Here is a 56983-nt window from a genome sequence, read left to right on the forward strand (position 1 = left end):
GCAAAGTTACGCATGCGGCTACGCAACCAGAGCGAAATCGCTGTCGCAGCAACAGTGGTCCAAAAGGTGCGAAGGCACTTGATCAAACCGTAACAGTTTTAAGCTGTTCACCTGGCGAACTGGCAAACACCCTATGCAAAGAGACAGTTGGGGCTAACGCCTACGTGTTGATCACGGCCAGCAGACTGATTATAGCAATCGGCAACTCATCGATCATCGCTCTTTACGGGTAACTGACACAAGCACTCAAAGTTGTTCATACGACTATCGACTCGGCTAGCGAATCGGTCAGAAGTTTGAGTTGAGCGGGTGCAGAAAGTTCGCTGGAACGCGAGGGGAGGTAAAACGGCCTCGTGGTGACGAGGCCGTGCCTGGGGACTTCTACGGTGGGTACCTGACCAGTCTCTCCAAAGAAGCCACATGTGGCATGAGAAAGGTATAAGCAAAAGTGTCAGCGGTCAATTGCGATTATCGGCCGTTCGTTCGATAATCGCACGAACGACAGATTTTTTTGAGGTCAGCCATGAGCGACGAAAACCTGCCCAAGGACGCCCCGGTACAGGAAAGAGCCAGTTCCCCCGCAATGGCGCCTCCGATCGTGGCGTCGCCCGCCAAGCGCATTCAGGCGTTCACTGGCGATCCGGACTTCATGACCTCTCTGGCCCGGGGACTTGCGGTCATCCAGGCGTTCCAGGAGCGCAAACGCCACCTGACCATCGCCCAGATCAGCCACCGCACCGAGATCCCTCGCGCAGCCGTGCGGCGATGCCTGCATACCTTGATAAAGTTGGGTTATGCCACGACCAACGGTCGTACCTACTCATTGCTGCCCAAGGTTTTGACCCTGGGCCATGCCTACCTGTCGTCGACGCCGTTGGCGGTCTCGGCGCAGCCTTATCTGGATCGCATCAGTGACCAACTGCATGAGGCGGCCAACATGGCCACCCTGGAAGGTGATGACATCCTTTATATAGCGCGTTCGGCCACGGTGGAGCGGCTTATCTCGGTCGATTTGTCGGTCGGTGGTCGGCTGCCGGCCTATTGCACCTCGATGGGGCGCATTCTGCTGGCGGCGTTGGATGACACCAGCCTGCGCGAATACCTCGACCGTGCCGACCTCAAGGCGCGTACCAGCCGTACCCTGCATGATCCGGAGTCGCTGTTTGCCTGCATCCAGCAGGTGCGGGCCCAGGGTTGGTGTGTGGTTGACCAGGAATTGGAACAGGGCCTGCGCTCAATTGCCGTGCCGATCTATGACGCCTCGGGCCAGGTGCTGGCGGCGTTGAACGTCAGTACCCATGTCGGGCGGGTGACTCGCAGTGAGCTGGAGCAGCGGTTTTTGCCGATCCTGTTGGCTTCCAGCCGGGACCTGTGCACCCAGCTGTTCGGATAAGCGCTACGTCGGCGCGGCTGCGGATGTTGGCTACGTGGGAGCGGGCTTGTCCCGCGATAGCGGCTGCGCGATCAATAACGCTATCGCGGGGCAAGCCCGCTCCCACGCTAGCCGACATCTGCGCTCGAACTGCTGCAGTCGACTGCACACACTGATGTTGTTCGATAAACGCACAAACTCGTCTCCACCGAATTGCGCAGCGCCGGCCCGCTGATTAATGTCTTTCGCAACGGTCGGCTTTGCCGACCGAACAAGAACAACATGCGAGAGGCACACCCCATGACCACTGTCCTTTCTGTGCTGCGGCCGCACCCGCACGCAGTACCGTTGTATCCAGGCTGACGCACGGCCATAACTCCCGACCCTCGATACCTGCGCAGCCACTTGCGTCAGGATCCTGCCTGCGCCGCTTTCCTGGATAACAACAATGAACAAACCGCAAACCACTGTCGGCAATTGTCTCGACGTCCAATCGTTCATCAATGATCAGCCGCTGTCGCGCTACCAATGGCGGGTGGTGATCCTGTGTTTTTTGATCGTATTCCTCGATGGCCTGGACACCGCGGCCATGGGCTTCATTGCTCCGGCGCTATCCCAGGAATGGGGTATCGACCGCGCCAGCCTCGGCCCGGTGATGAGTGCCGCGCTGATCGGCATGGTGTTTGGCGCATTGGGTTCCGGCCCATTGGCCGACCGCTTCGGCCGTAAAGGTGTGCTGGTTGGCGCGGTGCTGGTGTTCGGCGGTTTTAGCCTGGCCTCGGCCTATGCCACCAATGTCGACCAACTGCTGGTACTGCGTTTTCTCACTGGACTGGGCCTGGGTGCCGGCATGCCCAATGCCACCACCTTGCTCTCCGAGTACACCCCGGAACGACTCAAGTCGCTGTTGGTGACCAGCATGTTCTGCGGCTTCAACCTCGGCATGGCCGGTGGCGGCTTCATCTCGGCCAAGCTGATCCCGGCCTATGGCTGGCACAGCCTGCTGGTGATTGGCGGTGTGCTGCCGCTGCTGCTGGCGGTGGTGCTGCTGGTGTGGCTGCCGGAATCGGCGCGGTTCTTGGTGGTGCGCAATCGCGGCACCGACAAGGTGCGCAAAACCCTGGCGCCGATCGCCCCTGCCGTGGTCGCCCAGGCTGCCAGTTTCAGTGTGCCTGAGCAGAAGGCGGTGGCAGCGCGCAACGTGTTTGCGGTGATCTTCTCTGGCACATACGGCCTGGGCACGATGTTGCTGTGGCTGACCTACTTCATGGGCCTGGTGATCGTCTATCTGCTGACCAGCTGGCTGCCGACGCTGATGCGCGACAGTGGCGCGAGCATGGAGGAGGCCGCTTTCATCGGCGCACTGTTCCAGTTCGGCGGCGTGCTTAGCGCAGTCGCGGTGGGCTGGGCGATGGACCGCTTCAACCCGCACAAGGTCATCGGCCTGTTCTACCTGCTGGCCGGGGTATTCGCCTACGCCGTGGGGCAGAGCCTGGGCAACATGACCCTGCTTGCCACCCTGGTGCTGGTGGCCGGCATGTGCGTGAACGGTGCGCAGTCGGCCATGCCGTCGCTGGCGGCGCGGTTCTACCCGACCCAGGGACGCGCCACCGGCGTGTCGTGGATGCTCGGCATTGGTCGCTTTGGCGCCATTCTCGGTGCTTGGAGTGGGGCGACCTTGCTCGGGCTGGGTTGGAATTTCGAACAGGTGCTGACTGCGTTGTTGGTGCCGGCGGCGTTGGCGACCGTGGGCGTGATCGTCAAGGGCTTGGTGAGTCACGCTGACGCGACCTGACTCTGCAAACCACAACGACTCTGTAGGCGCGGGGCAAGCCCGCTCCCGCAGGGGTTGAGGGTCTTGGGGTGAATGGATAGCACGATAACAAATGGTTCGATAATCGCACAAGTAATCGATTATCGGATTGTGCGCCACCCTCCAGTCTCCTTAATCTGAGCTCAACGCAGCACCCTGACCAGGAGTCTCCAATGGCAGCAATCCTCTCGCTTCACGAGGCCGTGAAGCAATTCATCCAGGACGGCGACACCGTCGCCCTCGAAGGCTTCACCCACCTGATCCCGACCGCAGCCGGCCACGAGATCATCCGCCAGGGCAAGCGCGACCTGACCCTGGTGCGCATGACCCCGGACCTGATCTACGACCAATTGATCGGCGCCGGCTGCGCCAGCAAGCTGATCTTCTCCTGGGGTGGTAACCCAGGCGTCGGGTCGCTGCACCGCCTGCGCGATGCGGTCGAGAAGCACTGGCCGCATGCGATCGAGATCGAAGAGCACAGCCACGCGGACTTGGCCAACGCCTATGTCGCGGGTGCCTCGGGCCTGCCGTTCGCGGTGCTGCGCGCCTACGCCGGTTCCGACCTGCCCAAGGTCAACCCGCTGATCAAGAGCGTCACTTGCCCGTTCACCGGCGAAGTGCTCGCTGCCGTGCCGTCGGTGCGCCCGGATGTGACCGTGATCCACGCGCAGAAGGCCGACCGCAAAGGCAACGTGCTGCTGTGGGGCATTCTCGGTGTGCAGAAAGAAGCGGCCCTGGCGGCCAAACGGTGCATCGTCACCGTCGAGGAAATCGTCGACGACCTGCAAGCGCCAATGAACGCCTGTGTGCTGCCGACCTGGGCGCTGTCGGCGGTGTGCCTGGTGCCGGGTGGCGCCCACCCGTCCTATGCCCATGGCTACTACGAGCGCGACAACCGCTTCTACCAGGCCTGGGACCCGATTGCCCGTGACCGTGAGTCGTTCACCGCCTGGATCGATAGCTACATCCGCGGCACCGCCGACTTCAATGAATTCAAGGCCAAGCTGGCCAGCACTGCGGAGGCCGCGCAATGAGCTACTCCACTTCCGAAATGATGACTGTCGCCGCTGCCCGTCGCCTGCGCAACGGTGCGGTCTGCTTCGTCGGTATCGGCCTGCCGTCCAAGGCTGCCAACCTGGCGCGCCTGACCTCGTCGCCCGACGTCGTGCTGATCTATGAATCTGGCCCGATTGGCGCCAAGCCGAGCGTGCTGCCGCTGTCGATCGGCGACGGCGAGCTGGCGGAAACCGCCGACACCGTGGTGCCGACCGGCGAAATTTTCCGCTACTGGCTGCAGGGCGGACGCATCGACGTGGGCTTCCTCGGCGCCGCCCAGGTCGACCGCTTCGGCAACATCAATACCACCGTGGTCGGTGACTACCACGCCCCGCGCACCCGTTTGCCGGGTGCCGGTGGTGCGCCGGAAATCGCCGGTTCCGCCAAGCAAGTGCTGATCATCCTCAAGCAATCGCCACGCGCGTTTGTCGACAAGCTGGACTTCATCACCTCGGTCGGCCACGGCGAGGGTGGCGACTCGCGTAAACGCCTGGGCCTGCCTGGTGAAGGCCCGGTCGGCATCATCACCGACCTGTGCATCATGGAGCCGGAAGCCGGCACCCACGAATTCGTGGTCACCTCGATTCACCCTGGTGTGACCCGCGAACAGATCATTGCCGCCACCGGCTGGGCGATCCGCTTTGCCGATGACGTGCAGACCACCGCCGCGCCAAACGAGGTCGAGCTGACCGCGCTGCGTGATCTTGAACAGCGCACCGCTGCCGCCCACGGCCAGAAGCCAGGAGAAGCCTGATGCGTGACGTGTTCATCTGTGATGCCATTCGCACCCCGATCGGCCGCTTCGGCGGCGCCCTGGCCGGCGTGCGCGCCGATGACCTGGCAGCAGTGCCGCTCAAGGCGCTGATCGAGCGTAACCCGTCGGTGCAGTGGGATCAGGTCGACGAAGTGTTCTTCGGCTGCGCCAACCAGGCCGGCGAAGACAACCGCAACGTCGCGCGCATGGCCCTGCTGCTGGCGGGCCTGCCCGAGAGCATTCCTGGGGTGACCCTCAACCGCCTGTGCGCTTCGGGTATGGATGCAATTGGCACGGCGTTTCGCGCCATTGCCAGTGGCGAGATGGAGCTGGCGATTGCCGGTGGTGTCGAGTCGATGTCGCGCGCGCCGTTCGTCATGGGCAAGGCCGAGAGTGGTTACTCGCGCAACATGAAGCTTGAGGACACCACCATCGGTTGGCGTTTCATCAACCCGCTGATGAAGAGCCAGTACGGCGTCGACTCGATGCCCGAGACGGCCGACAACGTCGCTGACGACTATCAGGTTTCCCGCGCGGATCAAGACGCCTTCGCCCTGCGCAGCCAGCAAAAGGCAGCAGCGGCGCAGGCTGCAGGTTTCTTCGCGCAAGAGATCGTGCCAGTGCGCATTGCCCACAAGAAGGGCGAGACCGTGGTCGAGCACGACGAGCACCTGCGCCCGGATACCACCCTCGAAGCACTGAGCAAACTCAAGCCAGTCAACGGCCCGGACAAGACCGTCACTGCGGGCAACGCCTCGGGCGTCAACGACGGCGCCGCCGCGTTGATCCTGGCGTCGGCAGACGCGGTGAAGAAACATGGCTTGACCCCGCGGGCACGGGTTCTGGGCATGGCCAGTGGCGGTGTCGCGCCGCGAGTGATGGGCATCGGCCCGGTGCCGGCAGTGCGCAAACTGACCGAGCGCCTGGGCGTTGCCGTGGCCGACTTCGACGTGATCGAACTCAACGAAGCGTTCGCCAGCCAAGGCTTGGCAGTGCTGCGCGAGTTGGGTGTGGCCGATGACGCACCGCAGGTAAACCCCAATGGTGGCGCGATTGCCCTGGGCCATCCGTTGGGCATGAGCGGCGCACGGCTGGTGCTGACTGCGCTGCATCAGTTGGAGAAAAGCGGTGGGCGTAAGGGCCTGGCGACCATGTGCGTAGGTGTTGGCCAAGGGCTGGCGCTGGCCATAGAGCGGGTTTGAGCAGCTCTGGCCGCATCGCGGGGCAAGCCCGCTGCCACGGGAACCACTATCCCGTGGGAGCGGGCTTGCCCCGCGATGGGGCTTGCAAAACCCGACCATGGCCGGGTAGCGGAACGAGAGTGTAACTGGGTATGTCTAGACTCTCAGTGACCCTCCAGGAGTAAAACCACCATGACCTCAACCTATTACACCGGCGAAGAACGCTCCAAGCGCATCTTCGCTATCGTCGGTGCCTCTTCAGGCAACCTGGTGGAATGGTTCGACTTCTACGTCTACGCCTTCTGCGCCATCTATTTCGCCCCGGCGTTCTTTCCCTCCGACAACCCGACCGTGCAATTGCTCAATACCGCAGGCGTATTCGCCGCGGGCTTCTTGATGCGCCCCATCGGTGGCTGGATCTTCGGTCGCCTGGCTGACCGTCATGGGCGCAAGAATTCGCTGATGGTCTCGGTGCTGATGATGTGCTTCGGCTCGCTGATCATCGCCTGCCTGCCGACCTACTCCAGCATCGGTGCCTGGGCGCCGGCGCTGCTGCTGTTGGCGCGCCTGATCCAGGGTCTGTCGGTGGGTGGCGAATACGGCACCACCGCTACCTACATGAGTGAAGTCGCCTTGCGCGGCCAGCGCGGTTTCTTCGCCTCGTTCCAGTACGTCACCCTGATCGGCGGCCAGTTGCTGGCGGTGTTGGTGGTGGTGATCCTGCAGCAGTTGCTCAGCGAAGAAGAACTGCGTGCCTGGGGCTGGCGCATTCCGTTCGTGGTGGGTGCCGTCGCTGCCCTGATCTCGCTGATGCTGCGCCGTTCGCTGAAAGAAACCAGCAGCGCCGAAACCCGCCAGGACAAAGACGCCGGCAGTGTCAGCGGCTTGTTCCGCAACCACGCTGCGGCGTTCATCACCGTCCTGGGCTACACCGCTGGCGGATCGCTGATCTTCTACACCTTCACCACCTACATGCAGAAATATCTGGTCAACACCGCCGGGATGCCCGCCAAGGACGCCAGTTTCGTCATGACCGGCGCGCTGTTCCTGTTCATGATCCTGCAGCCGTTGTTCGGCATGCTCTCCGACCGCATTGGCCGGCGTAACTCGATGCTCCTGTTCGGCGCTTTGGGCACTGTCTTCACCGTGCCGCTGCTGATGGCGCTGAAGACCGTGACCAGCCCATTCATGGCCTTCGTGCTGATTACCCTGGCCTTGTGTATCGTCAGTTTCTACACCTCCATCAGCGGCCTGGTGAAGGCCGAGATGTTCCCGCCGCAAGTGCGCGCCCTGGGCGTGGGCCTGGCCTATGCCGTGGCGAACGCGGTGTTCGGCGGTTCGGCCGAATATGTCGCATTGGGCTTGAAAACCCTGGGGATGGAGAACACCTTCTACTGGTACGTGACCGCCATGATGGCGGTGGCCTTCCTGTTCAGCCTGCGCCTGCCCAAGCAAGCGGCCTACCTGCACCATGATCACTAAGGACTCGCGATGACCCACCGAGCGGACAACCAGCTGTTCGACGCCTACTTCACTGCACCGGCCATGCGCGAGATTTTCTCCGACCGTGGCCGCCTGCAAGGCATGCTCGACTTCGAGGCCGCCCTGGCGCGGGCCGAAGCCGCTGCAGGGTTGGTGCCGCACACTGCGGTGCCGGCCATCGAGGCGGCATGCAAGGCCGAGCGCTATGACGCCCGCGCCCTGGCCGATGCCATCGCCACGGCAGGTAACTCGGCGATTCCGCTGGTCAAGGCGCTGGGCAGGGTGGTCGCCAGCGGCGTACCAGACGCCGAGCGCTACGTGCACCTAGGCGCGACCAGCCAGGACGCCATGGACAGCGGGCTGGTGCTGCAACTGCGCGATGCGCTCGAGCTGATCGAAGCCGATCTGGCCACGTTGGCCGATACCCTGGCCCGCCAGGCCCTGCAACACGCTGACACGCCACTGGTGGGGCGCACCTGGTTGCAGCACGCAACGCCGGTGACCCTGGGGATGAAATTGGCCGGCGTACTCGGCGCCTTGACCCGCCACCGCCAGCGCCTCAAAGAGCTGAGCCCACGCTTGCTCTGCCTGCAATTCGGCGGTGCCTCCGGCAGCCTCGCGGCGCTGGGCAGCAAGGCGCTGCCAGTGGCCGAGGCGCTGGCCGAGCAGCTCAAGCTGAGCCTGCCTGAGCAACCTTGGCATACCCACCGCGATCGCCTGGTGGAGTTCGCCTCGGTGCTGGGGCTGGTGGCGGGCAGCCTGGGCAAGTTCGGCCGCGACATCAGCTTGCTGATGCAGACCGAAGCGGGGGAGGTGTTCGAGCCTTCCGCGCCGGGCAAGGGCGGCTCTTCGACCATGCCGCACAAGCGCAATCCGGTTGGCGCGGCCGTGTTGATCGGCGCCGCCACGCGGGTGCCGGGCCTGTTGTCGACGCTGTTCGCCGCCATGCCCCAGGAGCACGAGCGCAGCCTTGGCCTGTGGCATGCCGAATGGGAAACCTTGCCGGACATCTGCTGCCTGGTGTCTGGCGCGCTGCGCCAGGCCCAGGTGATTGCCGAGGGGATGCAGGTGGATGCCGAACGCATGCGCCGCAACCTCGACCTGACTCAGGGCCTGGTGTTGGCCGAAGCGGTCAGTATCGTCCTGGCCCAGCGCCTGGGCCGCGACCGCGCCCACCATTTGCTGGAGCAGTGCTGCCAGCGCGCTGTCGCTGAGCAGCGCCACCTGCGCGCTGTGCTCGGTGACGAGGCGCAGGTCACTGCCGAGTTGTCCGCGCAGGAGCTCGACCGCCTGCTCGACCCTGCTCATTACCTCGGCCAGGCCCGCGTCTGGGTGGCGCGCGCCGTGGCTGAACATCAACGTTTGACTGCCTGAAGGAGACCGCTGTGGCGCATTTGCAACTGGCCGATGGCGTACTGAATTACCAAATCGATGGTCCGCAGGAGGCCCCGGTGCTGGTGCTGTCCAACTCGCTGGGGACTGACCTTGGCATGTGGGACACGCAGGTAGCGGCCTGGTCCAAGCACTTTCGCGTGCTGCGTTACGACACCCGTGGCCATGGCGGCTCGCTGGTCACCGCCGGCCCCTACAGCATTGCCCAGCTGGGCGCTGACGTGCTGGCGCTGCTGGATGCACTGGACATCGCCAAGGCGCACTTCGTCGGCCTGTCGATGGGCGGGCTGATCGGCCAGTGGCTGGGTATCAACGCAGGCTCACGCCTGCTCAGCTTGACCCTGTGTAACACCGCCGCCAAGATCGGCAGCGATGAGGTGTGGAATACCCGCATCGACACGGTGCTCAAGGGTGGCCGCCAGGCCATGGTCGATTTGCGCGATGCCTCCATTGCCCGCTGGTTCACCCCGGCATTCGCCGAGGCCCACGCCGCCCAGGCCCAGCGCATCACCCAGATGCTGGCGCAGACCTCGCCCGAAGGCTATGCCGCCAACTGTGCGGCGGTGCGCGATGCCGACTACCGCGAGCAACTGAAAGCTATCCAGGTGCCGACCCTGATCGTCGCCGGTACTGCCGATGTGGTCACCACCCCGGAGCATGGACGCTTCATGCAGAACGCGATTGAGGGCGCGCACTACGTAGAGTTCCACGCCGCGCACTTGTCCAATGTCGAGATCGGTGAGCCGTTCACGGCGCGGGTCGTCGATTTTCTGCAGGCTTGCTGAGGAGAACAAGATGGACGAAAAACAACGCTACGACGCGGGCATGCAGGTGCGTCGCGCCGTGCTCGGTGACGCCCACGTGGACCGCAGCCTGGAAAAACTCAACGACTTCAACGGCGAGTTCCAGGAAATGATCACGCGCCACGCCTGGGGGGATATCTGGACCCGCCCAGGGCTGCCACGGCATACCCGCAGCCTGATCACCATTGCCATGCTGATCGGCATGAACCGCAATGACGAGCTCAAGCTGCACCTGCGCGCGGCGGCCAACAATGGCGTGACACGCGAAGAGATCAAGGAAGTGCTGATGCAGAGCGCGATCTATTGCGGGATTCCGGCGGCCAATGCCACTTTCCACCTGGCAGAATCGGTGTGGGATGAGTTGGGGGTCGAGTCGCGTCAGTTACAAGAATAGTTGTTGAGGGTGCTGGCTTCATCGCGGGGCAAGCCCGCTCCCACGCAGTCATCTCAGTGAGGCTGAGGACGTGGGAGCGGGCTTGCCCCGCGATGAGGGCGCAACTTAAACCGCGGCGTTCTTGTGCCTGATCGCCACCGGCCCAGCATTGGCTTCCACGGCTTTTTTCAACTGCGGGCACAGCCCGAGCATGAACGCCGCCTCCGCCACCACGAACAACGGTCCGATGATCAACCCGCTCAGGTCATCGACGAACGCAGGTTTACGCCCCTCGTAATAATGCCCGACAAACTGGATGATCCAGCCCAGCACAAAGGCGCCCAGCCCGGCGCTCAGCCATAGCCCGGTGCTCTGCAGCGCAAGCATCTGCCCCAGCCACAGGCACAACCCCAGCAACAGCCCCATCACCAAGCCAAAGCGCAGATCCAGACGCAGGTAGAACCACACTGAGGCCGCCGCTGCGATCAACGCCGGTGACAGCCACATCCCGGCGACATCCCAACCCGGACGCGATAGCAGAATGGTCACGGCCACGACGATCAGCGGAATGCCGACGAAGTGGGTGGCGATGTTGCGTGGGTCACGGTGGTAGGCGGCGTACTGGCTCAGGTGTTCGACGAGGCTTTTCATTGTTGTTCCTCCTTGGCTGCACCGCTGACAGTGGATCACTGTGTGCAAGCATAGCCCCCCGGCCACAACGCCGGAACCGCGCGCGGTTGATGCTTCATCATCAGCGTGGCGAATGCCCGGCACGCGGCGCGGTGCGTGGCGGCTGCTCGCGCGGCGAAGTGCGCTGATCGAGGCCAATCAAGGTCTCGATCATCGCCCGCGCGGCCGGGGACAGTCGATAGCCACTGCGGCTGACCACGCCACAGCGCACGCTCAGCACTTCCAGGCCCGGTGGCAAATTACGCCAGTGCAGGCGCACCAGGCGGCCGCTGCTCAAGTCGTCGGCCACCGATTCTTCGCTGGCGGTGCCGATCGCATCACTGGCCAGCACCACGCTGCGCAGCACGGCCAGGTGCTCGGTCTGCAAGTGGGGGGTGAAGTCATTGCGCCCACTGAGGTTGGCCAGGCGCTTGCGCACGCCAGGGGCGAGCAGGGCGCTGGCCAGCGGGTAGGCGAACAAGTCATTGGTCGACAGGCTGTCCTTGGCCAGCAACGGATGGCCCGGCCGGCAGAAGAACAGGCCCGGGCGAGGGTTGAGTGGCTCGGTGTGGAAATTGGGGTCGGCTTCGAACGGGCGGATGTCGTCGACGAAAAATTCGATTTGTTCACGGCGCAGGGCTTGGCCGAGGCGTTCGGCGTTGTCGACCAGCAGCGAGGTGCGGATGCCGGGGTGGGCCTCGATGAAGTGCTGCAGGGCATCGGGGACCAGGCGTACGGCCAGCGCCGGGCCGCTGCCAAAATGCAGCTCGCCAGCATCGAGCTTGGTCATCTGCAATACCTCGGTGCTCAATTGCGCAGCGCCCTGCACCAGGCGCCGGGCGTGTTGCAGCACCACCAGGCCTTCAGGAGTTGGGTGCAGGGCCTTGCTGGCGCGGTCTATCAGCGAACAACCGAAGGTTTGCTCCAGGCCCTGGATGGCCCGGCTGAAGGCCGGTTGGGTGATGCCCATGGCCTCGGCGGCGCGGACGAAACTGCGGTATTCGGTAAGGGCGATGAAGTAGCGCAGTTGGCGAAGGTCCATGTCGAGCTCTGCGGCGGGCGGGAGTATCGTTTTTAGCTTTAGTTACATATTCCGTCAATGATGGTTTTGTTTGTTTTTTATATGCTTATTTTATAAGCATAGGCTTTGCTGAATTGGCCGGCCTCATCGCAGGGCGAGTCGCAGCGATGAGGCCGCAACTCACTACAAGAGATTCAGCGGATAGCTGACGATCACCCGGTTTTCATCGAACGAGTTGGTGCTGTAATCCCGGCGCATGGTCGAGTTGCGCCATTTCAGCGACAAGTCCTTGAAGGTGCCCGACTGCACGACATACGCCAGCTCGGTTTCACGCGCCCATTCCTTGCCGTCGTCGACGGTGCTGGTGTGCACATTGTCACCCTTGATATAGCGGTTCATCAGGGTCAGGCCGGGTACGCCCACCGAGACGAAGTTGAAATCATGGCGCACCTGCCAGGAGCGCTCCTTGGCGTTGTCGAAGCTTGAGTTGTAGCTGTCGTTGGCCAGGGTCCCGCCGCTGGTGCCGTTGACCCGCATCCAGGCGTCATCGCCGCTGACTTTCTGCAAGCCTACGTAAAAGGTGTGGCCTTTGTAGCGTGCCGAGAGCATGGCTGAGGCGGTGCGGTTATCCAACTCGCCTGCGCGTTCGGCGCCGTCTTCCTTGCCGATGAAGTAGCCCAGGTTGGCACCCAGGGTCCATTCGCCGAGCGGCTGGCTGTGGCTGAGGTTCAGATACTGCTGGCGGTAGATGTCCTTGAGGCGGGCATCCCACAGGCCGATCAGGGTGCGTTTGTCGTTGAAGGTGTATTCGCCCCCAGCGAAATTGAAGCGGTCGGAGGTGAACGCACTGCGACCGTTGAGCGACATGTCTTCCATGCTCGCGTCATTACGCGGGCTGTTGGCGCGGAACTGGCCGCCGTACAGGGTCAGGCCGTCAATCTCTTTCGAGGTGATCTGGCCGCCCCGGAAGGTTTGCGGCAGCGAGCGGCCGTCGTCCGAGCGCAGGATCGGCAGCACGGGCATCCACTCACCGACCTTCAGTTCGGTCTGCGACAGCTTGGCCTTGAAGGCCACGCCCAGGCGGCCGAAATCATCGGCCGGACGACCGTCATCGTGCACCGGCAGCAGATGGGTGCCAGCGGTACCTTTGCCGCCGTCGAGCTTCACCGAATACAAACCCAGGATGTCCACGCCAAAGCCAACGGTGCCTTGGGTAAACCCGGAACGCGCGTCGAGGATGAAACTCTGGGTCCATTCTTCGGCCTTGCCCTGGGGGTTGGCCGGGTCGACGAAATTGCGGTTGATGTAGAAGTTGCGCAGGTTGAGAGTGGCCTTGGCGTCGTCCAGGAACCCACCGTCGGCGGCGAAGGCGGGCAGGGCGCAGGACATGGCCAACAGGCCGGGCAGCAGCTGGCGTGCGGGTTGCGAAGTGCTCATCTGTCGTGGATCTCTTGTTTTTATTGGGCGAACCGGTGCGCTGCGGGGTGCGGGCCTGCAGGGGCGACGGGGTCTTGATTGGATGAACTTGTGCAACGTTGCGGGGAGAATGGTGCGCGGCACAGCAGGGGCGGGGCAATTCGTCGCAGGCGGTACTGGGCGATAATCGAACGGAATGTTCCAGTCAGTTACTTTTTATTGTCCAGGGTGGCCTCTTCGCGGGGCAAGCCCGCTCCCACGTTGGTCAGACTGAATCCTTCGGGTAGCGTGGGAGCGGGCTTGCCCACGCTTGCCAAGAGATTCTGCTCAGACCAACGTGGGAGCGGGCTTGCCCCGCGATGACTGGCCTCACAAACAAAAAGCCCACCGCGAAGGTGGGCTTGATGCGTTACCGATCAATCAGCCTTTGGGCGCTTGCAGCGATGCCTGCTGGTTGGCCTGGCCGGTACGCTCATACCAGCCGCCACCCAGGGCCTTGTACAGATTGACCTCGCTGGTCAGCTGCGACAGGCGATCACTGATCAATGACTGTTGCGCGCTGAACAGGTTGCGCTGGGCGTCGAGGAAGGTCAGGTTGCTGTCGATACCGATCCGGTAGCGACGCTCAGCCAGGCGGTAGTAATCCTGGTTGGCCGCGACCAGATCACGCTGCGCCTGCAACTGCTCTTCGAAGGTCTTGCGCGCCGCCAGGCCATCGGAGACTTCCTGGAAGGCGGTCTGGATGGTTTTTTCGTACTTGGCGACGTTGATGTCCTTCTGGATCTTCGAGTAATCCAAGCTCGCGCGCAGGCTGCCGGCGTTGAAGATCGGCAGGTTGATCTGCGGCTGGAACAGCCAGGTCCCCGACCCTCCTTTGAACAGCCCGTCCATGTCCGGGCTCAAGGTGCCGGCATTGGCGGTCAGGCTAATGCTGGGGAAGAACGCTGCGCGGGCCGCGCCGATGTTGGCGTTGGCGGCCTTGAGCAGGTGCTCGGCTTCCTGGATGTCCGGGCGGCGCGTGAGCAGGTCCGACGGCAGACCGGCAGGCACTTCGGCCAGTTGGTCGGCATCAAGCTTGAGCGGTGCTGGCAGGTTGGCCGGCACGCCAGTGCCGAGCAGCACGGTCAGGCTGTTGAGGTCTTGGGCGACCAGGCGTTGGTACTGCGACAGCTTGACCCGCGCGCCTTCGACAGCGGTGCGTGCCTGGCTCAGGTCGAGTGCCGAGGCGACCCCCACTTCGTTGCTACGACGGGTCAGGTTGTAGCTTTCCTCGTAGGTCTTGAGGGTGTCTTCGGTCAGCTTGAGCAGGGCTTGGTCAGCCTGCCAGGTGTAGTAGGCGTTGGCCACGCTGGCGACCAGGGCGATCTGCGTGGAGCGACGCGCCTGTTCGCTGGACAGGTAAGTTTCCAGCGCTTGCTCGCTCAGGCTACGCACACGGCCGAACAGATCCAGCTCGTAGGCGCTGACGCCGAGGGTCGCCGAGTACTGGCTGGTAATACCCGATTCGCCCGTCTGCGACATGTTCGCCGGGGTGCGCTGACGGCTGCCGCTACCGGTGGCCGAGACCGCCGGGAACAGGTCAGCGCGCTGGATGCGGTACTGGGCGCGGTAGGCGTCGATGTTCAACGCAGCCACTCGCAGGTCGCGGTTGTTGACCAGCGAGGTCTGGATCAGCTGCTGCAGCGCCGGGTCCTGGAAGAACTGGCGCCAGCCCTGTTCAGCGGCGGCGACATCGGCCGATTCGGTCGGCGAGTACGCAGGGCCTTGCGGCCACTGCGTTGCCACCGGTGCGTCCGGGGTCTGGTAATCAGGGATCAGCGAGCAGCCGCTGAGGATCAGGGCGGTTACCGCCAGGGACAACAAAGACTTGGTCATTGCCCAGCCTCATAACGTGGAGTTTCAGGGGTGGCGTCGGTTTCAGGCTTTTTGCTGCCGAACAACGACGACACTGCTACGAAGAACAACGGTACCCAGAAGATGGCCAGCACGGTCGCACTGATCATGCCGCCGATCACCCCAGTACCAATGGCATGCTGGCTACCCGAGCCTGCGCCGCTGGCGATGGTCAACGGTACCACGCCGAGGATGAACGCCAGCGAGGTCATGATGATCGGGCGCAGACGCATACGGCACGCTTCGATGGTCGCGTCGTACAGGCTCTTGCCTTGTTCATGCAGTTCCTTGGCGAACTCGACGATCAAGATCGCGTTCTTCGCCGCCAGACCGATGGTGGTCAACAGGCCAACCAGGAAGTACACGTCGTTGGACAGCCCGCGCATGCTGGTGGCAACCAGTGCACCGATGATCCCCAGTGGCACTACCAACACCACCGCGATCGGGATCGACCAGCTTTCGTACAGCGCTGCCAGGCAGAGGAACACGAACAGCAGCGACAGGGCGAACAGTGCCGGCATCTGCGAGCCAGAGAGTTTTTCCTCGTACGACATACCGGTCCAGGACATACCGATGCCGGTTGGCAGTTCGCTGGCGATGCGCTCGACCTCGGCCATGGCCTCACCGGTACTGTAGCCCGGCGCCGGAGCACCCAGCACTTCGACCGCTTCTACACCGTTGTAGCGCGACAGCTTCGGCGAGCCGAACGACCATTCGCCGGTGGCGAAGGAGGAGAACGGCACCATCTCACCCTTGGCGTTGCGTACGTACCACTTCTGCAGGTCTTCAGGGTTCATCCGGGCATTGGCATCGCCCTGGATGTAGACCTTCTTGACCCGACCGCGGTCGATGAAGTCGTTGACGTAGCTACCACCCAAGGCAATCGACAGGGTGTTGTTGATGTCGGCGATGGTCACGCCCAAGGCGCTGGCGCGTTCGTCGTCGACGATCAGCTGATACTGCGGCTCGTCGTTCAGGCCGTTGGGGCGCACTGCAGAGAGGATCTTGCTCTGTGCGGCCTTGGCCAGGAACTGGTTGCGCGCCTCCATCAGTTTCTCGTGACCGAGGCCTGCACGGTCCTGCAGGAACACGTCGAAACCGGTGGCGTTACCCAACTCCAGTACCGCAGGCGGGGCAAAGGCAAACACCATCGCGTCACGGAAGCCGAAGAAGTGCTGCTGGGCACGGGCCGCCAGGTTGAACACGCTGTTCTCCGCCGAACGCTCATCCCAGGGCTTGAGCATGATGAACGCCATACCCGAGCTCTGGCCGCGACCGGCGAAGTTGAAGCCGTTGACGGTGAATACCGACGACACGGTGTCGGCTTCGTCCTTGAGCAGATACTCACGCATCTGGTCGACTACCGCCTGGGTGCGCTCGGCACTGGAACCGGCGGGGGTCTGCACCTGGGCGAACAGGACGCCCTGGTCTTCTTCGGGCAGGAACGCAGTAGGGATGCGCATGAACAGCCAGATCATGCCGACCACGATCAGGGCATAGGCCAGCAGGAACGGCAGCTTGTTGCGCAGGATGCCACCGACACTGCGCTCGTAGCCTTGTACGCTGCGGTCGAAGTTGCGGTTGAACCAGCCGAAGAAACCGCCTTTGGCGACGTGGTGCTCACCCTTTTTCAGTGGCTTGAGCATGGTCGCGCACAGGGCCGGGGTGAAGATCAACGCGACCAGCACCGACAGGCCCATGGCCGACACGATGGTGATCGAGAACTGCCGGTAGATCACACCGGTGGAGCCGCCGAAGAACGCCATCGGCAGCAGTACCGCCGACAACACCAGGGCAATACCGACCAGCGCCCCCTGGATCTGCTCCATCGAGCGCTTGGTGGCTTCTTTTGGGGGCAGGCCCTCCTCGGACATCACCCGCTCGACGTTCTCCACCACAACGATGGCGTCGTCCACCAACAGACCGATGGCCAGGACCATGGCGAACATGGTCAGGGTGTTGATGCTGAAGCCTGCGGCGGCGAGGATACCGAAGGTACCCAGCAACACCACCGGCACCGTCATGGTGGTAATCACCGTGGCGCGGAAGTTCTGCAGGAACAGGTACATCACCAGGAACACCAGCACTACCGCTTCGATCAGGGTGTGGATTACCCCGCTGATCGATTCGGTGACCACGGGCGTGGTGTCATACGGGAACACCGCTTTCATCCCAGGCGGGAAGAATGGCTCCAGGTCGCTGATGGTCTTGCGCAGCGCCGTGGCAGTGTCCAGGGCGTTGGCGCCGGTGGCGAGCTTGACCGCCAGGCCCGAGGCCGGCTTGCCGTTGAACTGCGCGCTGACCGCGTAGTTCTCACCGCCCAGGCCGACCTTGGCAACGTCACCCAGGCGCACCTGCGAGCCATCGCTGTTGACCTTGAGCAGGATCTTCTCGAACTGCTCGGCGGTTTGCAGGCGGGTCTTGCCGATGATGGTGGCGTTGAGCTGGGTACCCGGCAGGGCTGGCAGGCCGCCGAGCTGACCGCTGGACACCTGGACGTTCTGCGCGGTAACCGCAGTGCGCACGTCAACCGGGGTCAGCTGGAACTTGTTCAGCTTGGCCGGATCGAGCCAGATGCGCATGGCGTACTGGGCGCCGAACACCTGGAAGTCACCGACACCTGCGGTACGCGAGACCGGGTCCTGCATGTTCGAGACGATGTAGTTGGCCAAGTCATCCTTGGTCATGCTGCCGTCTTCGGACACCAGGCCGATCACCATCAGGAAGTTTTTCACTGCCTTGGTGACACGGATACCCTGCTGCTGCACTTCTTGCGGCAGCAGTGGGGTGGCCAGGTTCAGCTTGTTCTGCACCTGGACCTGCGCCGTATCAGGGTTGGTGCCCTGCTCGAAGGTCGCGGTAATGGTCATGCTGCCGTCGGAGTTACTTTCCGACTGCACATACCGCAGGTTGTCGATGCCGTTGAGCTGCTGCTCGATGACCTGCACCACGGTGTCCTGCACCGTCTGCGCCGAGGCGCCCGGGTAGGTCACGGCGATGGCGATGGCCGGCGGCGCGATGCTTGGGTACTGGTTGATCGGCAGCTTCAGGATCGACAAGGCGCCGACCAGCATGATCACCAGGGCGATCACCCAGGCGAAGATCGGGCGATCGATAAAGAACTTCGACATGGTTTACTCCGCTTTGCCGTCTGCTTTCGCCGCATTGGCCTGAGGATTGCCCGGCTTCTTGACGTTGGTGGCTTCGCCGACTTTGACCTCGACGCCGGGGCGTACGTATTGCAGGCCTTCGGTGATCAGGCGATCGCCTGGGTTGAGGCCTTCCTCGATCAGCCAGTCGCTGCCCAGGGTGCGGCTGGCCTTGAGTTGACGCAGCTCGACCTTGTTCTCCTGGTTGACCACCATCGCCGTTGGCGTGCCTTTCAGGTCACGGGTTACGCCCTGTTGCGGTGCCAGGATGGCGTTGGCGTTGACCCCGTTCTGCAGGCGAGCGTGGACGAACATGCCCGGCAGCAGGGTGTGTTCTGGGTTAGGGAACACGGCACGCAGGGTCACGGAACCTGTGGTCTCGTCGACCGACACTTCGGAGAATTCCAGGCGGCCTTCTTGGGCGAACTTGCTGCCATCTTCCAGGATCAGCTGAACCTTGGCGGCGTTTTCCCCGGCCTTCTGCAGTTGGCCGCTTTCCAGGTCGCGGCGCAGCTTGAGCAGCTCGGCCGTGGACTGGGTCACGTCGACGTAGATTGGGTCGAGCTGCTGGATAGTGGCCATGGCGTTGGTCTGGCCATTGCTCACCAGCGCGCCTTCGGTCACCGAGGAGCGGCCGATCCGGCCACTGATGGGTGCCAGGACCTTGGTGTAGCGCAGGTCGATCTGGGCGCTCTTGAGCGACGCTTCGGCCTGCAATCGTTTGGCATTGGCGTCGTCGTATTCCTGTTTGGATACGGCCTGCTCGTCGATCAGCTGCTTGTAGCGCTCGGCCAACGAACGGGTAGCCTGCAAGTTGGCCTGGGCGTTGGCCAGGTTGGCTTCGTACACAGAGGGGTCGATCTGGTACAGCTGCTGACCTTCCTTGACCTCGCTGCCTTCTTTGAACAGGCGCTTGAGAATGATGCCATTGACCTGTGGCCGAACTTCGGCGACGCGGAACGCAGTGGTGCGCCCCGGCAGTTCCGAGGTCAGGGTAAAGGCTTGTGGTTGCAGGGTGACGACGCCGACCAGAGGAGCCTGCGGCGCAGGTGCCGCCTCTTCTTTCTTACAGCCACTTAGCAGTGTTGCCAGGGCGACGGCGGAAACCAGGGCGGTGACGGCTGGCTTGAATTGCATGAGGATCCTCGGGTCGCGAGAGCTGGGAGACGCTCAAGAATAATGGAAGAGTCTTGTCAGAAAAAATGCTATCGGCTGGATTAATAGCTTACTAACGAATATACTTACATTCATGGTTGTTTGTAAATACCATACGGTAGTGGTCAGTTGCCACACCGAGCCTTCAATTGCCCCGGGAGTCGCCCATGCAGAGGTGCCCCCGGCCTGATTCCCAGCTGCCGCGTGAGCGGCTGGGCCCTGATGAGGTTGTGCTGCCATGGTCCGTCGAACCAAAGAGGAAGCCCAGGAAACCCGCGCCCAGATCATCGAGGCGGCGGAAAAGGCCTTCTATAAGCGCGGGGTTGCGCGAACTACCCTGGCCGACATCGCGGAGCTTGCGGGGGTCACCCGTGGGGCGATCTACTGGCACTTCAACAACAAGGCGGAGTTGGTCCAGGCGCTGCTTGACAGCCTGCACGAAACCCACGACCACCTGGCTCGCGCCAGCGAGAGCGAAGATGAAGTAGACCCGCTCGGCTGCATGCGCAAGCTGTTGCTGCAGGTCTTTACCGAGTTGGTGCTGGACGCCCGAACCCGGCGTATCAATGAAATCCTGCATCACAAGTGCGAGTTCACCGATGAGATGTGTGAAATTCGTCAGCAGCGCCAAGGCGCGATCCTTGATTGCCATGAGGGCATCACCCTCGCGTTGGCCAATGCAGTACGCCGTGAACAGTTACCTGCGGATCTGGATGTGGAGCGTGCCGCCATCGCCCTGTTCGCCTATGTAGACGGGTTGATTGGCCGCTGGTTGTTGCTGCCGGACAGCTTCGACCTGCTGGCCAACGCCGAGCAATGGGTCGATACCGGGCTGGATATGCTGCGCTTGAGCCCTGGCATGCGCAAATGACACTTTGTTAAGGATTGTGAGGAAGTGTTGCCCGGTTGTATTAAGGGACAGTTAATGGGCCGGCCGAACTGACGCTATCGCGGGGCAAGCCCGCTCCCACGCTGCTGGCCCCTGCTGGGAAGCGTGGGAGCGGGCTTGCCCCGCGATAGTGCCCGTCCAACCACCTCGTCCTGCAATGCCAGCTCAATGCCCGCGCAATTGCCGATCCGGCAAACCGATCGCCGCGAACAAGCCCAACACGGCCACCGCTGCGCTGCCGATCAACAACTGCTTGAACATCTCCAGCAGCCGCGCCTGGGTCGCTGGGTCTGCATCCCCCGCCTGCAAACTGCCCAGTAGCGGATTACCCAGCAACGCAAACCCGCCATCGTGCAGCAGCGCCAGCATCAGGCTGGACATACAGGCAACGCCCATCGCGCCGCCCAGCGAGCGGAACAGATTGGTGGTGCTGGTGGCAACGCCAATGTCCTTGATCTGCACCGAGCTTTGCGTACCCACCAGCGAGGTCGGAAATTGCAAACCGCAGGCAATGCCCACCAGCAGCATGAACACAGCGCTGAGTAACCCCGACTGCGGCGGGGTGAGGGCCATGGCGAAAATCGCCAGCGGCATCAATACCGCGCCGGCAAGAATCTGCGGCTTGTAGCGGCCAGTCAGGCTGGTCAGCCGGCCGCCGCCAAACGCTCCCATCGGCAGCCCCATGGCCAATGGCAGCAGGTGCAGGGCCGCGCTATCGGCGCCCGCGCCGGTAATGCCTTGGTAACGCAGCGGCATCAGCATGGTCAGGGAAATCGACTGGAAGCTGGCGAAGAAGATCACCACCCAGCACAGCACAGCGACCCGATTGCTGAACAGCGAGAGGGGCAGCAGCGGCTCCTGGCAACGGCGCTCATGGCCAATGAACAGCAGCAACCCCAGCAGGGCGCAGCCGAACAGCGCCAACACGGGCGTGGACAGCCAGGCATGTCCCTGACCGACCAGGGTAATGCCAAGCAACAGACTGCCCAGGCCAATAATCAGTAGCACCGCCCCGAGGTAATCCACTTGTGCTTCACGGCGCTTGACTGGCATGCCGCGCAAGGCGCGGTTGATCACCCAGAGCGCCGCCAGGCCCAGCGGCAGGTTGATCCAGAACACCCAGTGCCAGGACAGGTACTCGGTTAGCCAGCCACCAAACACCGGCCCGGCCACGCTGGCCAGCGCGTACATGCTGCTGAAGTAGCCCTGATAGCGGCCACGCTCGCGCGGCGCCACGTAGTCACCGATGATCGCCTGGCTGACCGAGACCATGCCGCCTGCGCCGACCCCTTGCAGCACCCTGGCCAAGACCAGCTGCTCGATGTTCTGCGCCAACGCGCAAAACACCGAGGCGAGGGTGAATAGCGCGGTGCCGGTGAGGATCATCCGCCGACGGCCATACAGATCGCCGAGTTTGCCGTAGATCGGCACGGCCACGGTCATCGCCACCATGTAGCCAGAAATCACCCAGGCCAGCAGTCCGACATCGTTGAACTGGGCCGAGATCGCTGGCAGCGAGACGGCGACGATGGTCTGGTCCAGGGCACCGAGAAAGATCGCCAGCATCAGGGCGCTGAGGACACTGCGCAGGACGGCGGGGGGCAGGGCGGCGGTCACGGTCATACCTTGTAATTGAAAACAGCCGGATCGCGGGCTGCTCACGCTGGCCAAGTGTAACCTGACTTAGGTAGCTTCCTATGTAGTATGTGCATTCCCTATGCAAGATCGGCATTAGCCCTTTCACCCGGATGTGCATGGCTGCGTGATATCGTGGCCGGGCCGCAGAGGCTGAAATCAGGGGTTTGCACCAGCTTGGTGCATCATTTTGCCGCAGATTTTCCGGTCGCTGTATCCCACGCCTTTTATTCCTCTGCCTGCATGTCGAGCATGACCGCCCAGATGGCGACGGTTGGAACAGGTCAGGTAGACCCAATTTCGGGGTCGGTTGTCAGCCAGTTCAATTTCAACGTTATTGCGGAGTGATCATGCCCAAGGCTTCCCACCAAGATCTGCGTTTTGCCTTCCGTAAACTGCTCGCCTCAGGCTCGTGCTATCACACCGCCTCGGTCTTTGACCCGATGTCCGCACGCATCGCCGCCGACCTCGGTTTTGAGGTGGGCATCCTTGGCGGTTCGGTCGCTTCGCTGCAGGTGCTGGCCGCGCCTGACTTCGCCCTGATCACCCTGAGCGAGTTCGTCGAACAGGCCACCCGCATCGGCCGTGTTGCCCAGTTGCCAGTGATGGCTGACGCCGACCATGGCTATGGCAATGCGCTGAACGTGATGCGCACGGTGATCGAGCTCGAGCGCGCCGGTGTGGCCGCGCTGACCATTGAAGACACCCTGTTGCCAGCACAGTTTGGCCGTAAGTCGACTGACCTGATTTCAGTGGAAGAGGGTGTTGGCAAGGTGCGCGCAGCCATCGAGGCACGGGTCGATTCGTCGCTGTCGATCATCGCCCGCACCAACGCCGGGGTGCTCACCACCGAAGAAATCATCGTGCGCACGCAGAGCTACCAGAAGGCCGGCGCCGATGCGATCTGCATGGTCGGGGTGAAGGACTTCGATCACCTGGAGCAGATTGCCGAGCACTTGAGCGTGCCGCTGATGCTGGTCAGCTACGGCAACCCGAATCTGCGTGACGACGAGCGTCTGGCGCGCCTGGGGGTGCGGATCGTGGTCGATGGGCACGCCGCCTACTTTGCCGCGATCAAGGCGACCTATGATTGCCTGCGCTTGCAGCGTGGCCAGCAGAACAAGTCCGAGAACCTCAGCGCTACCGAGCTTTCGCACACCTACACCCAGCCTGAGGACTACATCCGCTGGGCCAAGGAATACATGAGCGTCGAAGAGTAACGGCAGGCTGCCGTCGGCTTATCTGACGGCGCTCAGGGTCGCGGTGTGGGGAACGCAGTGCTCCTGGGCGCAACTGGCCGCCGAGTTGGGCTGGTTGCGTAGCAGTTCGACTCGCCAGCAGGCCGAGCCATAGAGGCCTGCGACCGCGACCAAGGCGAAGGCCACGGCGCATCTTCTTGTTCTTATGCTCATCGAGCTTACCTCCTTCAACAGCGACAGGTGGTAACTACAAGCATAGGTCAGTCTGATCACTTGGTAGGCAGTGGCGGCCTAAATGCCGCTATCCCACTGCGGCTCATCCTTGAAACGCTGAGCAAGAAAATCGAGCATGCTGCGCAAGGTCGCCGGCATGTGCTTGCGCGAGGTATAGACCGCATTCAGGTTCAGCTCCCGGGGCTTGGCCTGCGGCAGCAAGCGCAGCAGTTCGCCCTTTTTGAGGGCGCAAGCTGCCTGGTAAGTCGGCAGCATGGCGATGCCTGCGCCGGCCAGCGCGGCCTTCTGCAAGGTCATGGCTTCGTTGGCGCTGATATTGCCTTGCACCGGCACGGCGAGCTGACGGCCATCCACTTCGAAATGCCACAGGCTATGGCCGAAATAGGCATGGGTCAGGCAATTGTGTTGGCTCAACTCCTCCACCTGTTGCGGTACGCCATGGGTTTGCAGGTAAGCGGGGGCGGCGCAGACCACAGAGCGGCAGACCGTCAGGCGGCGGGCGATCAGGTTGGGATCAAGGTCGTTGCTGGTACGAATCGCCAAGTCGATGCGCTCGTCGACCAGATTGACCGTGCGATCGAGCATCTGCAGCTCGACCTTAACCCCTGGAAACAAGCCCACATACTCCGCTACTGCATCGACCAGTTGCGCTTGGCCAAATGACGTACTGACGCTAATGCGCAGCTCCCCGCGTGGCGCATCGTCCGGCTGGCGCACGGCGCTTTGCAGGTCGCCCGCCAACTCCAGCATTTGCCGGCAGCGCGGCAGCGTCTCCTGGCCAGCGGCGGTCAGGCTGAGTTTGCGCGTGGTGCGCTGCATCAGGCGTGCGCCGACCCAGTCTTCCAGTTCTGCCAGATAGCGCGACACTACTGGCCTGGACATCTGCAGATGATCCGCAGCTGCCGACTGGCTACCCAGGTCGACGACGGTGACAAACACGCGCATGGCGTTAAGACGGTCCATGATCTGCTCGATTTTGGAAACAAACTATGTAGCAGCATCGCATTTTTTGTAATGGATCGGGCAACTAAGCTGTCCTGCATCGACCATTCACAGGATCAGCCAATGTCATTTCTTACCCCCTTGCGCAGCGTGTTGCTGGCGTGCGCAGCACTCGCAGGCCCCGTACTGGCTGCCGAGCCTTTGCAGCTTGAGGTCTATAACCCAGGTCATGAGGCGATCTTTCCAGTCAGTTCGGTGATCGTCAGTGGCGAGCATGAGGCGATTCTGGTCGACGCTCAGTTCGGCAAGGCCCAGGCCGAGCAAGTGGTACAACGCCTGCGGGCCAGCGACAAGCGCTTGACCACGATCTATATCAGCCATGGCGACCCGGACTATTACTTTGGCCTGCAGACCCTGACCGCAGCCTTCCCCAAGGCGCGGGTGGTGGCCTCTGCGGCCACCGTGGCGCATATCCGCAAGACCATGGATGCCAAGCTAGCCTATTGGGGGCCGCAGATGGGCGCTGATCAGCCCACGCGTCTGGTCGTTCCGCAAGTGCTGCAAGGTGACAGCCTTGAGCTGGAAGGGCAGGCGCTGCAGATCATCGGCCTGGACGGCCCGCAGCCTGATCGCAGTTTCGTCTGGATTCCGTCGATCAAGGCGGTGGTCGGTGGCGTGGTGGTGGCCGAGCATATTCACGTGTGGATGGCCGATACCCAGACCACGCAATCCCACGCCGACTGGCTGGCGACGCTGCAACGCATCGAGCAGTTGGCTCCGCGCACGGTGATCCCTGGTCACTATCTGGGCAAAAGCAGCCAATCGCTGGACGCGGTGCGCTTCACTGCCAACTACATTCGTGCCTTCGACAGCGAAACCGCGAAGGCCAAGGATGCCAACGCGCTGATCGCAGCCATGAAAGCGCGTTACCCAGACCTTGCCGACGAAAGCTCGTTGGAGCTCAGCGCCAAGGTCGCCAAGGGCGAGATGAAGTGGTAATCCCTTTCAACCTGATGGAGTGTTTCCCATGAGCAAGATCGCAATTATCGGTGCTACCGGACGGGCTGGCAGCCAGTTGCTGGAAGAGGCCCTGCGCCGTGGTCACAGTGTCGTGGCCATCGCCCGTGATCCGTCCGCGTTGCAAGGGCGCGAGGGCGTTACTGTAAAGGCCCTGGATGCCAAGGACAGTGCAGCGTTGCAGCAGGCTGTGGCTGGGGTCGACGCGGTGCTGAGCGCGGCGCACTTCTCCACCCTCGAACCGCGTGCGATCATCGAGCCGGTCAAGCGTGCCGGGGTCAAGCGGCTGCTGGTGGTGGGTGGGGCAGGTAGCCTGCTGTTGCCGTCGGGGCATCGGGTGATCGATAGCCCGGATTTCCCTGAGGCTTACAAGGCTGAAGCTACGGCTGGGGTGCGTTTTCTTGAAACGCTGCGTCAGGAGCAGAACCTGGATTGGACGTTCCTGTCGCCGTCGGCGGAGTTTGTCGAAGGGCCGCGCAGTGGGCATTACCAATTGGGCAAGGATCATCTGCTGATCGGGGCGGATGGCAAAAGCTGGATCAGCTTCGCCGATTACGCCATTGCCATGCTTGATGAGCTGGAGAAACCGGCGCATTCGCGGCAGCGCTTTACGGTCGGGTACTGAGTGCTGGGGCCGCAAAGCGGCCCCATAACGGGCCATCTAGCAGCGCATCACTGGCTGGCACGTTGTTCCAGCCAATCCAGCAACTCGATCAACCCCGCAGGGGGGCTCTTGGCTGGGCTTGCCAGGTAATACGCCTTCCCCGTCATCACCTTCAAGCCAAACGGCATGCACAACCGGCCGCTGCGTAGGTCATCCCCAATCAGCGCCCAGTCGCCAATCGCCACGCCAGTGCCCTGCGAGGCCATGGCCATCGCCATGTCCAGGGTTTCGAAGTGCTGGCGCGGGCCGTGCAGATCGAACCCTGCTCCCGCCGCCTGCAACCACAGCCGCCAGTCATGCTCGTCGCGCGAAGGGTGCAGGAGCATGTGCCCAGCCAGATCTTCAAGCTGAGCCAACGGCACTGATCCATCTAGCAAGGACGGTGCGCACACCGGGGTCAACTGCTCATCGAACAGCTTGCGCACCCGCAGCCCATGATTGGGCGCATTGCCGTAGACCACCGCCGCATCGAACCCTTCGCGACGAAAATCCACCCCATGCTGCACGGTGGTGGTCAGCTCCACCGGCACATCCGGACGCAGGGCCTGCCACTCCATTAGGCACGGCAGTAGCCAGCGCATCACGCAGGTTGGCGCTTTGAGTTGCAGGGAGGCGCTGCGCCCGCCCACTTCACGCACACCTTGGTCGATCAAGGCAAACACCTGCTGCACCCGCGGCAGCCAGTCCTGGCCTTCGCGGGTCAGGCTCAGGCCGCGCGCCTGGCGCTGGAACAGGGCATAGCCCAAGTGCTCTTCGAGGCTGGCGATCTGCCGACTGACCGCACCTTGAGTGATGTGCAACTGCTGCGCCGCACGGGTGAAGTTGCAGTGCTGGGCAGTGACCAGAAACGTGTGCAGTGCAGGCAGGGGAGGGAGGCGTTTCATCGCAGTCAGCCATGATCTGAGGACATGGCTAGTATGTGTTTTTTTGCATTGTGGCGATACCGGCTGCTTGGTTCCAATGAGCCCTGATTTCAACAACAAAGCTGGGTATCGAACGATGGCAACCTGTGGCGAAGTATTGGTCAAACTGCTCGAAGGCTATGGCGTGGACCATGTCTTCGGCATCCCCGGCGTGCATACCGTGGAGCTCTATCGCGGACTTGCTGGCTCATCCATCCGCCATATCACTCCGCGCCACGAGCAGGGCGCAGGGTTCATGGCCGACGGCTACGCGCGCACCCGCGCCAAGCCTGGGGTGTGCTTCATCATCACCGGCCCTGGCATGACCAACATCACCACCGCCATGGGCCAGGCCTATGCCGATTCGATCCCGATGCTGGTGATCTCCAGCGTGCAGTCGCGCGACTCGCTCGGTGGTGGGCGTGGCAAGTTGCACGAGCTGCCTAATCAGTCTGCGCTGGTTGCCGGGGTGGCGGCGTTCTCTCATACCCTGATGTGTGCAGATGACCTGCCGCACGTGCTGGCGCGGGCTTTCGCGGTGTTCGAGGGGGGGCGGCCGCGTCCGGTGCATATCGAGATCCCGCTGGATGTGCTGGTCGAGCCAGCCGATCACTTGCTACCAGGGCGGCCGGTGCGTACCAGCCGCGCCGCTGCATCACCTTCGACTGTAACGCTGATGGCCGAACGCCTGGCCAAGGCCCGCCGGCCACTGATCCTCGCTGGCGGTGGCGCACTGGCCGCAGGGGTGGAAGTGACCGCTCTCGCCGAACACTTGCAGGCCCCGGTGGCGCTGACCATCAATGCCAAGGGCCTGCTGCCAGCCGCTCACTCGCTGCAGATCGGCTCGACCCAATCGCTGTCCGCCACCCGCGCGTTGGTGGCCGAGGCCGATGTGGTGCTGGCAATCGGCACCGAGTTGGCCGAGACCGATTACGACGTGACCTTCAAGGGTGGCTTCGAGATTCCCGGCAGCTTGCTGCGGATCGACATCGACCCTGACCAGACAGTTCGCAATTACTTGCCTGAGCTGGCGCTGGTGGCCGACGCCCAACAAGCGACAGGGGCGTTGCTCGCTGCGTTGCAGGCGCAGCCGCCAGCGGTGCTTGAGGCGCAGTGGGGGGTGGCCCGGGTGGGTCAGTTGCGCCAGGCGTTGGCGGCTGGTTGGGATCAGCCGACCCTGAGTCAGACGCGCCTGTTGACGGCGGTCCTGCAAACGTTGCCCCGGGCGATCCTGGTCGGCGACTCGACCCAACCGGTGTACACCGGCAATCTGACCCTGGACCTTGATCAGCCGCGCCGCTGGTTCAATGCCTCCACTGGCTACGGGACGCTTGGCTACGCCTTGCCAGCGGCCATGGGCGCCTGGCTCGGTAGCGCCGAGCAGGTCAGCCAGCGCTCGCCCGCAGTGTGCCTGATCGGCGATGGTGGCCTGCAATTCACCCTGCCGGAGCTGGCCAGCGCGGTGGAAGCGCAGGTGCCGCTGATCGTGCTGCTGTGGAATAACCAGGGCTATGAGGAAATCAAGAAGTACATGGTCAATCGGGCGATTGAGCCGGTGGGCGTGGATATTCATACGCCGGATTTTATCGGCGTGGCGCGGGCGTTGGGTGCGGCGGCTGAGGATGTGGCGGATGTGGCGCAATTGCAGGCGGCGTTGGCTAGCGCTGTCGAGCGTAAGGGGCCGACCTTGATCCAGGTGGATCAGGCGCAGTGGCAGCAGGCTGTGCAGGGCTGACGACCGCTGCGAGGGCTGCGCCCTCGTTCGCGGGCAAGCCCGCTCCCACAGGTACAGCGTTGGACCACAGGGCAGCGTTTGCCTGTGGGAGGTGGTCTGGGGAAACATGTACAGCGCTGCGACATAGAGCAGCGCGGTCCTTGTGGGAGCGGGCTTGCCCGCGAAGAGGCCGCCACCGACGCAAGCAGGACAGTGCTACGCAACAGTAGTCAGTTGGCGCTGGCCCTCAGCCTGGCCACATCCCGAATCGGCGGGGCGCCATACAGGCGGCTGTACTCGCGGCTGAACTGCGACGGGCTCTCGTAGCCCACCCGATAGCCCGCCACCGCTGCTTCTATCCCATCATTGAGCATCAGCCGCCGCGCTTCTTGCAGGCGCAGTTGCTTTTGATACTGCAACGGGCTCATTGAGGTCACGGCCTTGAAACGGTGATGCAGGGTCGAGGTACTCAGGTTGACCTCACGCGCCAGGTCCTCGATGCGCAGCGGTTGCTGGTAATGCTGGTTGAGCCAGGCAATGGCCTGGCATACCCGGTGGGTCTGGCTGTTGGCCAAGGCTATTTCATACAGGCGATGACCTTGGGGACCACGCAATACGCGGTACAGCAGCTCGCGACGAACCAATGGCGCAAGCACTGCGATATCTCTTGGCGAGTCGAGTAGCCGCACCAGGCGCAGCAGCGCATCGAGCAAGGTCACGTCGCTGCGTTCGACGAACAGTCCGCGCCCCGACGGCATGCTGGGCACCAGCATCGGGCCGCTTTGGGCGATGAGCTGGCTAATTTCGGCCGGGTCGATGTCCAGGCGCAGGCCCAGGCATGGATTCTCTGGGCAGGCATCAAGCATTGCCCCGGTTATTGGCAAGGTCACCGAGACCACCATGTAGTGCAGGGGGTCGTAGGTGTAGCGTTCATCGCCGAGAAACAGCGTCTTGTTACCCTGGGCAAGGATGCACAGGGCTGGCTGCGCCAGGGCAGGCATACCGCGCACATTCTCCTCATAGCGACTCAGGAACAAGCCGTCGATCACCGATTCAACCCCATTGGTCTCGGCGGTGTGGCGCAGGATCAGCCCGGAAAGCTCCTGGCGCAGGGTCTCCAAAGTCGGTTCGAGGGTCGCTGGCGTGGTCATGGCGTGGATCCTATGTAGTGACCAGCAGGATAGGTTTGGGCAAGCCGCGGCGCTAGTCGATTACTGCACGTCGATTGCCTGATCCTGCAGCGTGGCAGGATCAGGCAATCGGCGTGCAGTAATGGCCTAACGGCGCGCGCGGGCCAGGCCCTACGCTGGCCAGCCTGGTTTTTCCGTCCGCCCCGCTTCAAGGAGATCGTTCATGACCCAACGCCAACCGGTCACTCACTTGGCTTTTATCCGTGCCAGCAACGGTCGTTCGGCGGAACTCGGCGTGCGCCTGCGTGACCTGCTCGAGCCATCGCTGCGCATGCCCGGCTGCCTGAGTTTCAGCGTGCAGCGCTCGCAAGCGGATGACGACCTGTGGCTGCTCAGCGGCAGCTGGCGCGATCAGCAGGCGATGAGTGGCTATTTTGCCTCGCCTAATCTCGATCTGTTTGGTGAGCTGGTGCAGGCGCATGTGGTCGCCAGCCTCGATCTGCATACCTTCAGTGACCAGGGCTCGGGTTAGAATGCGCACTTTTACCCAGACTGGATTGCACGATGGCACGTAGAGAGTTCCCCCACTTCGAAGCGGTTTCGGCGATGGTCCCCGTAGAAGGTGGTGGTTATAACGCGGCGATTGCCGTGAAGGCATTGAACGGCATGGGCACCCCGCGCTTTCACAAGGTGCTCGATGGCCAGGTGTTCAAAGGCGCGATAGCGGCCGATGAGGCCGCCTGCGCCGAGCTTGAACGCCTGCAAGGGGTGAGCGAAGAGGGCGAGCTGATCTGGTGATCAGCCGTTGACCTGGGGCCGGCCCATCTTGAACAGGTTGCCCAGTTCGAAGTAGTCCTGCGGGCCGCCGCCGCGCAGGATCGGCTCGCCGGCAGCGGTGTCGTAGATGCCGTCTTTGAGCAGATGCTCGGCGATGTGCACCGCCACTACTTCACCGAGGATCAGCCAGCTGGGCACCAGCTCCTGGTCAGCGCGTTTGAGCTGGACGATCTGGCTGACCTTGCATTCGAAGGCGACCGGGCTTTCACCCACCCGCGGCACGCCGACCAACCGCGATGCCGTTGGCGTCAGGCCACTCAAGACGAACTCATCGACTTCCGCAGCGACTGCTGCGCAGCTTTGGTTCATCTGCTCGGCCAGTGGCCGAGTGGCCAGGTTCCAGACGAATTCGCCGGTCTGCTCGATATTGTTCAGGCTGTCTTTGCGCCCGACACTGCAGAAACCGATGATCGGTGGAATGTAATTGAAGGCGTTGAAGAAGCTGTATGGCGCCAGGTTCAGGCGGCCTTCGCGGTCTTGCGAAGAGATCCAGCCGATGGGTCGAGGGCCGACGATGGCGTTGAACGGGTCGTGGGGCAGGCCGTGGCCTTTGGCGGGTTCGTAGTAGTACATCTGCTCAGGGCCGGGGCCCTTCCTCTGGGATGGACGAGGCGCCTAGTGTGCCAAGCCTGAGCCTTGCTGGAAATGATTAAGCCCGACCGAAGCCGGGCTGGGTGTGAGCATCAGCAATCAGCTGATGCGGTGGGCGTTGGTGCGATCGAAACCGTCTTCGGCGAAGCGTGCGCCGCCAGTGCGATCGAAGCCATCTTCGGCGAAGCGTGCGCCGCCAGTGCGGTCGAAGCCATCTTCAGCGAAGCGTGCGCCGCCAGTGCGGTCGAAGCCGTCTTCGGCGAAGCGTGCGCCGCCAGTGCGATCGAAGCCATCTTCGGCGAAGCGTGCGCCGCCAGTGCGGTCAAAACCATCTTCTGCATAGGCTGCCGACTGGGTTTGAGCGGTGGCGAAGTTGTGGGCGGTGGTGCGGTCAAAACCGTCTTCGGCGAAGGCGCCAGTAGCCAGTACAGAGAGAGCCAGGGTCAGGATCAGTTTGTTTTTCATGGTCGTTGCTCCGGTGAGTCGTTGGGTTGTTTGTTTCTATGGGTTTAATGTTACGCCGATTAATTTGATTAAAAAGCGCAAATATCTGGGTTTAATAATCGTATTTATCGATGTTTGTTTGAATGCCTGGGAATTCCCGAGGTCATTTACCCGGGGGAGTGATTTCTTGGCAGGTTGGTCAGCAATGTCAGGATGACGGCGGGGGATTAATGAGTAATTAACGCTCAGACCGTTCGTCGAGCTATAGCGGCTTCACAGGTTTGCCACATCGTTTGGACTCTGTGAGAGCGGGTTTACCCCAAAAGCGAACTGCCCAAATGCAAAAGGGGCGCACCGTCTGACGGTGCGCCCCTTTCTGGTTACAGCCCGAGCAGGATCAGTCGGTCGTGATCCGCGAGTGGGTCTTGGTGTCTTTCATGGTCGCGTAGACCAGCAGCGAGCACGCGATGCAGCCGGTGACGTACCAGTAGAAGCCGCTCTCCATGCCGACGCTCTTGAACCACAGCGCCACGTACTCGGCGGTGCCGCCGAAGATCGACACGGTCAGCGCGTACGGCAGGCCCACGCCCAGGGCGCGGATTTCAGTAGGGAACAGCTCGGCTTTGACCACGGCGTTGATCGAGGTGTAGCCGCTGACGATGATCAGCGCCGCCATGATCAGGAAGAACGCGCCCCACCAGGTGGTGATGGTGTGCAGGGTGCTGAGGATCGGTACGGTGAACAGGGTGCCGAGCACGCCGAAGGCGATCAGGATCGGGCGCCGGCCAATCTTGTCGGACAGGCCGCCAATCACCGGTTGCAGGCACATGAACAGGAACAACGTAGCCGCCGAAATGGTGGTCGAGTCACTGATGCTCATGCCCACGGTGTTGACCAGGTACTTCTGCATGTAGGTGGTGTAGGTGTAGAAGGCCAGGGTACCGCCCATGGTCAGGCCGACTACGGTCAGCAGCTCCTTGGGATGGCGCATCAGGGTGCGCATCAGGCTTTCCTTGGACTTCTCTTTCTTGGTGAAGGAGGCAGTCTCTTCCATGCCACGACGCAGGTACAGCGCGACCACTGCGCACAGCGCGCCGATCACGAACGGTACACGCCAGCCCCAGGCGTACAGCTCTTCGGTGGTCAGGGTGTTCTGCAGAATGATCAGCACTGCCAGGGCAATGAGCTGGCCAGAGATCAGCGTCACGTACTGGAAGCTTGAGAAGAAGCCACGACGCTCCTTGCTGGCCATTTCGCTGAGGTAGGTAGCCGAGGTGCCGTATTCACCGCCCACCGACAGGCCTTGCAGCAAGCGCGCAAGTACCAGCAGGATCGGGGCGGCGACGCCGATGGTTTCATAGCCCGGGGTCAGGGCGATGACCAGCGAGCCTGCGCACATCAGCAGGACCGAGGCCATCAATGCCGCTTTGCGGCCCTTGCGGTCGGCGTACAGGCCCATCAGCCAGCCGCCGATTGGGCGCATCAGGAAGCCCACGGCGAAAATTGCGGCGGTGTTGAGCAGTTGTGCGGTGGTGTCGCCAGCGGGGAAGAAGGCCTTGGCGAAGTACAGCGAGAATGCAGCGTAGACGTACCAGTCGTACCACTCGACCATGTTGCCGATCGAGCCGCTGAAAATCGACTTGAGACGGCTGGCGGTGGTTTTTTCCGCGGCAGGCGCTATGGCCGCCCCGGTTGGCAGGGAGGTGGCGTTATCCATCAGAGGTAACCTTCTCGTTGTTTTTGTGGAGCGCGCTGGGGTGCGCTTGCACAGGTGTTTGCAGAAGGTGTGCCAGATGGGTGCAGGGCGATCCATTTGGGGGCGCACCATGGTGTCGTGCGCTCCCGCAAAAAACAGTGAAACCGCGTAACCAAGGCCTTGCACGAGGCGATTGAGGCTGCGGCTTGTTGTCGCACAATGCGTGCCGTGCGCCACCACCGTTCAGGTAAATCGCCTTAAATGAGCGGATATCCGCTTATCTTAAAGATGAAATAGGCAAAAATCCGCCTATTCGCGCTCAATGAAATCTTCTCGAATCAGACCATGGCGCTGCATCTTCTCGTTCAACGTCCGCCGTGGCAGTTGCAGGGTTTCCATCACGCCCTTGATTTCACCCTTATGCTGGCGCAGGGCGGCGCGCAGGCATTGCGCCTCGAAGGCTTCCATCTGTTCGACCAACGATGGCCCGCCGTGGCTCTGCTCGGCACTGGACGCCCCCAGCCCCAAGGCATGGCGTTCTGCGGCATTGGCCAGCTCGCGGACATTGCCCGGCCAATCGTGGGCCAACAATTGCGCCAACTGTGCCCCGGATAGCGCAGGTGCGCTGCGGTTCAAGCGCTCGGCGCTGGTGCGGGCGAAAAACTCGAACAGCAGCGGGATGTCTTCTCGCCGTTCGCGCAGCGGTGCCAGGCGCAGTTCGGCGACGTTCAAGCGATAGGCCAGGTCTTCCCGGAAGCGCCCGGCGCGGGCTTCTTCCAGCAGATCCGGTTTGGTTGCGGCGATAATTCTCAGGTCGACATTGATGCTTTGGTTCGCGCCCAGGCGTTCGAGCTTCTGCTCCTGGATCACCCGCAGCAGCTTGGCCTGTTGGGCCAACGGCATGCTCTCGATTTCGTCGAGAAACACCGTGCCGCCGTTGGCGTATTCCAGCTTGCCGATGCGTTTGCCCTGAGCACCGGTGAAGGCGCCGCTTTCATGGCCAAACAGTTCGGCTTCGAACAACGCTTCCGGGATCGCTGCGCAATTGAGCGCCACGAACGGCTTGTCGGCGCGCGGCCCGAAGTCGTGCAGGCAGCGCGCCACACGCTCCTTGCCGCTGCCGGTTTCCCCTCGAATCAGCACATTGACCGGCAGGCTGGCCAGGTCCAGCACCTGTCGGCGCAGTTGCTGCAGGCCCTGGGACATGCCCAGCAGCGTGCTCTCCAAACGCGCCTTGAGGTCGGCCTGTTCGTGCAGGCGGCGGTTCTCCAGCACCAGTTGGCGCTTTTCCAGGGCGCGGCGCAGGCTGCCCAGCAAGTGCTGGGGCGTGAAGGGCTTTTCCAGAAAGTCATAAGCGCCGTTGCGCATGGCTTCCACCGCCATCGGCACATCACCGTGGCCGGTGAGCAGTATCACTGGCAGGTCGGGGTCTTGTGCGTGTAACTGTTCAAGCAACTGCAAACCGCCCATCCCTGGCATGCGCACATCGCTGATGATCACCCCTGGGAAGTGCGCCGGCAGTTGCGCCAGGCACTCCTCGGCACGGGCGAACAGCTGCACCCTGAAGCCCGACAGGCTCAGCCACTGTTCGACCGCGGTGCGGATACTGGCTTCATCATCGACGACGATCACTGAATTCAACATACCGGCTCCAGATCGCGAGGCAGGGTCAGGCTAAAGCGTGCGCCGCCAGGCAGGTTCTCGACCTGCAACTGGCCGCCGGCATCATGGACGATGCCATAGGAGATCGCCAGGCCCAGGCCGAGGCCTTCGCCCACCGGCTTGGTGGTGAAGAACGGGTCGAAGACCTTGGCCAAGTCGGTTTCATCGATACCGCCACCGGAGTCGAGCACGCTCAGGCGCCACTGGCCGTTGTCAGTTTCGATGCGGATCTCCAGGCGTTTGTAGCGTTTGTCGGCCATGGCGTCGAGGGCATTGCGCAGCAGGTTGATCAGCACCTGCTCCAGGCGGATCGCATCACCGCGCACCCAGGCCGGGCGGGCCAGGTACAGCGCCACTTCGACTTCATCGCTGCGGATGCGGGCGTCCAATAGATGCAGGGCCTGGTCGACCACATTGGCCAGGTCCAGGCGTTCGCGCAGCCCACCAGGGCTATTGCGGGCGAAGGTCTTCAGGTGGCCGGTGAGCGCCGCCATGCGCGCGAGCATTTGCTCCAGCGGCTCCAGGGCTTGGCGCGCTTCATCGAGGCGGCCATGGTCGAGCAGCAGGCGCAGGGTTTCCAGTTGCATGCGTTGGGTGGTCAGCGGCTGGTTGATCTCATGCGCCAGCGCTGCTGACATCTGCCCCAGCGCCGCCAGTTTGGCCGACTGCACCAGCCCCTCCTGGGCGGTGCGCAGTTCACGGGTGCGCTCTTCGACCTGGCGCTTGAGCTCTTCACGGCTGCGCTGGCGCAAGCGCGCCAGGCGCAGGCGCTGGCTGACGAACAGCGCGGCGAACACCAGGGTCAGCCAGATCGCGGCGGCGGCCAGCGCGGCGTTGCGCCCGTCCTCACTGACCTGGGGTTTGCGTAGCAGGTGCAAGGTCCAGCCTTCGCCTTCCAGCGGCAGGCTTTGCCACAGGTATTCAACCGGGCCATCCGGGCGTTGCACACGGCTCAGGTGGCTGTTGCCATCGAAGCGCGTCAACACCTGGTGCTGCAGCGGGACCAGTGGTTGCTTGTCGTACTGACGGGTTTCGGCCAGTTCTGCGCGGTCGGCGCCCGTCAGCGGCGCCAGTTCACGGTAACGCCAGCCGTCCTGGTTAGCGATGAAGATGATCCCGCGGGCATCGCTGACCAACAGTACATCGCTGCCCTGGCGCCATTCGCGCTCAAGTTCGGGGAACTCCAGCTTGACCACCATGGCGCCAAGAAAGCGCCCTTGCTCGTCATTGACCGCGCTTGAGAGGAAATAACCTGGCACGCCACTGGTCACGCCGACCGCGTAGAAGCGGCCACTGCCCTGGGTGCGGGTCTGTTTGAAGTAGGGGCGAAAGCCATAGTTGGAGCCGACATAGGTGGTCGGCAGGCGCCAGTTGCTGGCGGCGACCGCCAGGCCGGTATGGTCGAGCAACTCAAGAGTAGAGGAGTTGGCCGCACCGTTGATGCGTTCGAGCTTGCGGTTGAGGGCATCTTGCACCGGCTCGCTGACCGGGCCACGCAAGGCGGCGATCAGTTCCGGGTCCAGTGCCAATACCGCCGGCAGGGCGCGGTAGCGTTCGATCAGGGTATGCAGAGAATTGGCGTACAAGCCCAATTGCTGGGCGGCACGGCGGGCGTCGGTTTCCATCGACTGGCGCTTGGCCTGATGCATGGCCCAGCCGGCGCTCAGAGCGGTGCCGACCACAATCAGCAACACGATCAGGCCCAGGCGCAGTGCGCGAAACGAAGAAGGCATGGTGCAGATCCTGGGGCTGTTGAGATCTATTGGAGGTGTGCTAGGTGTGCCGGCCTCATCGCGGGGCAAGCCCGCTCCCACGCGTATCCTTCTGTTGAGACTGCGTGGGCGCGGGCTTGCCCCGCGATGAGGCCGGTGAAGGCACCCCGTCGCAGGCGCCTTGCTCCGGCACAGGCTTACAGCAACTCGAAACTCTGCTGCTGCACCGCTTCGGAATCGAGCCCGACCTGCACATTGAACTGGCCCGGCTCAGCCACCCGCTGCAGCTGGCCATTGTAGAACTTCAGGTCTTCTTCGCTGATGCTGAAGGTCAAGGTTCGCGATTCGCCCGCCTTGAGCATCAGTTTCTGGAAGTTCTTCAGTTCCTTGACCGGACGGCTCATCGAAGCGCTGACGTCTTGCAGATACAACTGCACCACAGTCTCGCCATCACGCTTGCCGGTGTTCTTCACGGTCACCTTGGCGTGCAAGGTGTCGCCGCGCTTGAGCTGAGTGCTGGCAAGCTTCAACCCCGACAGCTCGAAGCTGCTGTAGCTCAGGCCATAGCCGAACGGGTACAACGGGCCATTAGGCTCCTCGAAGTACTGCGAGGTGTAGTTGCCAGGCTTTCCAGGGGTGAACGGACGGCCGATGCGCAGGTGGTTGTAGTACATCGGGATCTGCCCGACCGAACGCGGGAAGGTGATGGCCAGCTTGCCGGACGGGTTGTAGTCGCCAAACAGCACATCGGCGATGGCGTTGCCGCCTTCGGTGCCGCTGAACCAGGTTTCGAGCAGGGCATCGGCCTGGTCTCGTTCCCAGGCGATCGACAGCGGGCGGCCGTTCATCAGCACCAGCACCAGGGGCTTGCCGGTGGCCTTCAGTGCCTTGATCAGCTCGCGTTGCACCGCGGGAATTTCCAGGGTGGTGCGGCTTGACGACTCGTGGGACATGCCGCGCGACTCACCGACCACGGCAACAACCACGTCGGATTGCTTGGCGGCCTTGACCGCCTCGTCGATCAGCACGGCGGCAGGGCGCAGGTCGTCGACGATTTCCGGGGCGTCGAAGTTGAGGAAGTTCAGGTAATCAAACATGGCCTTGTCGCCAGTGACATTCGAGCCCTTGGCGTAGATCAGCTTGGCCTTGTCGCCGACTGCGCGGCGCAGCCCTTCGCGCACAGTGACGGAATGCTCGGGACGGCCATCGGCGGCCCAGCTGCCCATCATGTCGATCGGTGCATCGGCCAGGGGGCCGACCAGGGCGATGGTGCCGGTTTTCTTCAGCGGCAAGGTCTGGTTACGGTTTTCCAGCAACACCAGGCTGCGCCGGGCGACATCGCGGGCGGCGTCGCGGTGCAGTCGGTCGTTAGCGTAATAGTCCTTCAGATCGGTCTCGGCCTTGCCGATACGCACGTACGGGTTGTCGAACAGGCCCATCTCGTACTTGGCACCCAGAACCTCGCGCACCGCCTGGTCGAGTTCGGCCTGGGTCACTTCGCCAGACTTGAGCAGGCCGGGCAGTTCTTCACCATACAGGGTGTCGTTCATGCTCATGTCGATGCCGGCCTTGATCGCCAGCTTGGCCGCTTCGCGCCCGTCCTTGGCCACGCCGTGACGGATCAGCTCCTGGATCGCGCCATGGTCGCTGATGGTCACGCCCTTGAAGCCCCACTCCTTGCGCAGCAGGTCGTTCATCAGCCAGGTGTTGGAGGTGGCTGGCACGCCGTTGATCGAGTTGAGCGCGACCATCACGCCACCTGCACCCGCATCAAGCGCGGCGCGGTAGGGCGGCAGGTAGTCGTTGTACATTTTCGGCAGGCTCATATCGACCGTGTTGTAGTCGCGCCCGCCTTCCACTGCGCCGTACAGGGCGAAGTGCTTGACGATGGCCATGATGCTGTCGGGGTTCTTCGCACTCGATCCCTGGAAGCCCTTGACCATCTCCTGGCCAATGCGCGAAGTCAGGTAGGTGTCTTCGCCGAAGCCTTCACTGGTGCGGCCCCAGCGCGGGTCGCGGGCGATGTCGACCATGGGTGCGAAGGTCATGTCCAGGGCATCGGCGGAGGCCTCGATGGCCGAGGTACGGCCGACCTTGGCAATCGCGTCCATGTCCCAGGTCGCGGCCAGGCCCAGGCTAATCGGGAAGATGGTGCGCTCGCCATGGATAGTGTCGTAGGCGAAGAACATCGGGATCTTCAACCGGCTGCGCATGGCGGCGTCCTGCATCGGGCGGTTTTCCGGCGCGGTGCGCGAGTTGAAGGTGCCGCCAATGCGTCCGGCGGCGATTTCCTCGCGGATCTTTTCCTTTGGCATCTCTGGGCCGATGCTGATCAGGCGCAGCTGGCCGATCTTCTCATCGACGGTCATCTGCCCGATCAGGTGGTCGATGAACGCCTGCTTGTCTTGCAGGGGCGGGGCGGAGTTAGCGGCCAGGGCCGCCTGACTGGCAAGGGCCATGGCCAGGCCCAGCGAAGACAGTTTCATCATCAATTCCATTGTCGTGGCCTGGGCCGTATCCACAGGGATACGCGCGCGGCCTAAAGTTGTCGGGCGGCTGTTGTTCTTGGGTGATAGGGCGATCTTTCCGATCATTCCTACAGCAGGATGCAGCGGCAGCGGAGGATTATGCCTGATGTCACGCAGTTGTTGAGATACACTCGCGCCAGCCCCGTGCCGGGACAACAACTATAAGAACGTTAGAGACCGATGGCATGACCGTTTTCAATCAATACGAGCAACGCCAGATTGCCGAGGCCATCGCCCGCGCCGAGCGGCGCACCGACGCGGAACTTGTGACGGTACTGGCGCGCCGCGCCGACGACTATGCCTATCTGCCGCTGTTCTGGGCGGCGCTGCTGGCGCTGGTGATTCCTGCCGTGCTGCATCTACTGATCAATTGGCCGAGCTTGCGCGCGTTGCTGGTGGCCCAGGTGGTGCTGTTCATCGGCCTGTGTCTGCTGCTGCGCAATGCCCGCCTGGCCAGCCTGGTAACCCCGCGTCTGCTGCGCCATCGGCGTGCCTCGGGCCTGGCGCGCCAGCAGTTTCGCGAGTTGAACCTGCAGCGTACCGCTGGCGCTACTGGCGTGCTGATCTTCGTCAGCGAGGCCGAGCACTATGTGGCGATCCTGGCTGACAAAGGCATCGAACAGCATCTGGACGCCCAGGCTAGGGCCGTGCTGGTCGCCCGTTTCACCGAGCAGGTGCGCCAGGGCCGGACCTTGCAGGGCTTCGTCGAATGCATCGATGCTTGCGGTGAGCTGCTCAGCCGCCAGCTGCCGGCCACCCATAGCCGCAACGAATTGCCCAACCGCTTGGTGATCCTCGACTGAGCCACGCCCATCGAGAAAACCTTCGCGCAAGGCTGCCAGCGACGTAGAATGCCCGCCATTGCGCGCAGCGCTCCCGGCAATTCGAGGCACCCCGTTCCCATGTCCGCCAACCCTTACGCTTCCACCGCGCCGGATGCGCGTTGCCAATTCCTGCGCCTGCTGGCCGATGCCCTGGAGCAAGGCAGCCTGAGCAAGCTGGTGCTCGCTCGTCACGTTGGCGCCGACCAGAGCCTGCAACGGATCATCGCCAAGCCGCTGTTGGTCAAGGGCCAGCCAAGCCTGTCGCTGGTCTACCGCCATCAAACCCGCGACATCACCCGCAACGTGCCAGTCGAGCAAGTGCAAGCGCTGGTCGCCGAGCTGTTGCCGGACAGCTTTCGCAATGCGCACCTGTTCACTACTGACGGCGAAGTGCAGCTGGCCTTCAGCAAAAAAGGCAAGCCGATGCTTCAGCGCCATGTGGCGCAGGCTCCGCGCGAAGCCGCGCCTGCGGCTGGGCATGACCGCGAGAAGAAACGCTACCTGGAGCTTTCCAGGCCGTTCCTGCGCGATCTGGGGGTGACCGATGGCCAGGGCGCGCTGATCCCGTCGATGTCGCGCAAGTGGAAGCAGATCAACAAGTTCATCGAAGTCTTCGACCATGCCCTGGCCAGTGCCCCGCTGGCGGCGGCGCAGCCATTGCGGGTTGCCGACTTCGGTTCGGGCAAGGGCTACCTGACCTTCGCCATGCATGATTACCTGCGCAACTCCCTGGGCCGCGAGGCGCAGGTCACTGGCGTCGAATTGCGCCAGGACATGGTCGACTTGTGCAACACCGCCGCCGCGCGTCTTGAGCATCCAGGCCTGGTATTCGAGTGCGGCGATGTGCGCAGCGTGGTGCCCGAGGCCATCGAGGTGATGATCGCCCTGCACGCGTGTGACATCGCCACCGACTACGCCATCCACACCGGTATTCGCTGCAACGCGGCGATCATCATGTGCTCGCCGTGCTGTCACAAACAGGTACGCCCGCAGTTGCAGAGCCCAGGCTTGTTGCAGCCAATGTTGCAGTACGGCCTGCATCTGGGGCAACAGGCCGAGATGCTCACCGACAGCCTGCGCGCCTTGTACCTGGAGGCCTGTGGCTACGAGACCAAGGTGTTCGAGTTCATCTCGCTGGAGCACACCAACAAGAACAAGATGATTCTTGCGGTCAAGCGCAAGCAGCCGGTGGATGCGACTGCCCTTTTGCAGAAGATTGCCCAGCTCAAGGCGTTCTATGGCGTCAGCGAGCATTGCCTGGAGACGTTGTTGCGGGCGGATGGCTTGATCGCTATCTGACTGCGCGTTGGCCTTTTCGCGGGCAAGCCCGCTCCCACAAGTACCGCGATACCTTCGAAAGCAGCGCTATCCCTGTGGGAGTGGGCATCGCGCATACTTCCAAAGCAGCGCTATCCCTGTGGGAGCGGGCTTGCCCGCGAAAAGGGCGCCGCGAAGTGTCAGATGTTTCAGAAGAACCGGGTCACACTGACCTTGGCATTACGCCCGATGGTGTAGGCATTTTCCCCAGACAATTCCGGCCGCACCGACACATTGAACAGGTTGTCCACCGTCAGGTTGACCTCAGTGCCTTTCAGGTAAGGCTGCTGCGGTTTCCAGTTGGCGAACAGGCCGTGGATCTGATAACGCTCGTTGCCGAAGTTGTCGTAGTAGCGGTCGCCCAATGCGCTGGCCGGGCCTTCGAAGTACTTGTCGCTGGGCAGATGGTGAGTCTTGCTAACGAACTCGGCAGTCCAGCCGACGCGGGCATCCCAGGCCGGAATCTTCACGCCCAGGGTGGCGATCCACTTGGGCGCCGGCACGTCCTTGGCCCACACATCCGGCCCCCATGGGTTGGTGTAGGCGCCTTCGTGGCGGCCTTCCATCCAGGCGTACGACAGGGCACCGAACAGGTAGGTGGCGTCGTAGAAGGTCTCCACCTCATAGCCCTGGTACACCGTGTCGCCAATGTTGCGGTAGTTGCTCATCAGCCCGCCGCCGCAGGTCTGGGCGATGGTGCCGCCAGTGACCATCTGCTGCTGGCAACCAATACCCGTGGCTTTGAAAATCTCGTCTTTGACATGGTTGCGGAACAGCGTGGTGCGAATCTGTGCGCTGTCGCCCTGCACGAACACGTTGGAGAAATTGCTGATGCTGCCCAGGCGAATGCCGGTGATGCGCTCGGGGTCGAGGTTACGGCTGGTGGCCGTGCGGCTGCCCACGCCTTGCACTTCGTACTGCTCGTCCAGCACCGGGGCACGCCAGGTCTTGCTGTAGTTGGCGAACAGCGCGTGCTGGTCGTTTAGCTTGTAGAACAGCGCCAGGCGCGGCGACCAGCCGCTGTAGGTCTTGGCGCTGTAGTCGTGACCGGCTGCTGGGCTGTTGTAGTAGGGCGCCTGGTTTGGCTCGCCTTCGTTGGTCACGTGGTCGTAACGCAGCGATGGGGTGATGGTCAGGTCGCCAATGGTGATCGCATCCTGCAGGTAGTAGCCCTGGCTCTCGACCTTGCCACGCGGCATGAAGTACGGCTGGAAATGGCCGTAGTTGTACTTGGGCACGTCGTACATCTTGCCCGGCATCCACATCTGCGTATCCCGCTCATGCTGGCGCACTTGCAACCCTGCGGTCAGCGCATGTTCGAGCGGGCCGGTGGTGAACAGGCTGGTGTTCTTCACATCGAGCATGCGGTCCTTGTACTCGGTGTCCATCTTGCGCCCGCCCGTGGCGGCCTGGAAGAACGCCGTGGCGTTGCGTTCGTCAGTCTGGTCGGTATCTGACTCGGAATATTTGACCTGCAAATCGACCCAGGGATTTTCGATCGGCTGGTAGTTGTAGGTGGCCGACCAGGTGGTGTCGACCGTGTTGCGCAGGGCGAGGAAGCGTTTGATCGCGTTTTCGTAGCCATAGCGATCGATGTTGGCCTGGGTCGGCGGGGTCGGGTAGGCGGTGGACGAGAAGCCCGTCCAGCGCTCGGTCTGCGAGCGCGACCAGGACAGCCCCAGGCTGTGCTCGTCGGTAAAGTGGATGTTGCTCTTGAGCAAAGCGCCTTCCAGGTCCAAGGCGCTGTTGGGCAGGCGCTTGGGGTTGATCGGGTAGCGGTTTTCCGGATCGGGCAGGCGGTCGGCCATTTTCATGTCGCCGCCGTCGCGCTTGGTCAGGTAGACCAAACCGTCGATGCGGCCATCGTCGCTGCGGCCGAACAGCGCCGAGCTGTAGATCTGCTGGTGGTCGTTGCTGGCGTAGCCGTACTTGACCATCGCGCCGCTGTTGCGGCCCTCTTGCAGCAGGTCGCTGGCGTCCTTGGTCTGCATGTTGACGCTGCCACCAAAGCCGCCGTTGCCGGTCTTGACCGAGTGCGGGCCTTTTTCCACCTCGATGAACTTGATCAGTTCTGGCTCGATGAAGATGGTGCCCTGCTGGTAGCGCTCGAAACCGCTCTTGGTAGCGCCGTCGACGGTCATCGGCACATCTTCGGCGTCACCCATGCCCCAGATGTTGATGGTCTGCCCGCCAGGTTTGGCCGAACCGCCCATGTTCACTCCAGGCAGGGTGGCCAAGACGCTGGGGATGTTGCTGGGCTGGTAGCGGTCGATCTGTTCCTGGTCCAGGGTCGAGCGGCCGACGTTGTCGGGTGTGACCTGCTGGCCATCGCCGACGATGCTCAGGGCGCCGAGCTGGATGCTGTTGTCGGCGTTGGGTTGGTCCTCGCGCAGGCGCACCACGTAGGTTTCACCCATGCGCAGTACGCTGAAGCGGCTGCCGGCCAGCAGGCGGGAGATCGCCTCGTGCGCCTCATAGGCGCCGTTGAGCGCAGGGGCCTGGGCATCGCGCAGCACCGCCTCATCGAACAGCAACTGCACCTTGGCCTGCTGTGCCAGTTGGCTGAGCGAGCGGGCCAGCGCTTGGGCCGGCAGGTCGAGCTGTACAGGCGCGGCCTCGGCGGCCAGGCTCACAGCCAGGCACAGCACCAGCAGGGATGGACGAACAGGCAAGGATCGCAACGGACGCAACGCGGACAACATGAATTCCCCCAAACGGCAATAGGCCGGAAAAAGCCTGCCAATTGCGCGACAGGCGGGGAGGAAGACGTGGCGTTGAGAAAAGTCCTCACCTGCGAATGATAAAAATTCTTAAAAAAATCAGCGGCGGTCGATGCGCAGGCGTCCGTCGGCCAGCAAGGTGGTTTTCACCGGCAGCAGAGCGGGCAGGGCGTTGAGCAGGGCGTCCGGGTCGTGTACGTCGAGATTCCCTGAGACTTTGTATTGCCCAAGTGACGGATCGGCCAGCAGCACCGGCTGTTCGCGGTACAGGCGGAGTTCGTCAATCAGGCTGGCCAACTCGCGGTTGCGAAAGCTCACATGACCGTCGCGCCAGTCGGCTACCGGCTGGTCGTTCAATGCCTGTTGGGTGACAGTGCCTCGCGTTGTGTCGTAGGTGGCCTGTTGACCTGCGCCGAGCAGCAGCGGCGGATTAGTTTCGCCTGGTGTGTCGAAGGCTACCTGGCCGTGGGCGACTGTGACCACCAGCTCCTTTTCACCGCGGCGCACATCGAAGCCTGTGCCCACCACCCGTACTTGTCCTCTGCCCGCGTCGATGAGCAGTGGCCGCTCCTTGTCCGGTGCCACGTCGATGTACAGCTGGCCTTGATCGAGGTGGATCAGCCGGCGCTCGGCGCTGAAGTCCAGGCGCAGCCGGGTCTGGGCGTTGATCACCAACTGGCTGCCGTCGGGCAGGCGCAGGCTGCGCAGGTCGTGCTGGGCGCTCAGACGCTGTTGGTAGGCGCTGCTGCCAGCGCCGAGATTGCCGGCCAGCAGCGCACACAGCAGCGCAGCGGCGGCGGCCAGGGCCGGGCGCCAGCGCGGCGCGCGGCGGACCACCAGGGGCACCGGGCGGTTGGCCTGTTTGAGCGCCTCGAGGTCGTCCCATAGTTGCTCGAACTGGCGATAGGCGCGAGCGTTCTGCGGGTCTTGCAACCACTGGGCAAAGGCCTTGCGTGCCTCACGCGAGGGGGCATTGCGGTTGCGGCTGAACCAGCTGGCGGCCTGGGCGTCGATCGAGTTGGCGTCGAGATCGTCAAGAGGGGTCATTCTGCGTGCTCCCTGCCGTTATCGCTGTCCAGGCGTTGCTTGCACTGCAGCAGGGCGGCGGCGATGTGCTTTTCGACCATGCTTACTGAAATATTCATGCGTTGTGCGATCTGCGCCTGGGTCAGTCCTTCGAAGCGATGCAGCATAAGGGCTTCGCGGCGCCGCGGCGAGAGTTGCGCGAGCACCTGGCGCAGATGTTCCAGGCGTTGCTGGCGCTGGGCGTGGTCGAGCGGGTCGTTGGCCGGCTCGCTGTGCAGCACCTCGGCCTGCTCTTCGCCCAGCGCGCTGTGGCGCACCTTCTGCCGGCGCCAATGGTCGCTGAGCAGGTTGCGCGCCATCTGGAACAGAAACGCCCGCGGCTGCTCGACCTTGGCCCGGTCGCGATACCCCAGCCATTGGGTGAACACGTCCTGGGTCATGTCTGCGGCATCGCTGGCATTGTCCATGCGCTTGCGCAGGAAGTGCAGGATGTCGGCATAGAAACCCCGGCAGGATTCCTGGGCGGCTGGGTCGGGTTTGAGGCGCTGCATGCACGCTTTCCGGGCTGGCCTGGAGAAAGGGTGCGGATCTTATCGATAATTATTTACATTTGCCAAGTTTTACTGATTGCTCGTTCAGCGCCGCCGGGAGAAATCAGCGGGGACGTCGATGGCCAGCTGGGTATCGCCCAACGGGTGGGTGCTGGCGTCGAAAAAGTGCAGGGAAATGTGTGGAATATCGGCAAACCGCTGAATGAAATGCTGTTTTTGGTTGATAACCGAAGCCTCGCTCAGCGGCCGAATGGCGATCGCCAGGTGTGCCGGCCGCGCCTGGCGAATGGCCTCGAGCAGGTGTTGGTCGCTGCTATCCAGATGCTGCCCGAACAGGCATAGCCCCTGGGTTTCACCGGCGAGTTGGCCCAGGCACCAAGACAGGTAATCGGAATGACGAATAGCCCGCAGTTTGTGTTCGCTGCGATCCTCGTTGATGAACAACGGCACTTCACCGGGAATGTTCACGGCAAAGCCATCGAGCAACTCGGCGTTATTGGCGCTGCGCTGGCGGGTGCTGCCGTCGGGCAGCTTGAGCAAGTGCAGCCCGCCATGCAGGTGCATCACCCGCGTACCTTCGCTGCGCGTGTTGCGCACATCGAAAAAGCCTTCTTCATCGAACAGCGAGGCAAACCCCTGCGGTGCATGGCGCATCGCCCAGGGCAAGAGCAGGTCGTAGTTGCTGGTATAGACACGGCGATAGCCACGCAGCGCCTGGTTGATCGTGTAGAGGGTGGCGCTTGGCATCAGTGGCCAGGGCATATGCACCGCGCGCACGGCATGGATCAGCGCTTCTTTGAGCGAGTAGTAGCGGTTCAGCGGCGCGGTGGAGTTGATCGCCAGCGCAGCGTTGGCCCGGACCGTGGTGTTCAAGGTGCTCAGCACCGGCTCGAACAACTCTGTGCCCAACGCCTTGAACAACGCCTGGTCGCTGACACCCAAGGCCTTGTGTCGCACGCGCTGGGCCTGTTCGAACAGCGAGAAATAGCCGAACGGTTTCCACAGCGCACGGCTGGCACCATTGCCCAGCAGCAAGGCATCGCAGGGATGGCTGGCGTTGAGCGTTGGCCAGGCGATCAGGTGGGCGTCTAGTGCAGGCATGCGAGGGTCCAGGGGTAGAGGCGGAAATCGCGGGGACTTTAGCATGTCATGCAAGCTGTGCGAGGCTGTCTGGCCATGGATAGAGACGCAGGAGAGCCAAGATGTACACGCAGATCGTACGGGCACTGGGCCTTGCAACACTGTTGTCGGGCGCGGCCCAAGCCAGCGATGGGCGCAGCTTGGCGGCTGCCCAGGGCATTGCACATCCGGTAGTGATCGCCCATCGCGGTGCGTCTTTCGATGCGCCCGAGTCCACCAGGCCGGCTTACCTGCTGGCCCGCGAACTGGGCGCTGACTATCTGGAGCTGGACCTGCAACGCACCCGCGATGGCGTGCTGGTGGTGGTGCACGATGATGTGCTGTCGCGCACCAGTGATGTCGCCGAGCGCTTCCCCACGCGCCGTGACAGCCCGGTCAGCGCTTTCACCTTGGCGGAGCTTAAATCGCTGGACGCGGGCAGCTGGTTCAACCAGGCATATCCGGATCGCGCCCGGGCTTCGTTCAAGCAGCTACCAATCCTGACCCTGGATGAGGTGATCGACATCGCAGAAGACAGCCCGCAGCAGCGGCCTGGGTTGTATATCGAGACCAAGATGCCGGGGCAGTTTCCTGGCATCGAGCGTGATCTGGCCGAGCGACTCAAGGCGCGGGGCTGGCTGGACAAGCCTGGGCGGGTGGTACTGCAGACGTTTGATCGCAACAGCCTGCGACTGCTGCATGAGGCCATGCCACAGGTGCCCAAGGTGCTGTTGCTGTGGGTGGGCAAGGGCAGTATCGAGCCGGCCTCGGGGCAGTCGTTTGTCGAATCGGGTGAGCGCGACAAAGCGGCGTTCTACGCCCGTCAGCGGCCTCGCGATCGGGCTGAGTTCGAACGTTGGCTTGAGTTTGCCAAGGCGGGCGGCGCGATCGCCACAGGGCCATCGGCGCGGCGCAGCCAGTTGGGCGAGCAGAGCTATGCCGATTTGATTGAGCCGTGGATGAACCAGCTCAGCCATCAACAGGGGCTGCTGGTGCATGTGTATACCCTTGATGAGCCGGTGGATTTCGCCAAGGCGATGCAGGCCGGGGTGGATGGGATTTTTACCAATAGGACCGGGGCGCTGATGCGCTTTTATGGACGGGCGGATGCGCTGGAGGAAGGACAGGTATTGCGCAGGCTCGGGTACTGATCGAAGAGCAAGCCCTTAGTGGCCTCACGCAAAGCCTTAATCGTTCGTCGTCTCCTTACGCGCCCGATTGCGCCAAACCCGATAAGCCCGTATCCCCGCCCGCACCGAGCCGAACAGCAGCTTGTCTTCCATCTCTCGCGCCATTCCCGAGCGCACCAGCATGCGCAGGAAGGTGCCGCGGGCGCGGGCGATGGCGAAGTGAATCCCTTGTGCTGCGAGGGTGTCGCGCACCTCGCGCAGGGCGGCGATACCGCTGACGTCGATGCTGGTCACCGCCTCGGCATCGAACAGCACTGCCTGGGGCTTGTCCTCGCCTTGCACGGCGTCGAGCAAGCGCATTTTGAAATAGTCGGCATTGAAGAACAGGATCGCATCATCGAAGCGGTACACCACCAAACCTGGCACCGTGCGCGCGTCGGGGTGATGGCGCACATCGACCTGGCCTTCGATGCCCGGCGCCCAGCCGAGCACTGCATCGGTAGGTTGGTAGATGCTGTAGAGCAGACGCAGGATGGCCAAGGTCACGGCGAACACGATCCCCGGCAATACCCCCAGGCCAAGTACACCGACGGTGGTCAGCAGGCACAGCCAGAACTCGAAGCGGCTCAGGCGATAGATCTTGCCCAGCGACTGCACATCGATCAGCCCCCAGCCAGCCATCAGCAGCACAGCACCGAGCGCAGCCTGGGGAATCCAGGCCATTGGGGCGGTGAAGAAAAGCAGGATCAAGGCAATCACCAGTGCGGCAATGATGCCCACCAGTTGGCTCTTGCCGCCGACCATGTCGTTGACCGCGGTACGTGAGTCGGCGCCACTGATGGCGAAACCTTGCGACAGCCCGGCAGCCAGGTTACTCACCCCCAAGGCGACGAACTCGTGGTTGGCGTTGATCGCATAGCCATGCCGGGCGGCGAAGCTGCGGGCGGTGAGCATGGCGCTGCAAAAACTGACGGTGGCGATACCCAAGGCATCGCGCAGCAGGCTCTTGGTCTCGGCCAGATTGCTTTGCGGCCAAGCCAGCTCGGGCATCCCGCCTGGCACTGGGCCGAGGATGGCGACGCCGAAATGGTCGAGCCCGAATAGTCCGACCAGCAAGGTGAACAGCACAACGGTGACCAACGCCGCTGGCAGGCGCGGATAACGCCGTGGCAGCCAGATCAGCAAGCCGAGGCCGGCCACGCCGATCAGCAGGGTCAGCCAGTGGATCTCGCCCAGGCGTTGAACAAAGTTGATCAGGCTGAGGATGAACCCGTCGCCCTCGATCTTGAAGCCCACCACCTTGCTCAATTGCCCGGCGATCAGGCTCAGGCCGATGCCGTTGAGGTAGCCAATCAGGATCGGCCGCGAGAAGAAGCTGGCAATGAACCCAGCTCGCGCCACACCGGCGGCAATCAGCATCACCCCCACCAGCACCGTGACGATCACCGACAGCTCGGCGATGCGCTGCGGATCACCCATCGCCAACGGCGCCACGGCTCCGGCGATCATCGCGCAGGTCGCCGCATCCGGCCCCACCATCAACTGCCGTGAACTGCCGATCAAGGCATAGACCATCATCGGCAGTACGCAGGCGTACAGCCCGTACTGCGGCGGTAGGCCGACGATCTGGGCGTAGGCGATGGCGATCGGGATCTGAATCGCTGCCACCGACAGGCCCGCCTGCAGGTCAGCGTGGAACCACTCGCGGCGGTAGTGCAGCAGGTTGGCCAGGCCCGGTAGCCAGCGTGAGAGAAACATGCGCAGTCCTTTCGAAATGTTTCACAGTGCAGGTGAGCATATGCGCTCACGGCGCGCTCCGTGCAAGCGGATTTTCGCGCAGGGCATTCAAGCGGATTGGGCAGGTGCAGGCCATGGGCCAGATCAAGCAAAGGGCAGAAACGAAAAAAGGAAGCCTCGGCTTCCTTTTGACAGGCGATGACGTTATGACAACGTCATGCGGAACTACTTGAACCGGTGCAGCAAGAAGTGGAGCGGGTAGAGGGAATCGAACCCTCGTCGGAAGCTTGGGAAGCTACTGTTCTACCATTAAACTATACCCGCTTGACGCCTTTACTAAGCGGCTTGCGCTTTGCAGCTCGACTTTGTACCAGAACCCTCCTGCGATGAAAAGCCCAGGCTTGAAAAAGAACAGTCGGCGGCCCGTAGCCTGCGGGTAGTCAAAGGGCTACAGGACGCCGATGCGCTCAGATGGCCAGTGCATGGTGCCCCTGTACATAGTGGTTGCGTTGACGGGGCTCACGCGTGGTCGGCTTGAGAAAGCCCAGCATGACGTTGCGCAGCGCTTCGCTGGCGGTCTTGTGCTCCATATCGAGGAAGTGCCCGGCGCCATTGATCACGCTGAAGTGGCTCTGGCCCACATGCTTGCCGAACTGGCGGGCATCTTCGGCGGTGGTGTATTCGTCACGATCACCGTTGATGAACATCACCGGGATATTGATGTTCGCCGCGCCTTTTAGCGCCCGCTCCAGATCGTGCTGCAGCACCTGATTGATGTGGAACAGCATCTGCGCGTACTCATGGCTGTCCAGGCTGCTGACATGCCGGTAGTTGAAGCGCTTGAACAGCGACGGCAGGTGCTTGCCAATGGTGTCGTTGACCAGGTTGCCGACCTGATAGCGATCGCAAGCGGCCAGGTATTGGCAACCGCGCTCCAGGTAGTCGCGCATGGGTTCGTTGATCACTGGCGAGAACGAGCTGACGATGGCCTTTTTCACCAACCGTGGCTGGTGCGCCAGCGCCAGCAGGGTGCAGGCACCGCCCCAGGAGAACGACATCACGTGGTCGGCCTGGAAGTGCTCGATCAGCTCAAGGAGGATATGCGCCTCGGTCTCCTTGGTCAGCAGACGCTCCTGGCGGTTGTGGGGCTTGGACTTGCCGGCATACGGCTGGTCGTACAGCACCACATTGAATTGCGGGTGCAGGCTGCGCACCGTCTGGGCAAACGAGGCAGTGGTCGCCAGCGATCCGTTGATCAGAATGATCGTCTTCTCGGCGCCGTGCGCGCGATGGAACTCCGTGTAAACCCGATACTGACCTTGGATATCAAGTACAGCGATTTCTGGCCTCATGTCATCGACTCCTGGCGCAAAAAGGGTATTCGCGTCACCTAGGGTGCACGTTGTTTATGACAGGTAGGCACATGCCTTGAAGAGTTTTACCGGGCCCTGTGTCGATCCTTGGCACATGTGTCGACGGTATTGTTTTTGGCGGGCAATTCGCCGTGCCCCAGGGTATCGAGACCCTGGGTGGCCGGCAAAAGGCGTCTTGGACTGCGGTCGTGACTGGCAAGTCACATGCAGACTGACGATTTCGATTCAAGCAGCAGGTTGGCGATCCCGCAAGTGCCGTTCGGGTAATCGTGTAGGAAAAACCGCTGGGCGGTTGTGGGTGCGCTGGTATGGGGCGTAACTCAGGTCAGGCCCTATCGCGGGGCAAGCCCGCTCCCACGTGAAATCCGAGCATGGGAGCGGGGGAGCGTGGGAGCGGGCTTGCCCCGCGATAGCACTGCTGAGAATGACCGCGTGTCTCAGACCGCCGCGATCTCTTGCTGGGTCAGCTCGCGGAACTCGCCCGGCGCCAGGGCCGGGTCCAGGACAATGCTGCCCATGCTCTCCCGGTGCAGCCCGATCACCTTGTTCTGAAAGTGGCCGAACATCCGCTTGACCTGGTGATAACGCCCCTCGACGATTTCCAGCCGGGCCTGATGCGTACCCAGGATCTGCAGCTGGGCGGGCAGGGTGGTCAGGTCCTCGAAAGCAAAATAGAACCCCTCGCGAAACTTGGCAGGGTAGTGCTCGCCAATTTCATCCTCGGTCTGCACCTGATAGACCTTCGGCAGTTTGGTGCTCGGTTGCGTCAAGCGCCGCGACCACTGGCCATCGTTGGTCAGGATCAGCAACCCGGTGGTGTTGAAGTCCAGCCGCCCGGCAATGTGCAAATCCTCGCGCAGTTCGGCCGGCAACAGCTCAAGCACAGTGCGATGTTGCCGATCGTGAGTGGCACTGACGCAGCCCGTAGGCTTGTGCAGCATCAGGTAGCGCGCAGGCCGGCCAGCCTGGTGCAGCTGCTCATCGACCTCGACGCGGCTGAACTCACGCACTTCATGCAGCGGATCGACAACGATCTCGCCATCCACGCGCACGCGCCGCTGCACCAGCAGCAAGCGCACCTGCTGGCGGTTGTAGCAAGGGAGGTTGGCGAGGAAACGGTCGAGACGCATGAGCGCAGCTGAAAGTGGAAAAAGGGCGCGCAGTCTACCCAATTGCTGGCGGATTCGCTGCTTCTCCGCGATAGCATCAGCAGCCTCAATTGGGGGGGCTGATCTGACGCTATCGCGGGGCAAGCCCGCTCCCACGGGGCGGTGTTTTGAGCTGCTCATCGACCGCCGCGCAACGTGGGCACAGGCAAGCCTGGTTGCGCAGTTCGGCGGGCAGGGCTTGGAGCACCGCCGGGTCGATGGTCACGGCAAAGCACCAGCAACCCTGGGTAGCGCTGCGTGGGTCGGCCAGGCCGCATTGGTTGAGGGCGCCGCAGGCGGGGCAGCGCTGGCTGTCGGTCATGAGGCTGTCTCGCAGCAGACGCGGTTGCGTCCGCCCTGTTTGGCACGATAGAGGGCATGGTCGGCGCGGGTCAGCAGCGTGTGCAGGGTGTCGTCCCGTTGCAGGCTGCTCAGGCCGATGCTGGTGGTCAGGCGTAGCGGCTGGTCGTTGTAACTGAAAGTCAGCTGCTCAGTGCGCCGGCGGATTTTTTCCGCCACATCGAACGCTTGCCGACCATCGGCTTCACGCAACAGCACGATGAACTCCTCACCGCCCCAGCGGCAAAGTATATCCGACTGGCGCAAGCTGCCCTGCAGGACGTTGGCGAACTGGCGCAGCACTTCGTCGCCAGCCAGGTGGCCGTGGGTGTCGTTGAGCACCTTGAAATGATCCAGATCGATCAGCAGCGCCACCAAGGGCGTGCTGTCGCGTTGGGCTTCTTGCAACGCTTGCCCGGCCAGCAGATCGAAGCTGCGCCGGTTAGGCAGACCGGTGAGGCTGTCGAGGGTGGCCAGCGCTTCGATGCTGTCTTGATGGCGCTTGACCATGGCATGCAGCAGCGACAACACCACCAGGGTGATCATTGCGCAGATCGCCAGATTCAAGTACAGCGACTGGCGCACCCGCTCCAGCGCGCCGGTCTCGCGCTTGTCTACCAGCAGGTACCAGTCAAGTTCGGGGATCTGCCGCACATTGAGAAAGTGGCTGTGGCCTTCGCTGTCGAGGTAGTCATGGCTGCCAGTGCCGGGGATGGGCATGCGCGCCAGCAGTTGTTCGAACTCGCGGCTCTCGGCCAGTTGCTGGCCCACCCGCAGGCCATGCGCAGTGCCCTTCGAGCCGGTCAGCAAGACCTTGCCGCTGGCATCGGTGAAAAACACCGAGCGCTGGTAGCGCCGCTGGTAGTCGTCGATCAGCTTGACGACCGACTCCACGCTCAGGCCCACCCCGGCAGCGCCAATGAACTGGCCCTGATAGTCGAGCACCCGGTAGTTGATGAACACCGTGAGTTTGTCCTGGTTGGCCATGTCCAGGTCGACGTTGATCTCGTAGGGCTCGTTCAGCTCGCGCAGGCGGTAGTACCAGGCATCGCGCCAGGTGCCGGGCCTGATCTGCTTGAGCACGCCCTTGGCCTGGTAATAGGTGAGCGTGCGCTCGGAGACGAAGAAGGCGGTGCAGGTGTCCTGATTGCCCATCACCTCGCCCAGATAGCGGGTGATGCGCTCGGCGTCCTGTTCGCCGGCCAGCACCCAGTCACGCAGGAAGGTGTCCTGGGCCATCATCGAGGAGATCAGCACTGGGCGGATCAGGTCTTTCTGGATCTCCGAATAGACCGTGTCGGAGGTCAGGGGCAACTCGGTATTGACGATGCCATCGCGAATGGCGCTACGCGAGGCGAAATAGCCGAGCAGGGAAGTGGCCAGAAAACCACACGCCAGCAACAGCAGCAGGGTCAGGATCAGCGAGCGTTGTGAGAACAAGGCGGAACGTGACGGCATGATCTTCCCGTGATGTGTGCCAGTGGCGCCATTCTAGTGAGATGACCGGAAAATGACTGCATGTTTTTTGGGGGTATCCGACTTGTTTCAATTTGTTGCGCAAATGGCACTGGACCTTGGCGCAACTGTCTTAATCAGTGTCGATCAACGCATGCCGATCGACGCTCGCCAGCGCCGCTGTGCCGGGCACTCCAGCGGTCCAGGAGGCCGCCATGTCCCCACGAATCTTGCTGATCGCCCTGCTGGCGCTGCTGACCAGCGCCTGCGCCCCTTATTACGGTAACGGCGGCTACTATCGCACCGAGTACTACAGCGCCGATCGCTACGCCTATCCCGGCTATCAACGCTATGACCGCGGCTATTACGTAGCGCCGCAGCCGCGCTACTACTATCAAGCCGCACCGCGCTATTACCAACCGGCGCCGCGTTACTATCGGCCAGCGCCAGTGCCGCATTACCGGCCTTATCCGCAGCCTGGGGTGAAGCAGTGGCACGGCAATCCGCGCAATGACTACGGCAACCGCCAGCGCTATGACTATGGTCGCGACCGCGACCGGCATGACTACCGCAACGACAACCGCCGCTACCAGGATGATCGCTGGCACTCCAACGGCCGCGGTGACCGCAATCGCCGCCCGGATGGGCCGCGCGGTGAACGCAACTGGCACCGCTAAGCGGGTAGCGGCGTCCTTCAGCTCCGGCACAACCCTACAGATCGGCCAAGGGGTGGCGCCCTTCCCAGACTTTGGCGAAATGCGCCGCCACCACCGCTGTGGGCACCTGCGCCACATCTGGCCAGTGCCAGCGCGGTTGGTTGTCCTTGTCGATCAGTCGCGCGCGCACGCCTTCGCTAAACTCCGGGTGCCGGCAGCAATTAAGGCTCATCGCATATTCCATCTGGAACACTTGCGCCAACGACAGGTGCCGGGCCCGCTGAATCTGCTCCCAGACCAGGTGTGCAGTGAGCGGGCAGCCAGCATGCAGGCGTAGTCCAGCGCTGGCCAACAATGGGTCGCTATGCTGCTGCAGCCCAGCCAGCGCCCGCCAGGCAGCTACCGGATCGGCGACATCGAGCAACTCGTCAATCAACGCCCTGCGTGGTAACCACTGTGCTTGCGGCAGTTCGACGCTGGCACGGTGCTGTTCACACTTGAGCAGGCTGTTCAATTGCAGGTTGGTTTGCTCTTGCCAGTTCAGTTGCAGCAGCTCCTCGATCAACGCGTCCTGCTGGTGCTCGCCAAAGAAACGATCCGCCAGGCCCAGATCGAGCGCATCACGCGCGTTGATCGGCGCCCCGGTCAGCCCCAGGAACAACCCCAGCTTGCCGGGCAGGCGGCTGAGGAACCAGCTGGCGCCCACATCGGGGTACAAGCCAATACTGATTTCCGGCATGGCCAAGCGGCTGCTGGGGGTGACGATACGCACCCCCGCGCCTTGCAGCAGGCCCATGCCACCGCCGAGCACATGCCCATGCCCCCAGCACAATAGCGGTTTAGGGTAGGTGTGCAGGCGATAATCCAGGCGGTATTCAGCGGCAAAGAAGGTCGCCGCCAGCGGCGGGACGCTACCGGGATGCTCACGGCATGCATCGACCAGCGCGCGCACGTCGCCGCCAGCGCAAAAGGCCTTGCTGCCACTGCCACGCAGCAGCACGCAGACGATTCCCGGGTCACTGGCCCAAACGCGCAGTTGCTCGTCGAGCACCTCGATCATCGGCAGGCCCAATGCGTTGAGCGCCTTGGGTGCATCCAGGGTGGCGATACCGATCCGGGCGCCATCGACGCCGGTGAGTACCTCGCTTGTAATGGACATGGACTACCTCGCACAAGTCATCCGCCAAGTATGGCCTGCTGAGCAGATCGCGCTGGTCGTCGGTCGGATCGATTGACAAGCCAGGGCAGCTTTCCTAGTGTCGCGCCACTTTGCTTTTGGATAGCCCCATGACCGACGACGACCGCATCAAGCTCGAACCCAGCTGGAAGGAGGCGCTACGCGCTGAATTCGACCAGCCCTACATGCACCAGCTGCGCGAATTCCTCCGTCAGGAGTACGCCGCTGGCAAGGAGATCTATCCGCCGGGTCCGCTGATTTTCAATGCGCTGAATTCGACGCCGCTGAACCAGGTCAAAGTGGTCATTCTCGGCCAGGACCCGTACCACGGCCCGGGGCAGGCCCACGGTTTGTGTTTCTCGGTGCAGCCGGGCATTGCTACGCCGCCTTCGCTGGTCAACATCTACAAAGAACTGCAGCGTGATTTGAACCTGCCCATTCCTAATCATGGCTATCTGCAGAGCTGGGCCGATCAGGGCGTGTTGTTGCTCAACACCACCATGACCGTAGAGCGCGCCAATGCCGCTTCGCATGCGAAAAAAGGTTGGGAGTTGTTTACTGATCGAATCATTCAGCTGGTCAGCGAGCAGTGCCCCAACGTGGTGTTTCTGCTGTGGGGCGCCCATGCCCAGAGCAAGCAAAAGCTGATCGACGGCACCAAGCACCTGGTGCTCAAGTCGGTGCATCCATCGCCGCTGTCGGCCTATCGTGGGTTCTTTGGCTGTGGCCATTTCAGTCGGGCTAATGGCTTTTTGCAGCAGCATGGCATGAGTCCGATCGATTGGGCGCTGCGGCCGCTTTGAAGGTAACTACCTAGCATTTTTGTCAGTTTCGCCCTGGCTGCGTTGCGCGCTAGATTTCACCCAGCAAATCCGCAAGCCGAACTTTGCAGGCCTGCACCAGAGGGGTGTTTCATGACGCAGCCGCTACCAAGTACCAGGGCCGGCACCACGGATCTTCCTGAACCGAACCTGCCCGCAGTGCTTGCATTGCTTGCCGATGAAAACGGTGCCTTCACCGTACCGCTCACCGCGCAGGGCGCTGCGTTGGAGATGCAAGTGCTCGGTTGGGCAGATTACGAAGCTA

Annotated in this window: 49 protein-coding genes and 1 tRNA gene (1 of these 50 running past the window's edge); 22 read left to right on the top strand and 28 right to left on the bottom strand. The window is 62.6% G+C overall.

Annotated elements, in window-relative coordinates; all coding sequences use genetic code 11:
* The first annotated feature begins 523 nt into the window (after positions 1-523).
* The 9 genes from pcaR to pcaC all read left to right on the top strand — a co-directional run bounded on the left by pcaR (position 524) and on the right by pcaC (position 10247).
* Positions 524-1393 (top strand): pca regulon transcriptional regulator PcaR, encoded by an 870-nt coding sequence (pcaR, locus tag AAZU54_RS07230; RefSeq protein ID WP_186553939.1) that lies wholly within the window; start codon positions 524-526, stop codon positions 1391-1393.
* A gap of 427 nt (positions 1394-1820) precedes the next feature.
* Positions 1821-3167 (top strand): MFS transporter, encoded by a 1347-nt coding sequence (locus AAZU54_RS07235; RefSeq protein WP_186553940.1) that lies wholly within the window; start codon positions 1821-1823, stop codon positions 3165-3167.
* Positions 3168-3358: 191 nt separating this feature from the next.
* The gene (locus AAZU54_RS07240; RefSeq protein ID WP_186553941.1) at positions 3359-4219 is read left to right on the top strand and encodes a CoA transferase subunit A; all 861 of its coding nucleotides are present in this window, start codon (positions 3359-3361) and stop codon (positions 4217-4219) included.
* Complete coding sequence (locus tag AAZU54_RS07245) at positions 4216-4995, top strand: CoA-transferase subunit beta (RefSeq protein ID WP_186553942.1); 780 nt, start codon at positions 4216-4218, stop codon at positions 4993-4995. The genes AAZU54_RS07240 and AAZU54_RS07245 overlap by 4 nt, the downstream gene beginning before the upstream one ends.
* Positions 4992-6197 carry a 3-oxoadipyl-CoA thiolase gene (gene pcaF, locus AAZU54_RS07250; protein ID WP_312155405.1) on the top strand — a complete coding sequence of 402 codons (1206 nt, stop codon included), beginning with the start codon at positions 4992-4994 and terminating at the stop codon, positions 6195-6197. Before AAZU54_RS07245 ends, pcaF begins: the two co-directional genes overlap by 4 nt.
* A gap of 171 nt (positions 6198-6368) precedes the next feature.
* Positions 6369-7658 carry an MFS family transporter gene (locus AAZU54_RS07255; protein WP_186553943.1) on the top strand — a complete coding sequence of 430 codons (1290 nt, stop codon included), beginning with the start codon at positions 6369-6371 and terminating at the stop codon, positions 7656-7658.
* 9 nt (positions 7659-7667) lie between these two features.
* A complete protein-coding gene (locus AAZU54_RS07260) occupies positions 7668-9032 on the top strand; it encodes a 3-carboxy-cis,cis-muconate cycloisomerase (protein ID WP_186553944.1) in 1365 nt (454 codons plus the stop codon).
* A gap of 11 nt (positions 9033-9043) precedes the next feature.
* Entirely contained in the window at positions 9044-9835 is a 792-nt protein-coding gene (gene pcaD / locus AAZU54_RS07265) for a 3-oxoadipate enol-lactonase (RefSeq protein ID WP_405129546.1), read from the top strand.
* A 10-nt stretch (positions 9836-9845) separates the two neighbouring features.
* Positions 9846-10247, top strand: a complete 402-nt coding sequence (pcaC, locus tag AAZU54_RS07270; protein WP_186553946.1) for a 4-carboxymuconolactone decarboxylase — start codon at positions 9846-9848, stop codon at positions 10245-10247.
* Between the two features lie 105 nt (positions 10248-10352).
* On the opposite strand, the gene AAZU54_RS07275 is transcribed toward pcaC, so the two are convergent.
* From AAZU54_RS07275 to AAZU54_RS07300, 6 genes are all read right to left on the bottom strand, one after another.
* On the bottom strand, positions 10353-10877 hold the full coding sequence (locus AAZU54_RS07275) for a DUF962 domain-containing protein (protein WP_405129545.1): 525 nt from the start codon (positions 10875-10877) through the stop codon (positions 10353-10355).
* 100 nt (positions 10878-10977) lie between these two features.
* On the bottom strand, positions 10978-11937 hold the full coding sequence (locus AAZU54_RS07280; RefSeq protein ID WP_186553948.1) for a LysR family transcriptional regulator: 960 nt from the start codon (positions 11935-11937) through the stop codon (positions 10978-10980).
* 162 nt (positions 11938-12099) lie between these two features.
* A complete protein-coding gene (locus tag AAZU54_RS07285) occupies positions 12100-13353 on the bottom strand; it encodes an OprD family porin (RefSeq protein ID WP_186553949.1) in 1254 nt (417 codons plus the stop codon).
* A 399-nt stretch (positions 13354-13752) separates the two neighbouring features.
* On the bottom strand, positions 13753-15207 hold the full coding sequence (locus AAZU54_RS07290) for an AdeC/AdeK/OprM family multidrug efflux complex outer membrane factor (RefSeq protein WP_186553950.1): 1455 nt from the start codon (positions 15205-15207) through the stop codon (positions 13753-13755).
* The gene (gene ttgB / locus AAZU54_RS07295) at positions 15204-18356 is read right to left on the bottom strand and encodes a multidrug efflux RND transporter permease subunit TtgB (RefSeq protein ID WP_186553951.1); all 3153 of its coding nucleotides are present in this window, start codon (positions 18354-18356) and stop codon (positions 15204-15206) included. Before ttgB ends, AAZU54_RS07290 begins: the two co-directional genes overlap by 4 nt.
* A 3-nt stretch (positions 18357-18359) precedes the next feature.
* Positions 18360-19511 (bottom strand): efflux RND transporter periplasmic adaptor subunit, encoded by a 1152-nt coding sequence (locus AAZU54_RS07300; protein WP_186553952.1) that lies wholly within the window; start codon positions 19509-19511, stop codon positions 18360-18362.
* Between the two features lie 256 nt (positions 19512-19767).
* Here AAZU54_RS07300 and AAZU54_RS07305 point away from each other — a divergent pair, with 256 nt between their 5' ends.
* Positions 19768-20400, top strand: a complete 633-nt coding sequence (locus AAZU54_RS07305; RefSeq protein ID WP_186553953.1) for a TetR family transcriptional regulator — start codon at positions 19768-19770, stop codon at positions 20398-20400.
* A 183-nt stretch (positions 20401-20583) separates the two neighbouring features.
* Here the strand turns inward: AAZU54_RS07305 and AAZU54_RS07310 are convergent, their stop codons facing one another.
* A complete protein-coding gene (locus tag AAZU54_RS07310) occupies positions 20584-22035 on the bottom strand; it encodes an MDR family MFS transporter (protein ID WP_405129543.1) in 1452 nt (483 codons plus the stop codon).
* Positions 22036-22403: 368 nt separating this feature from the next.
* On the opposite strand from AAZU54_RS07310, the gene AAZU54_RS07315 reads away from it, so the two are divergent.
* Positions 22404-23273, top strand: coding sequence for an isocitrate lyase/PEP mutase family protein (locus AAZU54_RS07315; RefSeq protein WP_186553955.1), 870 nt, complete (start codon positions 22404-22406; stop codon positions 23271-23273).
* Between the two features lie 18 nt (positions 23274-23291).
* On the opposite strand, the gene AAZU54_RS07320 is transcribed toward AAZU54_RS07315, so the two are convergent.
* Positions 23292-23465 (bottom strand): hypothetical protein, encoded by a 174-nt coding sequence (locus AAZU54_RS07320; protein WP_217838537.1) that lies wholly within the window; start codon positions 23463-23465, stop codon positions 23292-23294.
* 78 nt (positions 23466-23543) lie between these two features.
* On the bottom strand, positions 23544-24449 hold the full coding sequence (locus AAZU54_RS07325) for a LysR family transcriptional regulator (RefSeq protein WP_434726909.1): 906 nt from the start codon (positions 24447-24449) through the stop codon (positions 23544-23546).
* 102 nt (positions 24450-24551) lie between these two features.
* Between AAZU54_RS07325 and AAZU54_RS07330 the strand changes: the two genes are divergently transcribed.
* Together AAZU54_RS07330 and AAZU54_RS07335 are read left to right on the top strand one after the other, a co-directional pair.
* On the top strand, positions 24552-25427 hold the full coding sequence (locus tag AAZU54_RS07330) for an MBL fold metallo-hydrolase (RefSeq protein ID WP_434726910.1): 876 nt from the start codon (positions 24552-24554) through the stop codon (positions 25425-25427).
* Positions 25428-25455: 28 nt separating this feature from the next.
* Positions 25456-26070 carry an NAD(P)-dependent oxidoreductase gene (locus AAZU54_RS07335; protein WP_186553958.1) on the top strand — a complete coding sequence of 205 codons (615 nt, stop codon included), beginning with the start codon at positions 25456-25458 and terminating at the stop codon, positions 26068-26070.
* 47 nt (positions 26071-26117) lie between these two features.
* On the opposite strand, the gene AAZU54_RS07340 is transcribed toward AAZU54_RS07335, so the two are convergent.
* Positions 26118-26993: a LysR substrate-binding domain-containing protein gene (locus tag AAZU54_RS07340; protein WP_434726911.1), complete on the bottom strand. Its 876-nt coding sequence runs from the start codon at positions 26991-26993 to the stop codon at positions 26118-26120.
* Positions 26994-27108: 115 nt separating this feature from the next.
* On the opposite strand from AAZU54_RS07340, the gene AAZU54_RS07345 reads away from it, so the two are divergent.
* The gene (locus AAZU54_RS07345; protein WP_434726912.1) at positions 27109-28746 is read left to right on the top strand and encodes a 5-guanidino-2-oxopentanoate decarboxylase; all 1638 of its coding nucleotides are present in this window, start codon (positions 27109-27111) and stop codon (positions 28744-28746) included.
* Between the two features lie 209 nt (positions 28747-28955).
* On the opposite strand, the gene AAZU54_RS07350 is transcribed toward AAZU54_RS07345, so the two are convergent.
* Positions 28956-29876: an AraC family transcriptional regulator gene (locus tag AAZU54_RS07350; protein ID WP_186553961.1), complete on the bottom strand. Its 921-nt coding sequence runs from the start codon at positions 29874-29876 to the stop codon at positions 28956-28958.
* A gap of 202 nt (positions 29877-30078) precedes the next feature.
* Between AAZU54_RS07350 and AAZU54_RS07355 the strand changes: the two genes are divergently transcribed.
* The gene (locus AAZU54_RS07355; protein WP_186553962.1) at positions 30079-30387 is read left to right on the top strand and encodes an antibiotic biosynthesis monooxygenase family protein; all 309 of its coding nucleotides are present in this window, start codon (positions 30079-30081) and stop codon (positions 30385-30387) included.
* A 32-nt stretch (positions 30388-30419) separates the two neighbouring features.
* The gene (locus AAZU54_RS07360) at positions 30420-30653 is read left to right on the top strand and encodes a hypothetical protein (RefSeq protein WP_186553963.1); all 234 of its coding nucleotides are present in this window, start codon (positions 30420-30422) and stop codon (positions 30651-30653) included.
* On the opposite strand, the gene AAZU54_RS07365 is transcribed toward AAZU54_RS07360, so the two are convergent.
* From AAZU54_RS07365 to bglX, 6 genes are all read right to left on the bottom strand, one after another.
* Positions 30654-31265, bottom strand: coding sequence for a flavin reductase family protein (locus tag AAZU54_RS07365; protein WP_186553964.1), 612 nt, complete (start codon positions 31263-31265; stop codon positions 30654-30656).
* A 117-nt stretch (positions 31266-31382) separates the two neighbouring features.
* Positions 31383-31748 (bottom strand): heme utilization protein, encoded by a 366-nt coding sequence (locus AAZU54_RS07370; protein ID WP_186553965.1) that lies wholly within the window; start codon positions 31746-31748, stop codon positions 31383-31385.
* A gap of 376 nt (positions 31749-32124) precedes the next feature.
* A complete protein-coding gene (locus AAZU54_RS07375; protein WP_186553966.1) occupies positions 32125-33444 on the bottom strand; it encodes an MFS transporter in 1320 nt (439 codons plus the stop codon).
* A 288-nt stretch (positions 33445-33732) separates the two neighbouring features.
* Entirely contained in the window at positions 33733-35067 is a 1335-nt protein-coding gene (locus tag AAZU54_RS07380) for a sigma-54-dependent transcriptional regulator (protein ID WP_434726913.1), read from the bottom strand.
* Entirely contained in the window at positions 35061-36818 is a 1758-nt protein-coding gene (locus tag AAZU54_RS07385; protein ID WP_186553968.1) for a sensor histidine kinase, read from the bottom strand. Before AAZU54_RS07385 ends, AAZU54_RS07380 begins: the two co-directional genes overlap by 7 nt.
* A 176-nt stretch (positions 36819-36994) precedes the next feature.
* Positions 36995-39286 (bottom strand): beta-glucosidase BglX, encoded by a 2292-nt coding sequence (bglX, locus tag AAZU54_RS07390; RefSeq protein ID WP_392464614.1) that lies wholly within the window; start codon positions 39284-39286, stop codon positions 36995-36997.
* A gap of 224 nt (positions 39287-39510) precedes the next feature.
* On the opposite strand from bglX, the gene AAZU54_RS07395 reads away from it, so the two are divergent.
* Positions 39511-40128: a TPM domain-containing protein gene (locus AAZU54_RS07395; protein WP_405129538.1), complete on the top strand. Its 618-nt coding sequence runs from the start codon at positions 39511-39513 to the stop codon at positions 40126-40128.
* Positions 40129-40227: 99 nt separating this feature from the next.
* A complete protein-coding gene (locus AAZU54_RS07400) occupies positions 40228-41448 on the top strand; it encodes a class I SAM-dependent methyltransferase (protein ID WP_434726914.1) in 1221 nt (406 codons plus the stop codon).
* 167 nt (positions 41449-41615) lie between these two features.
* Here the strand turns inward: AAZU54_RS07400 and AAZU54_RS07405 are convergent, their stop codons facing one another.
* The 4 genes from AAZU54_RS07405 to AAZU54_RS07420 all read right to left on the bottom strand — a co-directional run bounded on the left by AAZU54_RS07405 (position 41616) and on the right by AAZU54_RS07420 (position 46864).
* Complete coding sequence (locus tag AAZU54_RS07405; RefSeq protein WP_434726915.1) at positions 41616-44168, bottom strand: TonB-dependent hemoglobin/transferrin/lactoferrin family receptor; 2553 nt, start codon at positions 44166-44168, stop codon at positions 41616-41618.
* Positions 44169-44285: 117 nt separating this feature from the next.
* A complete protein-coding gene (locus AAZU54_RS07410; protein WP_186553973.1) occupies positions 44286-45233 on the bottom strand; it encodes a FecR family protein in 948 nt (315 codons plus the stop codon).
* The gene (locus AAZU54_RS07415; protein ID WP_186553974.1) at positions 45230-45763 is read right to left on the bottom strand and encodes an RNA polymerase sigma factor; all 534 of its coding nucleotides are present in this window, start codon (positions 45761-45763) and stop codon (positions 45230-45232) included. Before AAZU54_RS07415 ends, AAZU54_RS07410 begins: the two co-directional genes overlap by 4 nt.
* Positions 45764-45847: 84 nt before the next feature.
* Positions 45848-46864, bottom strand: coding sequence for a DUF4917 family protein (locus tag AAZU54_RS07420; protein ID WP_405129537.1), 1017 nt, complete (start codon positions 46862-46864; stop codon positions 45848-45850).
* A gap of 101 nt (positions 46865-46965) precedes the next feature.
* On the opposite strand from AAZU54_RS07420, the gene AAZU54_RS07425 reads away from it, so the two are divergent.
* The gene (locus AAZU54_RS07425; protein WP_434726916.1) at positions 46966-48033 is read left to right on the top strand and encodes a glycerophosphodiester phosphodiesterase family protein; all 1068 of its coding nucleotides are present in this window, start codon (positions 46966-46968) and stop codon (positions 48031-48033) included.
* Positions 48034-48069: 36 nt separating this feature from the next.
* On the opposite strand, the gene AAZU54_RS07430 is transcribed toward AAZU54_RS07425, so the two are convergent.
* From AAZU54_RS07430 to AAZU54_RS07455, 6 genes are all read right to left on the bottom strand, one after another.
* A complete protein-coding gene (locus tag AAZU54_RS07430; RefSeq protein WP_312153801.1) occupies positions 48070-49770 on the bottom strand; it encodes a SulP family inorganic anion transporter in 1701 nt (566 codons plus the stop codon).
* Positions 49771-49999: 229 nt separating this feature from the next.
* Positions 50000-50073: transfer RNA gene (locus AAZU54_RS07435), tRNA-Gly, on the bottom strand.
* A gap of 143 nt (positions 50074-50216) precedes the next feature.
* Entirely contained in the window at positions 50217-51101 is an 885-nt protein-coding gene (locus tag AAZU54_RS07440) for an alpha/beta fold hydrolase (RefSeq protein WP_186553978.1), read from the bottom strand.
* Between the two features lie 458 nt (positions 51102-51559).
* Complete coding sequence (locus tag AAZU54_RS07445; RefSeq protein ID WP_434726917.1) at positions 51560-52252, bottom strand: pseudouridine synthase; 693 nt, start codon at positions 52250-52252, stop codon at positions 51560-51562.
* Between the two features lie 109 nt (positions 52253-52361).
* Positions 52362-52592 carry a cysteine-rich CWC family protein gene (locus AAZU54_RS07450; protein WP_186553980.1) on the bottom strand — a complete coding sequence of 77 codons (231 nt, stop codon included), beginning with the start codon at positions 52590-52592 and terminating at the stop codon, positions 52362-52364.
* The gene (locus AAZU54_RS07455) at positions 52589-54067 is read right to left on the bottom strand and encodes a sensor domain-containing diguanylate cyclase (protein WP_434726918.1); all 1479 of its coding nucleotides are present in this window, start codon (positions 54065-54067) and stop codon (positions 52589-52591) included. Before AAZU54_RS07455 ends, AAZU54_RS07450 begins: the two co-directional genes overlap by 4 nt.
* Positions 54068-54279: 212 nt before the next feature.
* Here AAZU54_RS07455 and AAZU54_RS07460 point away from each other — a divergent pair, with 212 nt between their 5' ends.
* Positions 54280-54741 (top strand): hypothetical protein, encoded by a 462-nt coding sequence (locus AAZU54_RS07460; RefSeq protein ID WP_312155641.1) that lies wholly within the window; start codon positions 54280-54282, stop codon positions 54739-54741.
* Between the two features lie 34 nt (positions 54742-54775).
* On the opposite strand, the gene AAZU54_RS07465 is transcribed toward AAZU54_RS07460, so the two are convergent.
* Positions 54776-55879, bottom strand: coding sequence for an enoyl-CoA hydratase/isomerase family protein (locus tag AAZU54_RS07465; protein WP_434726919.1), 1104 nt, complete (start codon positions 55877-55879; stop codon positions 54776-54778).
* 128 nt (positions 55880-56007) lie between these two features.
* Between AAZU54_RS07465 and ung the strand changes: the two genes are divergently transcribed.
* Together ung and AAZU54_RS07475 are read left to right on the top strand one after the other, a co-directional pair.
* Positions 56008-56700 carry a uracil-DNA glycosylase gene (gene ung, locus AAZU54_RS07470; RefSeq protein WP_186553984.1) on the top strand — a complete coding sequence of 231 codons (693 nt, stop codon included), beginning with the start codon at positions 56008-56010 and terminating at the stop codon, positions 56698-56700.
* 111 nt (positions 56701-56811) lie between these two features.
* Positions 56812-56983, top strand: partial view of a hypothetical protein gene (locus AAZU54_RS07475; RefSeq protein ID WP_186553985.1) — the 5' portion only. It continues 1766 nt past the right edge of the window; the window shows 172 of its 1938 coding nt (coding positions 1-172); it begins with the start codon at positions 56812-56814; the stop codon falls past the right edge of the window.

Source organism: Pseudomonas sp. Je.1.5.c (genome assembly GCF_051129895.1).
GTDB classification, from domain to species: Bacteria; Pseudomonadota; Gammaproteobacteria; order Pseudomonadales; family Pseudomonadaceae; genus Aquipseudomonas; species Aquipseudomonas urmiensis.

Bases quoted from the DNA above. Each gene is read 5' to 3' on its own strand.
- AAZU54_RS07385 (WP_186553968.1), bottom strand. From the start codon at position 36,818: ATGCCTTCTTCGTTTCGCGCACTGCGCCTGGGCCTGATCGTGTTGCTG.
- AAZU54_RS07305 (WP_186553953.1), top strand. From the start codon at position 19,768: ATGGTCCGTCGAACCAAAGAGGAAGCCCAGGAAACCCGCGCCCAGATC.
- AAZU54_RS07400 (WP_434726914.1), top strand. From the start codon at position 40,228: ATGTCCGCCAACCCTTACGCTTCCACCGCGCCGGATGCGCGTTGCCAA.
- AAZU54_RS07275 (WP_405129545.1), bottom strand. From the start codon at position 10,877: ATGAAAAGCCTCGTCGAACACCTGAGCCAGTACGCCGCCTACCACCGT.
- AAZU54_RS07240 (WP_186553941.1), top strand. From the start codon at position 3,359: ATGGCAGCAATCCTCTCGCTTCACGAGGCCGTGAAGCAATTCATCCAG.
- AAZU54_RS07300 (WP_186553952.1), bottom strand. From the start codon at position 19,511: ATGCAATTCAAGCCAGCCGTCACCGCCCTGGTTTCCGCCGTCGCCCTG.
- AAZU54_RS07350 (WP_186553961.1), bottom strand. From the start codon at position 29,876: ATGACCACGCCAGCGACCCTCGAACCGACTTTGGAGACCCTGCGCCAG.
- AAZU54_RS07345 (WP_434726912.1), top strand. From the start codon at position 27,109: ATGGCAACCTGTGGCGAAGTATTGGTCAAACTGCTCGAAGGCTATGGC.
- AAZU54_RS07405 (WP_434726915.1), bottom strand. From the start codon at position 44,168: ATGTTGTCCGCGTTGCGTCCGTTGCGATCCTTGCCTGTTCGTCCATCC.
- AAZU54_RS07415 (WP_186553974.1), bottom strand. From the start codon at position 45,763: ATGCAGCGCCTCAAACCCGACCCAGCCGCCCAGGAATCCTGCCGGGGT.
- AAZU54_RS07325 (WP_434726909.1), bottom strand. From the start codon at position 24,449: ATGGACCGTCTTAACGCCATGCGCGTGTTTGTCACCGTCGTCGACCTG.
- AAZU54_RS07465 (WP_434726919.1), bottom strand. From the start codon at position 55,879: ATGTCCATTACAAGCGAGGTACTCACCGGCGTCGATGGCGCCCGGATC.
- AAZU54_RS07395 (WP_405129538.1), top strand. From the start codon at position 39,511: ATGACCGTTTTCAATCAATACGAGCAACGCCAGATTGCCGAGGCCATC.
- AAZU54_RS07290 (WP_186553950.1), bottom strand. From the start codon at position 15,207: ATGACCAAGTCTTTGTTGTCCCTGGCGGTAACCGCCCTGATCCTCAGC.
- AAZU54_RS07320 (WP_217838537.1), bottom strand. From the start codon at position 23,465: ATGAGCATAAGAACAAGAAGATGCGCCGTGGCCTTCGCCTTGGTCGCG.
- AAZU54_RS07245 (WP_186553942.1), top strand. From the start codon at position 4,216: ATGAGCTACTCCACTTCCGAAATGATGACTGTCGCCGCTGCCCGTCGC.
- AAZU54_RS07375 (WP_186553966.1), bottom strand. From the start codon at position 33,444: ATGGATAACGCCACCTCCCTGCCAACCGGGGCGGCCATAGCGCCTGCC.
- AAZU54_RS07335 (WP_186553958.1), top strand. From the start codon at position 25,456: ATGAGCAAGATCGCAATTATCGGTGCTACCGGACGGGCTGGCAGCCAG.
- bglX (WP_392464614.1), bottom strand. From the start codon at position 39,286: ATGATGAAACTGTCTTCGCTGGGCCTGGCCATGGCCCTTGCCAGTCAG.
- AAZU54_RS07420 (WP_405129537.1), bottom strand. From the start codon at position 46,864: ATGCCTGCACTAGACGCCCACCTGATCGCCTGGCCAACGCTCAACGCC.
- pcaC (WP_186553946.1), top strand. From the start codon at position 9,846: ATGGACGAAAAACAACGCTACGACGCGGGCATGCAGGTGCGTCGCGCC.
- AAZU54_RS07445 (WP_434726917.1), bottom strand. From the start codon at position 52,252: ATGCGTCTCGACCGTTTCCTCGCCAACCTCCCTTGCTACAACCGCCAG.
- AAZU54_RS07380 (WP_434726913.1), bottom strand. From the start codon at position 35,067: ATGTTGAATTCAGTGATCGTCGTCGATGATGAAGCCAGTATCCGCACC.
- AAZU54_RS07440 (WP_186553978.1), bottom strand. From the start codon at position 51,101: ATGAGGCCAGAAATCGCTGTACTTGATATCCAAGGTCAGTATCGGGTT.
- AAZU54_RS07455 (WP_434726918.1), bottom strand. From the start codon at position 54,067: ATGCCGTCACGTTCCGCCTTGTTCTCACAACGCTCGCTGATCCTGACC.
- AAZU54_RS07340 (WP_434726911.1), bottom strand. From the start codon at position 26,993: ATGAAACGCCTCCCTCCCCTGCCTGCACTGCACACGTTTCTGGTCACT.
- AAZU54_RS07430 (WP_312153801.1), bottom strand. From the start codon at position 49,770: ATGTTTCTCTCACGCTGGCTACCGGGCCTGGCCAACCTGCTGCACTAC.
- AAZU54_RS07425 (WP_434726916.1), top strand. From the start codon at position 46,966: ATGTACACGCAGATCGTACGGGCACTGGGCCTTGCAACACTGTTGTCG.
- AAZU54_RS07330 (WP_434726910.1), top strand. From the start codon at position 24,552: ATGTCATTTCTTACCCCCTTGCGCAGCGTGTTGCTGGCGTGCGCAGCA.
- ttgB (WP_186553951.1), bottom strand. From the start codon at position 18,356: ATGTCGAAGTTCTTTATCGATCGCCCGATCTTCGCCTGGGTGATCGCC.
- AAZU54_RS07260 (WP_186553944.1), top strand. From the start codon at position 7,668: ATGACCCACCGAGCGGACAACCAGCTGTTCGACGCCTACTTCACTGCA.
- AAZU54_RS07315 (WP_186553955.1), top strand. From the start codon at position 22,404: ATGCCCAAGGCTTCCCACCAAGATCTGCGTTTTGCCTTCCGTAAACTG.
- AAZU54_RS07235 (WP_186553940.1), top strand. From the start codon at position 1,821: ATGAACAAACCGCAAACCACTGTCGGCAATTGTCTCGACGTCCAATCG.
- AAZU54_RS07280 (WP_186553948.1), bottom strand. From the start codon at position 11,937: ATGGACCTTCGCCAACTGCGCTACTTCATCGCCCTTACCGAATACCGC.
- AAZU54_RS07370 (WP_186553965.1), bottom strand. From the start codon at position 31,748: ATGAAAAACAAACTGATCCTGACCCTGGCTCTCTCTGTACTGGCTACT.
- AAZU54_RS07460 (WP_312155641.1), top strand. From the start codon at position 54,280: ATGTCCCCACGAATCTTGCTGATCGCCCTGCTGGCGCTGCTGACCAGC.
- AAZU54_RS07255 (WP_186553943.1), top strand. From the start codon at position 6,369: ATGACCTCAACCTATTACACCGGCGAAGAACGCTCCAAGCGCATCTTC.
- pcaR (WP_186553939.1), top strand. From the start codon at position 524: ATGAGCGACGAAAACCTGCCCAAGGACGCCCCGGTACAGGAAAGAGCC.
- AAZU54_RS07355 (WP_186553962.1), top strand. From the start codon at position 30,079: ATGACCCAACGCCAACCGGTCACTCACTTGGCTTTTATCCGTGCCAGC.
- AAZU54_RS07365 (WP_186553964.1), bottom strand. From the start codon at position 31,265: ATGTACTACTACGAACCCGCCAAAGGCCACGGCCTGCCCCACGACCCG.
- AAZU54_RS07360 (WP_186553963.1), top strand. From the start codon at position 30,420: ATGGCACGTAGAGAGTTCCCCCACTTCGAAGCGGTTTCGGCGATGGTC.
- ung (WP_186553984.1), top strand. From the start codon at position 56,008: ATGACCGACGACGACCGCATCAAGCTCGAACCCAGCTGGAAGGAGGCG.
- AAZU54_RS07285 (WP_186553949.1), bottom strand. From the start codon at position 13,353: ATGAGCACTTCGCAACCCGCACGCCAGCTGCTGCCCGGCCTGTTGGCC.
- AAZU54_RS07450 (WP_186553980.1), bottom strand. From the start codon at position 52,592: ATGACCGACAGCCAGCGCTGCCCCGCCTGCGGCGCCCTCAACCAATGC.
- AAZU54_RS07410 (WP_186553973.1), bottom strand. From the start codon at position 45,233: ATGACCCCTCTTGACGATCTCGACGCCAACTCGATCGACGCCCAGGCC.